This is a genomic window from Falsiphaeobacter marinintestinus (assembly GCF_007923355.1).
GTDB lineage: Bacteria > Pseudomonadota > Alphaproteobacteria > Rhodobacterales > Rhodobacteraceae > Phaeobacter_A > Phaeobacter_A marinintestinus.
The window spans coordinates 1-57,671 of sequence record NZ_VOGO01000015.1 but is presented as its reverse complement, the minus strand read 5'-3'; the positions used below and the strand labels follow the sequence as shown (position 1 = coordinate 57,671).

General features: G+C 60.8%; 40 protein-coding genes and 1 tRNA gene (1 of these 41 running past the window's edge). 26 read left to right on the top strand and 15 right to left on the bottom strand.

Annotation, left to right across the window (positions count from 1 at the left end):
- Nucleotides 1-748, top strand: the final stretch of a protein-coding gene (locus FOY56_RS21275) for a sulfatase-like hydrolase/transferase (RefSeq protein ID WP_146348173.1). Its footprint begins 2,288 nt before the window's first position; 748 of the gene's 3,036 nt are visible here — the last part of the coding sequence; the start codon falls outside the window, past its left edge; it ends in the stop codon at nucleotides 746-748.
- Nucleotides 749-784: 36 nt separating this feature from the next.
- On the opposite strand, the gene FOY56_RS21270 is transcribed toward FOY56_RS21275, so the two are convergent.
- Nucleotides 785-967, bottom strand: a complete 183-nt coding sequence (locus tag FOY56_RS21270) for a hypothetical protein (protein WP_146348172.1) — start codon at nucleotides 965-967, stop codon at nucleotides 785-787.
- A 46-nt stretch (nucleotides 968-1,013) separates the two neighbouring features.
- Here FOY56_RS21270 and FOY56_RS21265 point away from each other — a divergent pair, with 46 nt between their 5' ends.
- Nucleotides 1,014-1,358 carry a hypothetical protein gene (locus tag FOY56_RS21265; protein WP_146348171.1) on the top strand — a complete coding sequence of 115 codons (345 nt, stop codon included), beginning with the start codon at nucleotides 1,014-1,016 and terminating at the stop codon, nucleotides 1,356-1,358.
- A 191-nt stretch (nucleotides 1,359-1,549) separates the two neighbouring features.
- Here FOY56_RS21265 and FOY56_RS21260 read toward each other — a convergent pair whose 3' ends face one another.
- The 3 genes from FOY56_RS21260 to FOY56_RS21250 all read right to left on the bottom strand — a co-directional run bounded on the left by FOY56_RS21260 (nucleotide 1,550) and on the right by FOY56_RS21250 (nucleotide 5,805).
- Nucleotides 1,550-3,853, bottom strand: a complete 2,304-nt coding sequence (locus tag FOY56_RS21260) for a xanthine dehydrogenase family protein molybdopterin-binding subunit (protein ID WP_146348170.1) — start codon at nucleotides 3,851-3,853, stop codon at nucleotides 1,550-1,552.
- Nucleotides 3,854-3,857: 4 nt separating this feature from the next.
- Nucleotides 3,858-4,310: a (2Fe-2S)-binding protein gene (locus FOY56_RS21255; RefSeq protein ID WP_146348169.1), complete on the bottom strand. Its 453-nt coding sequence runs from the start codon at nucleotides 4,308-4,310 to the stop codon at nucleotides 3,858-3,860.
- A gap of 436 nt (nucleotides 4,311-4,746) precedes the next feature.
- Nucleotides 4,747-5,805: a flavin monoamine oxidase family protein gene (locus FOY56_RS21250; protein ID WP_146348168.1), complete on the bottom strand. Its 1,059-nt coding sequence runs from the start codon at nucleotides 5,803-5,805 to the stop codon at nucleotides 4,747-4,749.
- A gap of 597 nt (nucleotides 5,806-6,402) precedes the next feature.
- Between FOY56_RS21250 and FOY56_RS23805 the strand changes: the two genes are divergently transcribed.
- From FOY56_RS23805 to FOY56_RS21145, 21 genes are all read left to right on the top strand, one after another.
- Nucleotides 6,403-8,694, top strand: a complete 2,292-nt coding sequence (locus tag FOY56_RS23805; protein WP_146348167.1) for a phage tail sheath C-terminal domain-containing protein — start codon at nucleotides 6,403-6,405, stop codon at nucleotides 8,692-8,694.
- A gap of 18 nt (nucleotides 8,695-8,712) precedes the next feature.
- The gene (locus tag FOY56_RS21240; protein ID WP_146348166.1) at nucleotides 8,713-9,234 is read left to right on the top strand and encodes a phage tail protein; all 522 of its coding nucleotides are present in this window, start codon (nucleotides 8,713-8,715) and stop codon (nucleotides 9,232-9,234) included.
- Between the two features lie 23 nt (nucleotides 9,235-9,257).
- Entirely contained in the window at nucleotides 9,258-9,968 is a 711-nt protein-coding gene (locus FOY56_RS21235; protein WP_146348165.1) for a hypothetical protein, read from the top strand.
- Complete coding sequence (locus tag FOY56_RS21230; protein ID WP_146348164.1) at nucleotides 9,965-10,723, top strand: hypothetical protein; 759 nt, start codon at nucleotides 9,965-9,967, stop codon at nucleotides 10,721-10,723. Before FOY56_RS21235 ends, FOY56_RS21230 begins: the two co-directional genes overlap by 4 nt.
- Nucleotides 10,720-12,054, top strand: a complete 1,335-nt coding sequence (locus FOY56_RS21225; RefSeq protein ID WP_146348163.1) for a Pvc16 family protein — start codon at nucleotides 10,720-10,722, stop codon at nucleotides 12,052-12,054. Before FOY56_RS21230 ends, FOY56_RS21225 begins: the two co-directional genes overlap by 4 nt.
- The gene (locus tag FOY56_RS21220) at nucleotides 12,051-13,967 is read left to right on the top strand and encodes an ATP-binding protein (protein WP_146348162.1); all 1,917 of its coding nucleotides are present in this window, start codon (nucleotides 12,051-12,053) and stop codon (nucleotides 13,965-13,967) included. The genes FOY56_RS21225 and FOY56_RS21220 overlap by 4 nt, the downstream gene beginning before the upstream one ends.
- Nucleotides 13,964-14,221 (top strand): hypothetical protein, encoded by a 258-nt coding sequence (locus FOY56_RS21215; protein WP_146348161.1) that lies wholly within the window; start codon nucleotides 13,964-13,966, stop codon nucleotides 14,219-14,221. The genes FOY56_RS21220 and FOY56_RS21215 overlap by 4 nt, the downstream gene beginning before the upstream one ends.
- Complete coding sequence (locus FOY56_RS21210) at nucleotides 14,218-15,972, top strand: eCIS core domain-containing protein (RefSeq protein ID WP_146348160.1); 1,755 nt, start codon at nucleotides 14,218-14,220, stop codon at nucleotides 15,970-15,972. The genes FOY56_RS21215 and FOY56_RS21210 overlap by 4 nt, the downstream gene beginning before the upstream one ends.
- Complete coding sequence (locus FOY56_RS21205; protein ID WP_146348159.1) at nucleotides 15,969-17,459, top strand: eCIS core domain-containing protein; 1,491 nt, start codon at nucleotides 15,969-15,971, stop codon at nucleotides 17,457-17,459. The genes FOY56_RS21210 and FOY56_RS21205 overlap by 4 nt, the downstream gene beginning before the upstream one ends.
- A gap of 78 nt (nucleotides 17,460-17,537) precedes the next feature.
- The gene (locus tag FOY56_RS21200) at nucleotides 17,538-19,775 is read left to right on the top strand and encodes an eCIS core domain-containing protein (protein WP_146348158.1); all 2,238 of its coding nucleotides are present in this window, start codon (nucleotides 17,538-17,540) and stop codon (nucleotides 19,773-19,775) included.
- Between the two features lie 28 nt (nucleotides 19,776-19,803).
- Entirely contained in the window at nucleotides 19,804-20,463 is a 660-nt protein-coding gene (locus tag FOY56_RS21195; protein ID WP_146348157.1) for a carbohydrate porin, read from the top strand.
- Nucleotides 20,460-20,819, top strand: coding sequence for a hypothetical protein (locus FOY56_RS21190; RefSeq protein ID WP_222435016.1), 360 nt, complete (start codon nucleotides 20,460-20,462; stop codon nucleotides 20,817-20,819). The genes FOY56_RS21195 and FOY56_RS21190 overlap by 4 nt, the downstream gene beginning before the upstream one ends.
- A gap of 7 nt (nucleotides 20,820-20,826) precedes the next feature.
- Nucleotides 20,827-21,954 carry a hypothetical protein gene (locus FOY56_RS21185; protein ID WP_146348156.1) on the top strand — a complete coding sequence of 376 codons (1,128 nt, stop codon included), beginning with the start codon at nucleotides 20,827-20,829 and terminating at the stop codon, nucleotides 21,952-21,954.
- Nucleotides 21,951-22,460, top strand: coding sequence for a phage baseplate assembly protein V (locus FOY56_RS21180; RefSeq protein WP_146348155.1), 510 nt, complete (start codon nucleotides 21,951-21,953; stop codon nucleotides 22,458-22,460). Before FOY56_RS21185 ends, FOY56_RS21180 begins: the two co-directional genes overlap by 4 nt.
- 16 nt (nucleotides 22,461-22,476) lie before the next feature.
- Complete coding sequence (locus FOY56_RS21175; protein WP_146348154.1) at nucleotides 22,477-22,797, top strand: hypothetical protein; 321 nt, start codon at nucleotides 22,477-22,479, stop codon at nucleotides 22,795-22,797.
- Nucleotides 22,798-22,802: 5 nt separating this feature from the next.
- A complete protein-coding gene (locus FOY56_RS21170; protein WP_146348153.1) occupies nucleotides 22,803-23,165 on the top strand; it encodes a GPW/gp25 family protein in 363 nt (120 codons plus the stop codon).
- Entirely contained in the window at nucleotides 23,162-25,726 is a 2,565-nt protein-coding gene (locus FOY56_RS21165) for a putative baseplate assembly protein (protein WP_146348152.1), read from the top strand. The genes FOY56_RS21170 and FOY56_RS21165 overlap by 4 nt, the downstream gene beginning before the upstream one ends.
- Entirely contained in the window at nucleotides 25,723-28,518 is a 2,796-nt protein-coding gene (locus FOY56_RS21160; protein WP_146348151.1) for a putative baseplate assembly protein, read from the top strand. Before FOY56_RS21165 ends, FOY56_RS21160 begins: the two co-directional genes overlap by 4 nt.
- Complete coding sequence (locus FOY56_RS21155; protein ID WP_146348150.1) at nucleotides 28,515-30,698, top strand: hypothetical protein; 2,184 nt, start codon at nucleotides 28,515-28,517, stop codon at nucleotides 30,696-30,698. The genes FOY56_RS21160 and FOY56_RS21155 overlap by 4 nt, the downstream gene beginning before the upstream one ends.
- 18 nt (nucleotides 30,699-30,716) lie before the next feature.
- A complete protein-coding gene (locus FOY56_RS21150) occupies nucleotides 30,717-34,112 on the top strand; it encodes a DUF6519 domain-containing protein (RefSeq protein ID WP_146348149.1) in 3,396 nt (1,131 codons plus the stop codon).
- Between the two features lie 23 nt (nucleotides 34,113-34,135).
- A complete protein-coding gene (locus FOY56_RS21145; protein WP_146348148.1) occupies nucleotides 34,136-34,675 on the top strand; it encodes a hypothetical protein in 540 nt (179 codons plus the stop codon).
- 221 nt (nucleotides 34,676-34,896) lie between these two features.
- Here FOY56_RS21145 and FOY56_RS21140 read toward each other — a convergent pair whose 3' ends face one another.
- Genes FOY56_RS21140 through FOY56_RS21130 form a run of 3 tightly spaced genes read right to left on the bottom strand, consistent with a single transcriptional unit; the run spans nucleotide 34,897 to nucleotide 39,117 of the window.
- A complete protein-coding gene (locus FOY56_RS21140) occupies nucleotides 34,897-36,594 on the bottom strand; it encodes a hypothetical protein (RefSeq protein WP_146348147.1) in 1,698 nt (565 codons plus the stop codon).
- Complete coding sequence (locus tag FOY56_RS21135; protein WP_146348146.1) at nucleotides 36,581-37,666, bottom strand: caspase family protein; 1,086 nt, start codon at nucleotides 37,664-37,666, stop codon at nucleotides 36,581-36,583. The genes FOY56_RS21140 and FOY56_RS21135 overlap by 14 nt, the downstream gene beginning before the upstream one ends.
- Before the next feature lie 8 nt (nucleotides 37,667-37,674).
- Nucleotides 37,675-39,117: a hypothetical protein gene (locus FOY56_RS21130; protein ID WP_146348145.1), complete on the bottom strand. Its 1,443-nt coding sequence runs from the start codon at nucleotides 39,115-39,117 to the stop codon at nucleotides 37,675-37,677.
- Between the two features lie 600 nt (nucleotides 39,118-39,717).
- On the opposite strand from FOY56_RS21130, the gene FOY56_RS21125 reads away from it, so the two are divergent.
- Nucleotides 39,718-40,611, top strand: coding sequence for a DMT family transporter (locus FOY56_RS21125; RefSeq protein WP_146348144.1), 894 nt, complete (start codon nucleotides 39,718-39,720; stop codon nucleotides 40,609-40,611).
- Between the two features lie 185 nt (nucleotides 40,612-40,796).
- Here FOY56_RS21125 and FOY56_RS21120 read toward each other — a convergent pair whose 3' ends face one another.
- The 4 genes from FOY56_RS21120 to FOY56_RS21105 all read right to left on the bottom strand — a co-directional run bounded on the left by FOY56_RS21120 (nucleotide 40,797) and on the right by FOY56_RS21105 (nucleotide 44,251).
- Nucleotides 40,797-41,654 (bottom strand): class I SAM-dependent methyltransferase, encoded by an 858-nt coding sequence (locus tag FOY56_RS21120; RefSeq protein WP_146348143.1) that lies wholly within the window; start codon nucleotides 41,652-41,654, stop codon nucleotides 40,797-40,799.
- 12 nt (nucleotides 41,655-41,666) lie between these two features.
- A complete protein-coding gene (locus tag FOY56_RS21115) occupies nucleotides 41,667-41,936 on the bottom strand; it encodes a phosphopantetheine-binding protein (protein WP_146348142.1) in 270 nt (89 codons plus the stop codon).
- Nucleotides 41,936-43,459: an AMP-binding protein gene (locus FOY56_RS21110; RefSeq protein ID WP_146348141.1), complete on the bottom strand. Its 1,524-nt coding sequence runs from the start codon at nucleotides 43,457-43,459 to the stop codon at nucleotides 41,936-41,938. The genes FOY56_RS21115 and FOY56_RS21110 overlap by 1 nt, the downstream gene beginning before the upstream one ends.
- Before the next feature lie 96 nt (nucleotides 43,460-43,555).
- On the bottom strand, nucleotides 43,556-44,251 hold the full coding sequence (locus FOY56_RS21105; RefSeq protein WP_146348140.1) for a lysophospholipid acyltransferase family protein: 696 nt from the start codon (nucleotides 44,249-44,251) through the stop codon (nucleotides 43,556-43,558).
- A gap of 407 nt (nucleotides 44,252-44,658) precedes the next feature.
- Between FOY56_RS21105 and FOY56_RS21100 the strand changes: the two genes are divergently transcribed.
- Together FOY56_RS21100 and FOY56_RS21095 are read left to right on the top strand one after the other, a co-directional pair.
- Nucleotides 44,659-45,594, top strand: a complete 936-nt coding sequence (locus FOY56_RS21100; protein WP_146348139.1) for an aminotransferase class IV — start codon at nucleotides 44,659-44,661, stop codon at nucleotides 45,592-45,594.
- A gap of 421 nt (nucleotides 45,595-46,015) precedes the next feature.
- Entirely contained in the window at nucleotides 46,016-46,861 is an 846-nt protein-coding gene (locus tag FOY56_RS21095) for a sulfotransferase family protein (protein WP_146348138.1), read from the top strand.
- Nucleotides 46,862-46,998: 137 nt separating this feature from the next.
- Here FOY56_RS21095 and FOY56_RS21090 read toward each other — a convergent pair whose 3' ends face one another.
- The 4 genes from FOY56_RS21090 to FOY56_RS21075 all read right to left on the bottom strand — a co-directional run bounded on the left by FOY56_RS21090 (nucleotide 46,999) and on the right by FOY56_RS21075 (nucleotide 57,563).
- Complete coding sequence (locus FOY56_RS21090; RefSeq protein ID WP_146348137.1) at nucleotides 46,999-48,693, bottom strand: calcium-binding protein; 1,695 nt, start codon at nucleotides 48,691-48,693, stop codon at nucleotides 46,999-47,001.
- A 264-nt stretch (nucleotides 48,694-48,957) separates the two neighbouring features.
- Complete coding sequence (locus tag FOY56_RS21085; RefSeq protein ID WP_186766418.1) at nucleotides 48,958-55,854, bottom strand: autotransporter outer membrane beta-barrel domain-containing protein; 6,897 nt, start codon at nucleotides 55,852-55,854, stop codon at nucleotides 48,958-48,960.
- Between the two features lie 607 nt (nucleotides 55,855-56,461).
- Nucleotides 56,462-56,538, bottom strand: a tRNA-Met gene (locus FOY56_RS21080).
- Between the two features lie 104 nt (nucleotides 56,539-56,642).
- Nucleotides 56,643-57,563 (bottom strand): hypothetical protein, encoded by a 921-nt coding sequence (locus FOY56_RS21075; protein WP_186766417.1) that lies wholly within the window; start codon nucleotides 57,561-57,563, stop codon nucleotides 56,643-56,645.
- Nucleotides 57,564-57,671 lie beyond the last annotated feature (108 nt).

Genomic DNA, 57,671 nt, shown 5'->3' with positions numbered 1-57,671 from the left:
GAACGATATCGATCATCTCGACAATGTCACGATCTGGGCGTGGGACGCGGACGGCAATCAGATCGACGTGACTCTGACAGCAGGTGGCAACGTCGGATTGATAGACAATGACTGGATCGAAGGCGACGACACAGCCGTCGGCAACGGCGGGGTCAGCGACAGCACGGATGCTGCGCATTCACTGCTGGTACAAATTGCAGGGCCGGTAGATCATGTAAAGATCATCTTTACCCAGGACGGCACCGACGCATCCGAGATCACCGTGTCAGACGTTTTCTTCGACACGCCGGGGGATACGCCGGAACAAGCGCGCGGCGATGACATTGTCGACGGGGGGGCGGGCAGCGATATGATCATTGGCGGCGCCGGAGATGACAACCTGTTCGGAGGCGACGGCGTCGACTATCTTGATGGGGGCCTCGGAAATGATGTTCTAGACGGCGGCAATGGCGCGGATTTCCTGATGGGGAACGAAGGTCAGGACCAGCTTACGGGCGGTCGCGGGTGGGATGTGTTCTTTTTCCAGGACGGTATCGGCGACCATCAGATCCTCGACTTTGACGCAAACAATAACCGCGAGGATATTGATCTTTCCGAGGTTACAGAGATCGTCAACTTCAGAGATCTGTACCGCAATCACTTGTCGGTCTCTGGCGACAATGTGGTGATCGATGACGGCAATGGCATGGTCATCACATTGCTAGAGGTCGATATTTCCGACCTGTCGTTTCGCGACTTTGTGTTCTGACATCTGCAGATAACCCATGAAACCGGATTAGCCCTTTTAGGCCGCGTCGTCTTGTGCCTCGTGGATCAGGCTGACCGAGCTATCCAAATACAGCGTGATCCACTTAGGTGGTTCGCGTTGGTCAACCCAGTCGATCCACTGCCTCAGCAAGTCGCCCAGCGCATTGTGTCTGACGTTGGAGCCTGTGGGACGGGTTTTAGGGTTGGAAATCCGGGCCATCAAAGGCTAGTGCAGTCCTCAAGGAACCTCGCGAAAGGACCCCAGAATGTTACGAGACCGCATACGGGAGCTTCTTTGCGACGTTGCAGTGACCGCGCAACCCGTAACCTATCAGGCACTCGCGAAGGCCCTTGAACTTTCGCCACCAAATACGATCCAGCAGCTCACAATAGCCCTCGAATGCCTGATAGAAGAAGATGCCAGTGCCGCTCGCCCATTGATCGCAGCGCTGGTGATCAGCAAGACAAGAGGTGGATTGCCCGCGCCCGGCTTTTTCGAGAGCGCCAAACGCGTTGGACGCTTCCAAGGAGACCCTTTGGGACCAGAAGCCGCGGTGTTCCATGAGACTGAGTTCAACAGAGCTGTCGAATTCTGGCGCGCGCCATCATGATCAGTTCCTAGATATCCGTTTTACGACCCATTGAAGCGCCCCGTGTCTGTCAGAGACCGTCAACTTCAGTCAGGATGATGGGTTTGGCCAAAAGCAAAATGGCACACCGTTGGGGGAACACCACTTGGATCATCGGAAAACGAACGGCCCCAAAGTGGGGCCGCTCGACACAAGTAAGTAAAAGGGCAGCGTCAGATCGTTTCGCCCATTGGGATGTGGCGCAGTCGTTTGCCTTGCGCCTCGAAAATTGCATTTGCAATCGCCGGGGACACTGGTGGCAAGCCGGGTTCACCCACACCTGTCGGATGTTCGTCAAAGCCATAAGGAACGATATGAACATGAACGTTGTTTGGATAATTCGTTGATCGTGCAACGTCATAGTCATAAAAGTTCGACTGTTCGACAGCCCCGTCTTTGAACGTAATGCCCGAATGCTGAGCGACGGTCATGCCCATCACGGCAGCGCCCTGTAACTGGCTTTCGATCCTCTCAGGGTTCGCCGCGTAACCACAGTCAATCGCCATATGCATTTCTGGCACCGTGACTTTGCCATTGATGATTTTGACGCGTGCCGCGACAGCGACATAGCTGACAAAACTGCGGTGCACAGCCAGACCGATGCCTTCCCAATCGGGCAGTGATTTACCATACCCGATGCCATCAGCCGCCATGTTCAAGACATTGATCAGCTTGCCGGTTCGAATTGGGAATTCGGCATAGGGTTCTCCATAGTCCCAGAAGTTTTCAGGATACCCCTCGGCGACGGGGTCAACGGTGCGTGGTGTACCAATCAGATCCAGCCACATTGTCCGCTGATCCTTGCCCTGATCATGGGCCAGTTCCCCGACAAACGATCCGATCGCCCAGGCGCGCGGTACATTGGAAACCGCCCTGAACCACCCAATCCGAGTGTGTGCCAGGGCTTTACCATTGTCCATGCGCACATTGGGAATATCGAAAGGCAAATCGACATGTCCCATACCAGTCTCGATGAAGAACTGATTGCCGCCGTCAGGTGCAAATGTTGACAGGATTGATGGCGCGACCGAGTTGTGACGCCACCCGATCACCTTGCCTGCATCGTCCAAAGCCGCTTCGATGCGTTCAGCGGATGCCGTGTGATAGAACGAGTGATGAATATCATCCTCCCGCGTCCACTGCACCCGGACCGGAGCCTTGACCGCTTGTGACAGCAACGCGGCTTCGGTCACATAGTCGGCTTTGGACTTCCGCCCAAACCCACCACCCAAAAGGGTGACATTGACACGTACATTCGCTTCGTCCAGCCCGACAGCTTTTGCCGCGTCCTGACGCGCCTGATACGGGCTTTGCACCGGAGCCCAGATTTCCATCGCATTGCCCGTGAAATTAGCCAGCGCCGCAGGCGGTTCCATCGGAATATGCGCCATGTGATCCTGAGTATAAGTGCGCGTGAACACCTTTGCGGCCTTGGCAAAGGCAGCGTCAGGGTCACCCTGTTCCCGAAGAACCACGCCCGGCTTTTCAGTTTCGGCAACCATGTCGGCCATGAACGTTTCGGTATTGTACCCCGCGTGCGGACCACCCTCCCATGTCACCTTCAACGCGTCGCGCCCCTGTATCGCGGCATACGTGTTGTCGGCGACAACCGCGATACCGCCCAACGGCGCAAACCCGGCCGGTGGAATGGAATAGGGCAGTTCATGAACCGCGACCACTCCCGGGACAGCCATCGCTGCATCTGCGTCAAAACTGATAGCTTTGCCACCAACGACGGGCGGGCGCGCAACGGTTGCAACCTTCATGCCGGGCAGCGTGACGTCCGCACCATACACGGCTTCACCAGTGGTAATATCGCGCAGATCGGTGATCTGAACTTCGCCCTTTCCGATATAGCGAAATGCGTCTTCGGGTTTATAGGCGATGTCTTCATGGGCCGGGACCGGCAGTGCCATGGCTTTGGCCGCAAGATCGCCAAACCCCAATGATTTGCTGCCATGGCTCACCATGTGGTTCGACACGACAACCTGATCCACCGGAACGCCCCATTCAGCTGCGGCAGCTTGCGCCAGCATTGTGCGAACTGATCCGCCAATCTTGCGAGCGGCCTGAATATGGTGGCGCAGGCTGCGCGACCCGTCGGTGTTCTGATTGCCGTACTTTGGTTCGTCCCCTTCCGCCTGAATGATGTTGACGCGCGCCCAGTCGGCTTCCATTTCGTCGGCCATGATCATCGGCAACGTGGTCCGTGATCCGGTTCCCATTTCCGAGCGGTGGGCCACAAGGTTTACAGTTCCGTCCTCATCGATCGAAACAAAAACCATCGGGTCATCAACAAGACCATTTGGCATGGCCGTCCCACCGGTTTCCCATGTCGGGAAGGCATCGGCACGCGGCGCCGCAAAAACGGCCACGGCAAAGGCCGCACTGGTTCCCAGAAACGCGCGGCGGCTGACCTTCTGAACAGACAGCGTCTTTGCAATTGGAGTGTGAATTTGATCCAGATACTTCAACATGTCTTCAGCTCCCTGTGCTGGCCAGCCGAACGGCGGCAACGATACGCTGATAGCACCCACACCGGCACACATTGCCTGACATGGCTTCCAGAATTTCGTCATCCGTTGGCTTGGGGTTTTCGGCAAGCAGTGAAGCGGCCTGCATGATCTGCCCTGATTGACAGAAACCACATTGCGGAACGTTCAAATCACGCCACGCCTGCTGAACACGATGCTCACCATTCTGATCCAGCCCTTCGATCGTCGTCACCGACGTTCCCATGGCTTCTTTCACAGTCATCTGGCACGACCGTTTGGCGACTCCGTCAACGTGGACAGTACACGCACCACACAGTCCGACCCCACAGCCATATTTCGTTCCGGTCATACCGGCGATGTCGCGTACCGCCCAAAGAAGCGGCATGTCGCCATCTGCCGCGACATCAATGTCGGTTCCATTAATGTTTAGCTTTGTCATTCCAGCTTTCCTCCCAAGCTAATTCTCAAGAGGACCAAAACAGCCTTTCTGCAAAATGGAGACCCGTCCGCTTTGTGTCCGGTATCCGCATCGGCCGGAAAGCCACTTGTTCTCTTGACCGACATTCCGCTAACGGAACGCCAAGTCCACTATGGTGCCGTCACTTGGTATACCAATCAAGCTTCTTGGGCCTGCCTTGCCTAAGTCCAGGCATTCGGCGCGTAAATCAGGAAGATTTTCCGTCTCGGCAGCTGGATTTCCCCGACTTTCGGTTTGATCGGCAAACACCTGAACAGACCAATCGATTCGCTTTTCTGCAGGTTTCGGTACTGACATCCTCATATGAAAACATGAGATGAACGCAGGAGATTTTTACGTCCTCTTGGCGATGCAACCACCGTCTGCCAACAAAACCGGGTTTCGCAGATGTGGCCGATCAAAGCATGTCCGAAGCAGCCCGCTCGCCGATTGAAAGTGCACCTTCGATAAGGCCGGGGCTCAGATCCGATGCCTCGGACACGGCAAACCGAAGGCGACCGTCGAGATAAGATTGCCTTAACATACCCGGACCGACGGTCGGATGATCTGCCGGCTGCGAGAGGTCGAGATCAGTTGCGATGCGAGGGTTCACCGCCCAGTCCTGAACCACCAGATCCAGCGGGGACGCGGCAGCTGTGCCAAAGCAATGCGCAAGCTGATCAACAATCGCGCGCCTCAGCCCTTGCGGGTCATTGCTCCGCTGCTCGGGCGACCAGCCCACAAAGCCGAAAACCGCGCCCGGCGCCCCCTCAATTCCAGTGTGATCATGCGCTTCCACCAACGGCCCCGTGCGGCTGGCAATCCTGCCGGACAGCCCTTGTTCGCGCCAAAAGGGGTGATCGTACAACACGACGGCCTTGGCCTGGGTGGCCATCCATGTTGGCGTGCCCAGCATGGCATCAAGCAGCGCCTTGGGAGCCCACGGCAAGTGAATGGTCGTGGCAGCCACGCGCATTGGAACCGAAAGGATCACCTTGTCAGCCCGGATGGCCTCGCCCGAGGCAAGACGAACGACAATGTTCTGGTCTCCATCCTTGATGATCGCGCTGACCGGGGCCGACGTTCGTATGTTTGCATGACCAATTCGGGTGACAAGAGCGTCGATCAAGGCCGAAGGTCCACCGACGATGCGCACAATACCATCTTGTCCGGGCAAAGACTGGCGCAGCGGTACAGGCCCGTAACCTGTGATGACAGCATCCCCATCGTTGAATTGTTCAAAAATCTGCAAGCCAAGCCGCTTTAACCACCGCGCAACCACAGGTTGGTACTTTGGCCAAACCCACGTCGGACCTAGATCAGCCAAAACACGATTGCTGACAGGGTCCCGCACAGCCCGAATGCGACCGCCAATCTGCGTATCGGCTTCGACAATCTGGACGTTGGCCCCCGCCCCGATAAGCGTTGCCGCGACTGTTAGTCCCGACAGGCCTGCTCCGACGACGACTATGTTCATGATTTTGCCTCACGGACCCTGATGGAAAGGGAATTTCCACCCTGAAAGGGTCGAATGCAGCATTCAGCAGGGCTATGCAACTGTCCTCTGACACCTCCGGGACATCCGACCCTCGGAAGCTACGGTTCAACAGGCAGGTCGAAACGACGGCACCAAGACCAAACGCGACTCTTCCCAATTTGCGGCGCTTGGGAACGGCATCTTGACCTGACCTGTCCTAACGATCAGCGGATAATTGCCAGCTATAGCGACGAAAACCCGCTTCGCCCCCCCCTTCCGGCCATTATTCGCTTATCTCGCTATGGTTGTACTAAACCGGTCCTGTGCTCCCCTTGACTCGAATCCGGGTTTCGCGGAACGTTTTGGAATTAGATAGAAATCGAGACGTGTTTAGAAGTGTTGCTGGCAATGCCGCTGGCGCATACGGGAATGCTTTTTCGTGTGTATCGGCGCTGTCCCGACGTCTTTGGCAGAGACGGGTCATCGTTGTTTCAGCAAGTTCCGTTTTACGGTGGACTCGCGTGGGCGCCTTTGCCCTTTGCGACCAGAATCTAGTATATCGGAGTTTCTGCGCGTCCTTGATGCAAGGAGCATCCAATGGCTGTCGCACTGTCCTATCCCGGCGTCTATATCCAGGAAGTCCCCTCTGGCTCGCGGGCGATCGCGGGCGTTTCCACCTCGATTGCAGCCTTCGTGGGCTATACTGCCCGCGGGCCGGTCAACGATCCGGTGCAATTGTTCAGTTACGCCGATTTCGAGCGACAATTCGGCGGTCTTCATCTGGACAGCCCGCTCAGCTATGCGGTCAACCATTTCTTTCTGAACGGCGGCGCCACAACTTGGGTCGTGCGGGTGGCCTCGGGGGCGGCGCCCGCGGAAATCGCAATGCAAACGACAGGTGGCGCGCTGACTCTGACCGCCATTGCCGCGAGCGAAGGGACATGGGCCAACGCGCTGGTCCTGACCGTGGATTATGACACCGCAAACCCCAACGAAAGCTTCAACCTCTCCGTGACCGAGTTTGTCGAACGTGGCGGCCGGATGGTCCCTGCCCGGACCGAGGCGCATCGGAACCTTTCGATGTCCCCCAATGCCGCAACTTATGCCCCCACGATCATAGAGGCGGACTCAAACCTGATCACGGTGCGCGATGAAAATGTTTTGGGCGCAATCCAGGGTGAATCCCGTTCAGGGCCGCTGACCGACGCGGTCGCAGGCGATCTTGATGATGATGCGCGCCGCCTTGCGGTTTCGATCGACGGCGGGCCATTCTATGAATTCGACCTGTTCGCCCAAGGCGGCGGCCTTGCCGATCTGGATGCGATCCGAAACGCGATCGACACGATCGTCCCAGCGCTAGAGCCGGCAAACCCCGCCTTTTCGGGGTTTGCCTGCACCATCGACAGCGGCTCGCTGGTCGCGACATCAGGATCAACCTCGCGGGATAGTTCGGTCCGGTTCCGTCGGGCATCGATACGCAGCGCCACCGCCCTGCTTAAGCTGGGTCTGGCCTTTGGTGGGCGTGAGATTCACGGCTCGTCCCCGACCCGGCCAGCCGCAAGCGGAACACTGGGCGAGCGGATCGACGATTTCGCAGCGGTGGTCTTCGCGGACCCCGAACAGATGACTGTTACACTGGTGGATTCCGCCGGGGCCACGGTAGATACGGAAACCGTCACCCTCAACCGCACCGCCGCGCCCGTGGTCGACGCGCCCACCAGCCTTGCCGGGGCCCGCAGCCTGATCGAAACGGCCTTGCGTGGGGCCAGCCACGAGGCGATTTCGTCTGCCTCGGTTGGCACGGTGGACGGCGCTCTGTCGCTGCGTGCAGGCGGGCCGGACGCCTCGCTGCGGCTGCAATTGTCGGGTGCTGGCGCCACAAGCCTGCTGCTGGACGCGGGATCGGGCGCCGCCGAGAACGTCGCAGGGTATCAGATGGGCATCGGACCGACGGTGGCATTCCAGCAGGGCGCGGTTGGCGGTGACGATGGCACCGTACCCTCAGACACCGAAATCCAGGGATCGCTCGCGCAGAAGAGCGGGCTTTATGCGCTTGAGGATGTGCGCGACCTCAACATCATCAACCTCCCCGAGGTCTATGACGCGGGGGTTTTGGCCAATGCGATCACCTATGCCGAAGACCGCCGCGCAATGATCCTGATCGACATTGACGACTCGGACAATGATTTCGAAAAAGCCCGGGCGTGGATAAACGATCCGGCCAATTCAGGTCTGCGCCACAAGAACGCCGTGGTCTATTTCCCGCGGGTTTCGATGCCTGATCCGCTGCAGGGAAACCGCCCGCGGTCTTTCGCCAATTCCGGGCTGATGGCCGGGCTTTATGCACGCACCGACGCCTCGCGCGGGGTCTGGAAGGCGCCCGCCGGGATCGAGGCGCGGCTGCGCGGCGTCACCTCGCTCGACTATGTGCTGTCGGACCCGGAGAACGGCGTGCTGAACCCGCTCGGGCTTAACTGCCTGCGCACTTTCCCGGTCTTTGGATCGGTCAGCTGGGGGGCGCGAACGATGGTGGGCGCCGATGCGCTTGCCAGCGAATGGAAATACGTCCCCGTGCGACGGCTGGCGCTGTTCATCGAGGAAAGCCTCTATCGCGGCACGCAGTTCGTCGTGTTCGAACCCAATGACGAGCCGCTCTGGGCTCAGATCAGGCTGTCGGTCGGATCCTTCATGAACAACCTGTTCCGGCAGGGTGCCTTTCAGGGGGCGACCCCGCAAGAGGCGTATTTGGTGCGCTGCGACAGCTCGACCACGACCCAGGCCGATATCGACCTCGGGATCGTCAATATCGTCGTGGGCTTCGCGCCGCTCAAACCGGCCGAATTCGTCGTCATTCAGATCCAGCAGCTCGCCGGGCAGAGCCAGAACTGAGCCAAGGGAGGCCGATAAATGGTAGAATTCAGTGTCAATCCGCAGCGCTTTGACCCGTACAAGAACTTCAAGTTCCGGGTGAAATGGGACGGCCGCTATGTTGCGGGCATCAGCAAGGTCGGCGCATTGAAACGCTCGACCGAGGTCGTCGAACACAGGGTCGGCGGCGATAGTTCCACCAGCCGCAAATCACCTGGCCGTTCCAAGTTTGAGGCAATCACGCTGGAACGCGGGGTCACGCATGATACCGATTTCGAGGCCTGGGCCAACCTGGTCTGGAACGTCGAGGCGGGTCTTGGCGCCGAAGTATCGCTCAAGGATTTCCGCAAGGACATCATCATCGAGATGTACAACGAAGCTGGTCAACTGGCGATCGCCTACAAGGTGTTCCGTTGTTGGGTTTCGGAATTCCAAGCCATGCCTGAACTGGATGCCAACGCCAACGCGGTCGCGATCCAGACAATCAAGCTGGAAAACGAGGGCTGGGTCCGCGACGTCGAAGTGGTGGAACCGTCAGAGCCCTCCTTCGCGGGCGGTTGAACGCGCCCTAAAGGATCAAATGGATGGAACGTGGACTAAGCGCAGAGGCCGTTGTCGCCGCCTGGGAAGCGGGCCTGCGCTGTGGGCCGCTCGATCAGGCCCTGACCCTTTTGTGGGCTGGTGGCCAGGGCAAGGTCGCCGCCGACCTGCCCCTGACCGAAAGGGACCGGCGGCTGCTTGAGCTGCGCACGGCAACCTTTGGTCCGGGGCTCGACTGCATGGCCACCTGCCCGGAGTGCGGTGTCGAAGTTGAGTTGTCGCTGGACGCCGCGATGCTGGCCGGTGCGCTGGCCGGTGCGCTGGCCGCGCCCAAGGGATCCGCCGTCAGGATCGGAGAGCGTGATATCACACTACGCCCGTTGACCAGCCGGGACCTCGCCGCCGCGCAGCGTGTTGAGTCCGCAGCGTTGCCGGGGTTTCTCCGCGCTCGGCTGGCCCCCGACAGCGGCCCCCTTGCCGAGACTGAAGCCACAGCGCTGGATGCCGAGATCGAAGCGCAGGCCGCTGCGGCCGAGACGCTGTGCCAGCTGTCCTGCCCGGACTGTGGCAACAAGTGGCGCGAAGCGTTCGATATCGCCACGCATTTCTGGTCCGAAGTCGAAGCTGCCGCATTTCGGACGCTTGGCGAAGTCGCCGAACTTGCCCGTGCCTATGGCTGGAGCGAGCCCGAAGTCCTGGCCCTCTCGCCCGCGCGGCGGTCGATCTACCTGCGCCTTGCGCGCGACGGATCATGACCGCGCTCACCCGCCTCCTGGCCCGGGCGACCGGACATTCCGCCGCCGGGCTACGCCCGCGCCTGCCCGCACGGTTCGAGACGGGCGCAGGCGGTGTCACCGGCGGCTTTGAGACCATCACCGAAGAAACCATGGCCAACCCTGCGGTTACAGCAGCGCCTTCAGCGCCCGCCGATACATCCGTCCAGCAAGTCGAAATGCCAACGCCGCAGACATCAGCGCCCCCCGACGCCGGGCCATTAAACCGCCGCCCGACCCCCGCGCCTGACAGGTCGCCACGGTTGGCGTCTGATCCCGAACCCGCGCCGCACACGGAACCGCCATCGCCGCTTTTGCCGGAAACCGCGATCCGCCGGGACTCGCAATCGGCGATGTCACCACCTGACACGACACCCGCCAGTGAAAACCATGCGCCGACCACACCAGCCGAGCTTCCCGATCCGCCGCCACAGCATCGCCGGACCATCGCCCCGACACTCGGCCCGCCACCCGAACGGCTTCAACCCGTGGCCCCGGCAGACCCGCAACCCGCCCCCCATGACGTGCATTTTGATCAGGCGATGCCAGGACCCACCCGGCGACGCGCCAGCGCCGACACCGCTGCCCATGCCCCACCCGACATCACCGTCCATATCGGTCGCCTTCACGTGGTCGCCCAACCGGCCAAACCCCGCACCGCGCCCGAGCGCCCCCAACAGCGTCGCGCCACCGCAACGCTTGGGGACTACCTGCGTGGCAAAGGGGATGCGTCATGAGCAACGTGCTTGCCATCTCGGCCGTGACCCAGCTCCTCAAGAGCCTGATCCACGACGCGCTGATCGAAGGCGACGCGAGCCAGATGCTTGGGGCGGATTTCTCGGTCACCGCCCTGCCCCCGGACCGGGTGGTGGTCGAAGCCGGCGAAGCGCAAGGTAACCAGCTGAACCTCTTTCTGCATCGGGTCACGCCAAACGCGGCGCTGCGAAACACCGATCTGCCGACGCGCGATTCCGGTGGCCGTTTGTCCCGGTGCCCACGGCTGGCACTTGACCTGCACTACCTTCTGACCTCGATCTCGGGCGATCAACTGAATGCCGAGATGCTGCTTGGCTATGCAATGCAGCTGTTCCACGAGACGGCGATCATCCCCCGCGCCGTGGTGCGCAATGCATTGTCGGCAACGGTGGCCGGCGACGCCAGCCCACCGGCCGCCTGGTTCGAAGATGCCGTTCGCCTTGCCGATCAGCTTGAGTTGATCAAGATCACACCGCGTACCCTGTCGATGGATGACATGTCGCGTATCTGGACCGCGCTTCAGACCAGTTATCGCACCACCGTCGCCTATGACGTTTCGCTGGTGCTGATCGAACGTGAAATCCCCACACGGCCCGCCCTGCCGGTGCTCAGCCGCGGCGGGTTGCGTGATTCGGAGACACTGCGCGATCCCGGTGTGACGGTACTCCCCGACCTGTTCTCAGGTGTCCCCACCTTGTTAGAGGTCGAGCCGTTGGATGGCCAGCAGGTGATGCGGCTTGGCGGGCGGGTCGCGCTGAATGGCACCGCGCTCGACAGGGGCACGGCCACGGTTCATTTCACCGAGACCGATACCGGCCGCGTCCTTCGGCTTGCTCCGCTTGCCCCGTCCCAGCCCAACCGGGTCGTGTTCGAGTTGCCCTTGGGGCCGCCGCGTGCGCCGGGTGATCCGCTGGAAAACACTGGAAACGATCCGGGCGCATGGCGGATCGGGGCGTATTCCGTTGCGCTGCATGTGCTGAACGCCGATGGGCGCGAAATGGCGACGAATGCGCTACCGATTGCGCTGGCGCCTGCCGCGACCGCCGTCGCCGCTCCAAGCGCGGGCGGAACGACGATCACGATGACCTGCGCACCGCAGATCCAACCGGGCCAAAGCATTGCGATCCTGCTCGGTCAGGACATGGAACTGGTCCCATCCCCGGCCAGCCCGGTCAGTTCGGCCGAGGCTGAATTCGCCGGGTTTTCTTCGGGCGATGCAGTGCCTGTCCGGCTGCGCATCGACGGCATTGACAGCCCGGTGATCGACCGGATGGCGGAACCGCCGGTTCTTGAAACGGTGACGATCCCATGACGCTTGAAACCCCCATCCCCGACACGGTCGAGGCCGCAACCCAAGCAATGCGCACCGCATTGGCCCGCCATTGCACAGCGCTTGCCGACCGCGTGGCCGACCCTTCGGCGCTCTGCGGTGCCCTGCCACGCGAGACGGCCAAAGGTTCGGCGCTGGAAGCTGCGTCCGGACTTTTCCGGCTGACTCCGGTCGAGCGTGATCTGCTGTGCCTTGCCGCCGGTCCCGACCTTCATGCCGGGCTGGCCGACGCCGTCGCCAAGGTAACGGGCGGGGTGCGGGCAGATGTCTCTCTCGCAATGGCGCTGTTCGGCGCAGCGGCCTGGACCGCGCTTTGCCCTGCGGCGCCCCTGCGCAGCCACCGCCTGCTGACGGTCGAGGGCACCACGCCGATGTTGCGCGCGGGGCTAAGCGTGGACGAGCGCGTGCTGCATTTCCTGATGGGGCTGACCTATCTGGATTCACGGCTCGAAGGGCTGATTCATCCGATGCCTCGACCCACTGCCGCGCCGGTCGGCGCAGCTGAAAAAGCCGCGCACGAAATCACCCGCGCATGGGACAACACCGGCAGAATTCCGGTACTCTTGCTGGCCGGGTCTGACCCTGCGACCATCCGGGCGGCGCTGGCCGCAGCGGCGGCGAACCTGGGCCTTTTCCTTTTCCGGATCGCGGCGTGCGACATCCCAACCGATTGGGCCGAACGCCACGCCCTAGCCCTTTATCTCGACCGCGAGCTTGTGTTTTCAGACGGAGCCATTCTGATCGAAACCGGCGAGACCGGCACCGAGGCGGCACGGGCGCTGGCCGACCTGCTGCGCGGCCCCACCGTAATCGCAGGCGAGGATCCCGAGCCGCCCGAGCGGGCACCGCGCTTGCGGATCGAGACCCCCACCCCCGATGTCGCCGAGCGGCGTGCGATCTGGCACGACGTGCTGGGCTCCCCCAAGGCCGCAGCGCTTGGCCCGACGCTCGAGAGGCTGGCAGGCCAGTTCGGCCTGGATCGCTCGGGCGTGCTGGCGGCGGCCGACATGGTGCCACCGGATGCAGCGCCTGACACGCTGTCACCCGCGCTTTGGCAGGCTGCGCGCGTTCAGGGGCGCAGGCGGCTTGACGGGCTTGCCCAGCGCATCGAGTCACGTGCCACCTGGCATGACCTTGTGCTGCCCGCACCGCTTCTGGCGCAGCTCCGCACATTGGCCATGCATGTCCGCAACTCATGGCAGGTGGGCGAGGTTTGGGGATGGCGCGAAAAAAGTCCGCGTGGCCTGGGGGCGGCAGCGCTTTTTGCCGGGGCGTCGGGCACCGGCAAGACGCTGGCCGCCGAAGTGATCGCGGGCGAACTGGCGCTGGATCTCTACCGCATCGATCTGAGCCAGGTGGTCAGCAAGTATATCGGCGAGACCGAAAAGAACCTTGCCCGTGTCTTCCGCGCCGCCGAGGAAAGCGGCGCGATCCTGCTGTTTGACGAGGCTGACGCCCTCTTCGGGAAACGCTCCGAAGTCAAGGACAGCCATGACCGCTATGCCAATATCGAAGTGAGCTATCTGCTCCAGCAGATGGAGGCCTATCGCGGCCTTGCGATCTTGACGACCAACCAGAAAAGCGCGCTGGATCAGGCGTTCCTGCGCAGGTTGCGCTTTGTCGTGACCTTCCCCTTCCCCGATGCGCAGGCCCGGGCCGAAATCTGGGCGCGCATCTTTCCTGCCGCCACGCCGACCTCGGGCCTTGATCCACAGCGGCTGGCACAGCTGAACCTGTCCGGCGGTGCGATCAGATCGGTTGCGCTGAACGCAAGTTACCTTGCAGCCGAGACAAACGGGCCGGTCAGCATGGAGCATCTGCTCGCCGCCGTAGAGCGGGAATACGCCAAGCTTGAAAAGCCCTTTACCGCAGCCGAACGGAGGACGATCGCATGACCCGCCAGCGTCTCCGCCTGACGATTGATGCGCTGACCGTCGAAGGCGGGCGGATGTCTCAGCGCGCGCTTGCCCACGCCATCGAAACGGCTCTGGCAGAACGGCTGGCGAATGCCACGACGCCCTTGCGGCCCGAAGGCGGGGCGCTGGAACGTGTCGATGCCAGCGCGCACCCTGCCCCGCAAGACCTCCATCCCGAGCCTGCCATCGGTCGCGCGGTGGCGGCAGCCGCACATGGGGTGCTGAAACGATGAGGGCGCGCATTCCCGATATCGCCGACCCGGTCGGCTCTGCAGTCCGCGCAGCGCTCGCCACGCCGGGGCGCAGCCCGGCACAGGACACGCGCCGCGCGCTGGAAACGCGGCTGGGGGGTGATCTGGGCCGTTTGTCGGTTCATCAAGGCCCCGAAGCCGACCATGCCGCCGACCAGCTTGGCGCACGCGGCTTTGCCGTGGGACGTCATGCGGTTCTTGCGTCGCGTGCCGCGCCCGAAACCCTGGCGCACGAAGCCGCCCACGCTCTTCAACAGAACATGGCCGAACCGCGCGGAACGGTCCCGATCCTTCCCACCACGGCCCCTGCCGAAACAGAGGCCCGATCTGCCGCCGCTGGCCGCGGAGCTGTCCGCGGCGGACATGCCCCGTTTCTGGGGCGCGACCGGGTCAGCCCCGGACGGCTTGAAGACGTGCATCGCGGTGTCCGTGTCGAAGGGCCGTCACGCAGGACATCCTCGGGCGCGACGGCACCCCGGCTTGCCTGGGTGGCCGGAGATTTCAACACCGCCGGCAGCACTGCGCATCTGATCCATACCGAAGCCCGCCAACACCTGATGTCGCGCCCGAGCCCCACTTCCAGCGGCGGGCCGACCAACGATACGAACCTGGATGCGGATGCCCTGATCATGCATCGTCAGGTTCTGGATTACTTCCCCCAGATTCCCACGCCGATGTCCGACACGGATCTGCAGAACCGCGTGCACCTGACCACTTCAACTGCAGCCACAGGCAGTAATACGGGTTTGCGGGACTGGACCAACAATTTCATCGGCACGCTTTCGACATCGGCCAATCAGTATCAGATCAACTTTTCTGACAGTGATTACCGCGCAATGGTCACCGACCTGATCACTGACGCCGACACCCGGCCTCGGATAGCGGCGCGTCTGGCGCACCATGCCGGGTTCGCCATGGGCACCGGGCTGGGCCGCTCGATCTTTGTGCACCCAAGGGTCAGCGCGACGCGTCGCCAGCTGACCCTGATCCACGAAATCATCCATGTGTACCGGCACGACGCTTATCAGACCTGGGTGGACGCCTCTCTGGACGAACTCCACTATAATGAAGGGCTGACAGAATGGCTGACACGTCGCGCCATGACAGCCGCTCAGTTGGCCCAGCGCGGATCCAGCAGTTATGACGCGCGCGTGAACACTGTGCAGTCGCAGATCGCGCAACATGTGTCCGAGGATGGGATCGCACGTGCCTTTTTCCGGGGCGAGGTCTGGCGTCTGGAAACGCGCAGCGATGAGGCGCGATCGGCTTTCAGGACACAGACGGGAATTTCCGCCGGCGGGACGCGCGCGCAGGAAATCTCGGCCTCGCGCAGCTCGGGTGGCTATTTTCAGACTGTAAGGCCCCAGAACCACTATCGCTTTATCAAGCTTGGCGTGGATGAAGCCCGCCCCAAAACACGCCATGTCGAAGCGTTCCGCGAGGTGAAGCGCGATCATCTTGACCTTGAGCCTGCGCGCAGGGTTCGGTTTGTGGGCCATGCATCCGGGCCCGGCAGCGAGGCACATAACAACGCCCTGTCCGAACGGCGCTCGGTCGCATTCTATCGCATGGCGCAGCGGGTCGGGTTGCCCTGGGCCCGGCTGGCCGATGCGGACAACCCGCCCCATTTCGGCGAGGCCCGTCCCAGCGTCACAGAAACCGATACTGACCCGATCACGCGCGCGATGAACCGGCGGGTGGATATGTTCCTTGTCGATGGAGGTGGGCCATGACCCGTTCCGCCCTCCAGTCGGTTTTCGACGTCACGCCTGCGCATCCCGCCCCGATCCAGCGCGCCGCCTGTCCCGCATGCACCACCGAGGACCGCATGGCCATTCAGCCCAAATTGACGCTGTCCCGCCCGGGCGACTCCTATGAACAGGAGGCCGACCGTATTGCCGAAAGGGTTGTTTCAACGCGGCCGATGCCGCTGACAGGGCCTTTGCCGGTCTCTCCTCTGCTACAACGCCAGCCTGCAGAAGAGGACGAAGAGGAGCAGGAAACGCTGCAGGCAAAGCCCGCAGGCGGCGTGCGCAACTCCGGGGCTTTGGGCCATGCCGCAGCAGCAGTTGCGTCCGGCGGACGGCGAATGACACCAGCCGAACGCGCGTTTTTCGAACCAAGGTTCGGGCGCGATTTTTCGCGCGTGCGCCTGCATGATGGCCCGCGCGCGGCAGAGGCGGCCCGGAACATCGGCGCGCGGGCCTACACGCTTGGCTCTGATATCGCCTTTGCCGCCGGGCAATATGCGCCCGACACGCACACTGGCCGCCGCCTGCTTGCACATGAGTTGACCCATACTGTCCAACAGGCCAGCACCGCCGGAACCGTTCATCGCGTCGTTCAGCGTGATCTTTCCATCGAACCGACGCATCGGGCAGACCCGCAGAGGCGACTGTCAGCCGGCCAGGTGCGCCGGGCGATCCGGTTCAACACCAACCGGTACGATCCCGACAGCATCAGGCTGATCCAGCAAGTGGTTGGCGGCGATGCGACACCACAGGGCGCAATGACCGAAAGTATCGTGAGGGCCATCGCGATCCTGCAGCGGGATTTCGGCCTGCCGCAGAATGGCCAGGTCGGCCCCCGAACCTTTGCGCTGATCAGCCGTCTTAACGGGGCCAGCAGCGCACCGACCGGGCCAGGCGATTGCCTCACCCGGTTCAGCGTGGCGACGGTGAACAATTTCCAGGCGGAATATACCTCCAACCCGGTAGTACGGGACATCCTTGCCCGGTTCATCGTGCAGGCCCGGTTTGAACCGCGGTGCCGGTGCCAGGATTTCCAATACCGCCAATACATCTGCGGCACCGTTTCCCGCCAACCACCGCCAGTGGCGATGGGGGGTCCGGCGGTGCAGACCCCCACCCCTATGAACGGAGCGTTCTCGCGCATTCCGGGTGGACGTTTGCCGCGCTGTGGAGGGGCGATCACCCACGAGGACGGAGACACGAGTGCAGGGTCCGGAGTCGGGCCGAATTACGGCCACCGCACTCAGGGCCAAGGGTCCAATGACCGTTATCTGCCGAACCGCGCCAACGGGTGCGAGTATCGCGGGTATGATGTGGTCGGCCTGCGCAACATCAGTCTTGCCGCCTTTATCGGGCACACCTATCGCTTCGACCTGCGTTTTCGCGGCGAGATCATCCAGCAACATCAAGGCGCATCTCGGCAAGTGGCCGAACGGCAATGGAGGCTCAGACGCAATGTCACCCTGTAGGCGCTTCATTGGATCGGTCAGGTCGCGAACCGTACGAAATGCGCCCCATTTCGCCAATTTGTACGGGGTTCATCCGGCATGACCCGCGCGGCCCCCATACCGGCCCCCGAGGCCCTGCCCGCCACCGCGACGATCCAGCGGGCCTGCGCCTGCGCGGGCAAGGATACCCCCTGTCCCAGTTGCGCCAGCGAGGACCGCCTGCCGATCCAGCCCAAACTGGCGCTTGGGCGTCCGGGCGACCGGTATGAACAAGAGGCCGACCGGATCGCCGAGACCGTGACCGCCGCGCGCCCGACGCCGCTAACCGGGCCCTTGCCAGTGACACCACTGATCCAGCGCCAGCCTGTGGAAGAGGAAGAAGAGGAAACCCTGCAGACCAAATCAACCGGCTCGGGCACCCCCACATGGGCGGCGATCACATCCGCCTCCGCCGCAGTCGCAGGTGGTGGGCGGCCCTTGTCGCACGATGAGCGAGGCTATTTCGAACCGCGTTTCGGGCGAGACCTGTCGGCGGTCCGCCTGCACGAAGGCGCCCGGGCCGGGGCGGCGGCGCGCGGCATCGGCGCCCGGGCCTATGCTCTGGGCCGCAATATCGCGTTCGCCCCGGGCCAGTATCACCCCGAAAGCCACGCGGGCCGCCAGTTGATGGCGCATGAGATCACCCACACCATCCAGCAGGCGGGCGCACCCGCCCTCTCTCTCCAGCGGACTGAAGCGGGTGGCACCTGGGGCGGGTTCTGGCGCAATATCGGGGCGGCTTTTTCGATCGGTGCGTATTTCTCGGACGAAGACCTGGAAGCCTATCTGGACCAAATCACCGAACTTGGCGGGCCTGCGCTTGATTACGACAGTGACAACAAGGCTCTGGAAATCGCCAAACGCATCAATCAGGACTTCCCGCTTTATGGCCACGAAGACACGGTAGATCTGCGCAAGATACTGATCCTGGACATGCAGGACGGCGCGACGCTGGGCGATGAAGAAAGGGCGATCCTTGGCCTGCTGACCTCACTTGACGCGCTTGAGGTGATGGAGCTTTTCCGCGGCCAGAACGCGCTCAGCGTCGAAGACCTGCGCTCGGATATCGATGGCGACAATCAGGAGACGCTCGACATGTTCCTGAATGCGATGGGCCTGTCCGCCGAAGGGCTGGAAGACCGTGCCGCCGACGAAAACTGCACGCCGGACGAACGCACTGCTGTCCGGCAATCGATCAGGCTGAGCCAGACTGATATCGACGCGGCCATCGGGCACTTGCAAAACTCGCCCCAGGCCTCGCAGGTCCGGCACAGTTTCTTTCTGGCCTTCCGCGTGGACACGCCATCCGGCGACCAGATTTCAGAGATGACCGCAAAGCTTCGGGCCGTTCGCCAAGGCACCGAAAACGCGCATTACATCTGCGATCATGGCGAGGAAACCTCGAGCATGTGCCACCGCCGTGCCCGGGGCTATTCCTCGGTCGGGCCAGGCGGGCGCGGGATCGGGCTCTGCTTCATGTCCCAAGCGACTCCCACCGGCGAGGCCGCCCAAGCGGACAGCGCAGAGACCGAAGAGCCGAGCCGTGAAGAAGACCGGTTCAACCTTGCCGCCGAACAGAACGACGCCGTGCGTAGCATGCTGATCACCCACGAGGCGGCGCATTTCTATCTGAATGTCGACGACAACGGCTATTTCACCGACACCTGCCACGAGACGGATTTCGCCATGACCTGTCTGAACGGCACGCAGGAAAACTGCGGCACCTCCGGGCGCGGGCCGGACGACCGGTTCGACAACGCCGACTCCTATGCCTGTTTCGTGCACTACCTCGCCCGTCTGGCTGATCTCGGCCAGCCCGGACAGGAACGTGAGGAAGAGGAAGACACCGCCGAAGAAGGCGAAACGCTGGAACAACGTGCCGAGGCGCTTCGGGGCGGGAACCTTGGTCTTCGGGTTCATTATCCCGGCGCCCTTATCGACGTCGGGCACACTATCTATCTGGCGAATGATGAAGCATCCGAGACCATCGTTTTGATGGGCGAGCCCGAGAACAGCGGCTTTTCGCATGAATGGTCGCTTCACGCAGGAGGTGAGACCCTTCCACTCACGGAAACCACCACCAACCTGGGTAACGCCGGCACCTTCGCGACTATTTATAACGCCGCCACGGTGCCGGAAGCCACCAAGGCACGGCTGCGCGAGATGGCCGAAGACGGCACCGAGCGCGGCGAAATCGTGGTCCGCAGCACGATCTATCGCGGCGCCCCCGAAACGTCGCAAGTGGAGACCCGGCTCAGGGTCAATTTCCAGACCGAGTTTGAGGAGTTCTGGTTTTGATGAGGATGAACGAGGAGCATAGAACCCGATGACCGGCTTTCCCCGATCTCCGAAGCTGACCCGGGCAGGACTTGTCCTGATCGAGCCTGAAAGCGGCGCGATGACCCGCACCATTGCCCTGCAATACGCTGCCGAAACGCTGACCCGGTCAGTCAAGGCGCAGGCAGTCGAGTCCGAAGGCGACCGCTCGCAGCCCTTGCGGCTGACCGGACCTGCGGTCGAAACGATCAGCTTTGACGCCGAAATGGACGCCACCGATCAGCTGGAATTCCCCGATCAACACCGGGCGGCGGTTGAAACCGGACTGCTGCCGGCGCTTTCGGCGCTCGAGTGCCTGGTGCAACCCACCGTTGCCCAACTTGAACGCCAGAACACGCAGCGCAAAAACGGCAGTTTCAGCATAACGCCTGCCGAGACCCCACTGGCGCTGTTTGTCTGGAGCCGCAGTCGCGTCGTGCCGGTCCGGCTTTCTGAGATATCGATCACCGAAGAGTTCTTTGACCCGGCGCTGAACCCGATACGGGCCAAGGTGAGCCTGTCACTGAGGGTGCTGAGCGTGGACGACCTGGGCTTTGATCATAGGGGCGGCGGGCTGTTCATGGCCTATCTGCAAGGCAAGGAAGCATTGGCCGCCCGTGCGACGTCCGGGCAGCTGGGTGACCTGGGGCTGGAAGGAGTGCCATCATGAAAAATCCGATTCAGGCCATGTTCGAGGCGGGCGTGGTTGAGCAGACCGATTTCCCACCCGAAAGCCGCTATCACGGGATCCGGCGCACGCAATTCACCGGGGCGGATGGCGTGCCGATTCCATTTCTGAAACGCCGCTTCTCTCCGCCACCCGAAGACTTTGCCCTGCGCCATGTGAGGCGCACGAAACAGGGCGAACGGCTGGATCAAATCTCGGCCGCCGAAATCGGCAGCCCCGACATGTTCTGGATGCTTCTGGACGCGAATGGCGCGCTCTGGGCCGAAGATCTGGAGGCCCCCGACACCGAGGTCCGGATCACGTTGCCCCGCGGCGTACCCGCCGCCGAAGAGGAGTGACACAGGCATGATCAAGGGCATCGACCTTACTGTGCTGTTCGGTCCGGGCATCCCTGTCCCGGCTCCGGCCTCAGTGGTCGAAGCCCTGCAATCGGTTTCCATCGAAGAGAACACGGGCGAGACCCAAAGCGGCTTTGATCTCACTTTTTCGGTCGAAAAGGACTCACCGCTCAACACCATCTTTCTGCTATCGGGCGGTGCGGCCCTGCCGATCATGCGCGTGGCACTGATCGCGACGATCAACGGACGCGCAACGCCCCTGATCAACGGCGTGGTCACGCGCACGCAGATGTCACCGGGGTCCGCCGGATCACCTGCGCAATTGCGCGTTCAGGGTAAGGATTTGACCGCAGCGTTGACCATCGCGGATTTCTCAGGCCTGCCCTATGCTGCCATGCCGCCCTTTGCGCGCGTTGGTCTGATCCTGGCGAAATACGCCTGGCTCGGGATCATTCCGCAGGTCATCCCGTCGCTGGAGGGACCGCCCCTGCCCACCGACCGGATGCCGCGCCATCAGGATACCGATCTTGCCTATATCCGGATGCTGGCGCGCGAGGCGGGCTATACGTTTTTCATGAAACCGGGGCCCGCGCCCGCGACCAGCTTTGCCTATTGGGGACCGGATATCCGGGTCGGCGAGGTGCAGCCCGCGCTGACCGTGGAGTCGGGCAGCCCGACCAATGCCGAAGAGCTGAGTTTCACGTTCAACAAGGACAGCACCGAAATTCCGATCGTGTTCATCCAGAACCCGCAAACCCGCGCGCCGATCCCGATCCCGATCCCCGGCACAATCCCCTTCATGCCGCCCTTGGGACTTGTTCCGCCCCTTCCCCCAAACATCGCACGGCTGCGCGATACCGCGCGGCTTGATCCGATGCAGGCGCTGGTCCGTGGGTTTGCGCATGCCGCGCAGCATTCCGATGCGGTTTCGGGCAGCGGACGGATCGACGTTCTACGCTATGGCCGCATCCTGAGGGCGCGAGCGCTGATCGGGGTGCGTGGCGCGGGCGCGGCATTCGACGGGGTGCATTATGTGGACAGCGTCACCCACGAGATACGGCGCGGCAACTATACCCAAAGCTTCACCCTGAAACGCAACGGGCTCTTGCCCACACAGGCATCGGTGTCGGCATGACGGAACAATACTACGGCAAATACCGCGGAGTGGTGGTGAACAATGTGGACCCGATGGTGACAGGCCGCATTCAGGCGATCGTGCCGGATGTGTCGTCGGTGTCTCTGACCAGTTGGGCCATGCCCTGCCTGCCGATGGCCGGAATCCAGACCGGCGCTGTCGCGATCCCGCCTATCGGCGCCGGTGTGTGGATCGAATTCGAACGCGGCGATCCCGACTATCCGATCTGGACCGGTGGCTTTTTCGGCTCTGCCGCCGAGATGCCGGCTTTGCACCAACTAACGCCGCCCGGGGTTTCGGCGGTCACGCTGCAGACGATGCTTCGAAACGGGGTCACGGTGACGGACCTGCCCGGCCCGACGGGCGGCATCGTGATCAAGACCCCCGGCGGCGCGTCACTGATCGTGAACGACACCGGCATCTACATCCAGAACGGTCGCGGGGCGTCAATCACGCTGGTTGGCCCCACTGTCACCGTCAACAACGGCGCGCTGACAGTGATCTGAGGAAAGGAGACCACACATGCCCGGACCCATTCTGCATCTCGGCGCAACCGTCACCTGTTCCCATGGAGGTCAGGCGGTGCCAACGGCCCCCTTTGCCCGCGTGCTGGTGTCGGGTCAGCCGGTTGCGACGCAGGCCGCACCCTGGGTCGTGGCGGGCTGTGCCTTTGTACCGCCTGGCGGAAACGGGCCTTGCGTGACCGGCACCTATGTCACGGCGGCCACCCGGGTTCTTGCCGGGGGGCAACCGGTGCTTTTGATGGACAGCATGGCGACCTGTTCACCGACTGGCACGCCGCTGATCCCGGTGCAGGCGCAAACACGTGTGGTGGGGAGCTGAGAGAAATGCAGATTGATTTCCCATATCATTTTGACGGCTCCGAACGCACGGCGCGGGCGAGCGAGGCCAAGCATATCCGCGACATGATCGAACAGATTCTGTTCACCAATCCGGGCGAGCGGGTGAACCGGCCCGAATTTGGGGCCGGAATTCTGCAACTGGTCTTTGCCGCTGCAAGCCCCGAAGTGGCGCCCACCGCCGAATTCATGATCCGCGGTGCGCTGCAACAGCATCTGGGCCAGCGGATCGAGATTCACACCGTCGCCATCGAGGCCGGAGACGCCCTGCTGAGGATCCGAATTTCCTATCGGTTGCTCGGCAACGAGGCGAGCGAACAGGCCGAATTCGAGTTGGAGACGGGAACATGATCTATCATTGCTGCGATCCCCGCCGACGCGAACTGGTTCTGGCGAACCCGCCGCACAACGGCATCGACTTTCTCGAGGTTCTGGATGGCGACGTGCCCGACACAACGCTCCGCCAACGCACGCTGTTGTTGCGCTTTCTGCGCCCGCCCCCCGCGCTTGGCGTCGAAAACCTTGAGCTGGAAGGCGGCGAACGGATCACCGATGTCGACATCTCCTGGGTCACCCCGGCGGACGTCCCTGACACCACTCTGACCGAAAATTGGCTCGAAGACCTGCTGAACAAGATGACCGCCGAGGCCCAGGCCAATACGCTGGTCATCCGCACCGAGTCTCATGGCGATCACGCGACCTATACGCTGAGATTGGTGAAACCGACCGACACGCTGTCGCCCCCTGATGGAATCGACCGATTGCTGTCGCAGATCGACTTTTCCTTCAAGGTCGAATGCGAGACCGAATTCGACTGCGCCCCGCGGATCGACTGCCCAGAAGAGCCGGGCGAACGCCCGGTCATCAGCTATCTGGCCAAGGATTACCACAGTTTCCGCCGGCTGATGCTGGGACGGATGGCGCAGATCATGCCCGACTGGAAAGAACGCAGCCCCGCCGATCTGGGCATCGCGATGGTTGAACTGCTGTCTTACACTGGCGACCGGCTGAGCTATGCTCAGGATGCGGTGGCGACGGAAAGCTATCTGACCACGGCGCGGCGGCGATCCTCGATCCGGCGGCACGCGCGTCTTGTCGACTACAGGATGCACGATGGCGGCAATGCACGGGTCTGGGTTCAGCTGCGCGTATCCGCCGAGGTGACGGCCACGGCCAGCGAGCTGCAGTTTCTCACCCGCATCCCGGGCTTTGATCCGGTGCTGGCCCCGGATCTTCGCGACCGTGCCTTTGATCGCGCCCCCGAAGTGTTCGAGCCGCTGCATGGGAGTACCTTCTATCCCGGACATAACACGCTCGATTTCTATACCTGGGGCAGTGGCGAGTGCTGCCTTGCATCCGGAGCCACGCGCGCCACGCTTGCCGGGGACTACCCCGACCTTGCACCTGGCGACATTCTCGTCTTTGCCGAACGTGTCGGCCCAAGGACCGGTCGGGCGGCAGACGCTGACCCGATGCGCCGCCATGCAGTCATGCTGACCGCCGTGCAGGCAGGACTGACCGATGATCTGCCGCTGGAACCCGGCGCCCTGCCCGCACCGATCACGGAAATCCGCTGGGCTGCCGAGGATGCACTACCTTTCCCGTTTTGCCTGTCGGCCACGCTGGACGATGCGGCAGGCGGTGGGACGGTGACCGAAGTCTCGCATGCGCTTGGCAACATCGTACTTGCCGATCACGGGCGCGGCGTGACGGGCGAGCTGCTCGCCCCTGTGCCCCAGCCGCACCTTAGCGTCGTCCCCGACGCCACCGGCGACCCTTGTGATCGTCCCGATCCGGTGCCGGTGCCGCCCCGCTATGCCCCACTGCTGGCCCTGGGCCCGGTCACTCAGACAACCGTCACCCGCGATGCCGACACAGGCGACACGGTGCCTTATGACCCGCTGGTGGCTCGATCAGCCTATTCCGCCCTTGCTCAACCGCTTGAGGCGCGCGCGCCAGCTATGTCGCTGACCGATGATAGTGCGGCCGGTGACAGTTGGCAGGCACGGGCGGACCTTTTGAACTCCTATCCCGAAAGTCGGCATTTCGTCGTCGAGACCGAGCGCGACGGGCGCGCAAGATTGCGCTTTGGCGATGACGTGAACGGGCGGCGACCAAACGCCGGCACCGGTTTTACCGTCGCTTACCGCGTCGGCAACGGGACGGTTGGTAACGTCGGAGCGGGCGCCATCACCCATGTCATCACCGACAAGGGCGGGATCGACACAATCACCAACCCGATGCCTGCAACCGGGGGGATCGCCCCCGAGAGCATGGAAGAGGTGCGCGCGGCGGCGCCCTTTGCCTATCGCCGTCAGGAACGCGCCGTGACCGAAGCTGACTATGGCGAGATGGCCCGCCGTCACCCCGACGTTCAGCGCGCGGTCGCCACGTTTCGCTGGAACGGGCATGGACACACGGTCTTTGTCACCGTGGACCGCTTCGGCAATCGCCCGGTCACGCCAGAATTCCGCGCGGAACTGGTCGAATTCCTCGATCGGTTCCGCATGACCGGATACGACCTTCGGGTCGACGCGCCCCGCTTCGTCGCGCTGGAACTTGCCCTGTTCGTCTGCGCCGGTCCTGATCATTTCCGCAGCCAGATCAAACGCGAAGTGCTGGAGGTGCTGGGCACCGCACGTCTGCGCGACGGTCGCGCCGGGCTGTTCCATCCCGACAATTTCAGCTTTGGCGATTCCTTGTGGCTAAGCCGGGTTTATGCGGCGGTGATGGGTGTCGAGGGTGTCACCTCGGTCAAGGCCACAACCTTCCGCAGCCGTGGCACCACCGCAACGACACCCCTAGCAGACGGGGTCATAGAAATGGGCCGGCTTGAGATCGTCCAGTGCGAGAACAACCGGAATTTTCCTGAACGCGGCTCTGTCGCGGTCACCATAGGAGGAGGCAAATGAGCGAGCCACCGATCCGCATCGGAAACCCGGACCGCGCCGCAGACAAGCAGGACAGCTGCGGTTGTTGCGAGGGCGTGACTCTGTCCACGACCCGGCCCGTCACCAACCGGCCAAGCCTGAGCGCGATTTCCTATCGCTCCGGGGACCATGCAAGTTTCAAGGCTTCCATGATGGCGCGACTGGCGTCGTCGTCACTGCCCGCACTGGCCCGGCTGGGCACCCGCGACAACGATGATTTCTCGCTCGCGCTGATCGACGGCTGGGCGACGGTGCTTGACGTGCTGACTTTCTACCAGGAAAGGCATGCGACCGAGGCCTATATCGGAACCGCGACCGAACGCTTTTCGATCAACGAAATAGCGCGGTTGATCGGGTATCGCCTGCATCCGGGATCGGCCGCCGAAACCGATGTCGTGTTCCAGATGGAGGACCCGCCGGGCGCCGAGCCGGATGTGGAAAAACTGACCATTCCCGAAGGCACCCGGATCCAAAGCCTGCCCGGCCCCGATGAAGACGCGCAGGTGTTCGAAACGCTGGCCGATCTGAACGCCCGCGTTGCCTGGAACAGGATGCGGCCACGCCAGAACAGGCGTGTTGCGGTGGATGCGGGCACCGCAAAAGGAACCTGGCTTGCTGGTCAGGCCACGGGGTTGGTGCCGGGGGACGCGGTCGTAATCGTCCATCCGGACCGGTTGGTTGCTGCGTCAGATCTATGGGCGTTCCGACGCCTGACCAGGGTCGAACCCGATGCCGATCTCGACCGCACCCGGATCGAGTGGGAGGATGCGGTGAGCGGGATAAGCCCTGTTGGCGAACCCGCGCCCGTCCACAAGGTCTTTGCGCTCAGACGGCAGGCCTCGCTCTTTGGGTATAACGCGCCCCTTCCGGCAATGCTGCACGAGGACACCCGCGAAGCCTTTGGCTATACGGACGCAACCGGTGGTGTACCTGCCAATACGCCCTCTCCGATCATCGGTGACATTGGTGATTTCGGCGACTGGGATTTTTCCTATCAGCAATCAGATGCCCGGATCGTTCTCGACACGGTCCACAAGGAATTCGTCAAGACCGGCTGGGCGGTGATGACCGCCCCTGGCGTCGCACCCCAGCTTTATCAGATCGACAGTTCCGAAACGGATGCCGAGGCACGCTATGGGATCAGCGGGCGTGCCACCGCATTCGACCCCGATCTTTCTGGCTGGGTCGCGGAGTTCGCTGGGACATACCGCCGGGTCACGATCTATGGCGGCAGCGAAGAACTGGAGTTGGCCGATGCGCCCGAGCGTACATTCCTCGTCGGTACGACAGTCGCGCTCGACACGAAGATCCCCGATCTGCCCGAAGACCGGGTGGTGTCCCTCAAGGGGCGCCGTGCGCAAGTCGAGATCGCTGCATCCGAACTGACGGTTCAGCGCCTTGATGGCAGCACGGATGACCTGCCCCGAGACACCCGGATGACCGTTCTGCTGGTCCTGTTCTTCCCGCTGTTTCCGTTCTTCGGAGGTTGGCTGATGACCGATCCTGACGGAAAGCTTGCTTTTGCCTGGTCCTGGGTCTGGGATTTCCGCATCGTTCCTGCGGATGCCAACACGCCGACGATCACCCTGCGAAACGAGGTGGCGGAAATCGATCAATCCGATCCCCTGCGTACGGTGCTGACTCTCAAATCCACCATCTTCCAACCTTTGGATCGGGCCAGCACGGTGATCCACGGCAATGTCGCCCGTGCCTCGCACGGCGAAAGCGCATCGGAAATTGTTGGCGCGGGCAACCCAGCCCAGCCGTTCCAGCGGTTCGCCCTTAAACAAGCGCCGGTTACGCATCTGGTGGCTTCGACCGAAAACGGTGTGGCCTCGACATTGAAACTCCGGATCGACGGGGTGGAATGGCAGGAGGTGCCGGATCTCTATCAGCGCGGCGCGACCGCGCGGGTGTTTGCAACGACCTTGTCAGATACCGGCGACACGACGGTGCGCTTTGGCGACGGGGTATCGGGTGCACGCCCGCCTGCAGGCCGCGACAACATCGAGGCAGAATACCGCAAGGGGCTGGGAAGGGCTGGCAATCTGCGCGCCGGTCAGCTTTCGCTTGCCATCGACAAGCCATTGGGCCTCAAGGAGGTCGTGAACCCCTTCGCCGCAACGGGCGGGTCGGATGCCGAAACCGAAGACGCCGCCCGGCGCAACGCGCCAATCTATACCCTGACGCTGGGGCGCGTGGTGTCGATCACCGATTACCGGGATTTCGCGCTTGGCTATCCGGGGATCGCACGCGCCGACGCACGCTGGATCTGGCAGGGCGAGACCCGCCGCATCGTGGTGACCGTTGCAGGAGATGACGGTGCTGCGGTGCCCCAGACCGGCCCCTTGTTCAAGGCGCTCAGGGATGCCTATCGCGAATATGGCGATCCGCTGGTGGAGTTTGACCTGCTGTCCTTTCAGTCCGCCAAATTCCGCCTTGGGTTCAAGGTTGCCGTGGACCCCGCGTATGAGACTGAAACGGTGCTCGAAGCGGTCGAAACCGCCCTGCGCGCGGCCTATGCATTTGGCAACCGGGATTTCGCCCAGCCGGTCGCGCTGGCTGATGTCGCGGCCAAAGCCCATGAGGTGGCAGGCGTCGTTGCAGTGGATATAGACCGGCTTTACCGCGAAACGGGCCCGCAATCCGAGGTCACCGACCATATGTTGCTTGAATCCCGTACAGGCCGTTCGAACTCCGAAGGGACTCTGTTCGCGGCCGAGATCCTGACCCTTTCGGATGCGCCCTTCGATCTGTTGGAGGTAATGTCATGACCCGGATCACACCCGAGGCGCTCTATGGGCTCATGCCTGCGATCTACCGGATCAAGGACGCCAACGAGGGCGAACCCCTGCACGCCCTGGTCTCGGTTCTCGCCCGCGAAGGCGCGGTGGTCGAAGAGAATATCGAGCAGCTTCTCGATGACCTTTTCATCGAGACCTGCGCCCCTTGGGCGGTGCCCTATATCGGCGGGATCGTCGGGTACAAGCCGCTTCATTCCGTCGAGGGGCTGACTGCGGGCAGCCGGGCCGAAGTCGCCAACACCATCGCTTATCGCCGCCGCAAGGGCACCGCCGCAGTGTTGGAACAACTGGCCCGCGACGTGACCGGCTGGCCCGCCAGCGTGGTAGAATACTTCCAGCGCGTGGCCTGCTGCCAGCACATGAATGTCACCCGGCCCGAGGTCCGGACCACCGCTGATCTGCACAACCCGCTGGACCTGGAAAAGCTGGGCACGGCGTTCGACATGGTCGCCCGGTCGGCAGACGTGCGTTCGATCACCCAAAGCCCCGGACGCCAAAGCATCGGCGGGCGGCATAACCTGCCCAATATCGGGATCCATCTCTGGCGTTTGCAGGCGATGCGGCAAACGGATGTGCCGACGACCCCGGTGGGGGCAGATGGTCGGCGGTATCTGTTTGATCCGCTTGGAGCGCCCCGACAACTAACAAACCGGCAAGAGGCCGAACGTGAGATCACTGCGCTTGCCGGACCTGTGAACGTGCCCGGCGCAGTGACCCGTCGCATGCTGAACGCGCGCCCATCTGCGTGGGTCCGGGGCACGGAGCCGGGCGGGCTCAAAGCCTTTGACATTTTCATCGATGGCGCGGCGCTGAGCAGTGACGACATCGTGGCCTGTGACCTGTCCGATGACGGAGCGGGCTGGAACCATTCGCCCCACGCCGCCGATCCGGTCGGAAGCAACCGACCGGTGCGCGTCGACCCGGAGCTGGGGCGGATCGCCTTTCCAGAGCCGCCCGACGGCGAGGTGCGGGTAAGTTTCCACACCGCCTTTCCCGCCCCCATCGGCAGCGGCGAATACAACCGCGCAAACAGCCTGCCCCCGCCTGACGGCGCAGGCACTCTGATCTCCTATCCCAATGGCACGCACGCGAACTTGCAGGCCGCGCTGAACGCCATCGGCCCCGAAGGCGGCATTGTCGAGATCACCGAGAACGACATTTACACCGCGCCCGCCACGATCACCGCCACCGAGGGCGCCGAGATCGGGTTGCGCGCCGCTGACGGGGTCCGCGCCATCCTGCGTGGGTCCGCCCCCATCGAAATCAGCGGGGCAGAGGACAGCCGTGTCACGCTGAATGGTCTGGTTCTGGACGGATGCCCGCTGCATGTGCTGCCTGATGGTGACGACGTTTCGCTTGCCTCGGTCGACCTTGCCCATGTCACGCTGATCCCGGGACTGTCCTTTACCGCCGCCGGACGGCCCGCCACCCCCGGCGCCGAGAGCCTGCGACTGGAAACAACGGGCGTGGAATTGGGCATCTACCGATCGATCCTGGGCCCGATCCGGATGACGGACACGACAAACCTTGAAATGGAAGACAGCATCGTGGACGCCGCCTTGGATGATCCCGCCGACAGCGCCGAAGGGCTGGCCATTGCCGGGCTTGGCGGCGAGGACACCGCCGCTGGTGCGCTGACCATACTCACCTCGACAGTGATCGGGCGCGTCTTTGCGCGAGCGCTGCCGCTGGTTTCGGATGCGATCCTGTTTGCCAGACCGGCAAGCCCCGATGCGGCACCGATCCGCGTGCAGCGGCGTCAGGAAGGATGCCTGCGGTTTTCCTATGTGCCCCATGGTTCGATCACGCCGCGGCGGTTCCGATGCCAGCCACAGCTGGCCATCGACGACGCCATCGCAGCCCGCGAGGCTGATCTTGGCGGCCCGGTGCCACAGGTTGAACGCGAGCTGATCCGCGCCCGCATTTTACCTTGGCTGGTGCCGTCCTTTACCGCGCTGTCGGCAAGCGCACCCGCCTATGGCCAACTGAGGCGCAGCGCACCCGCGCAGATCCGCAAGGGTGCCTCGGACGAGAGCGAAATGGGCGTCTATCACATGTTGTACGAGCCACAGCGCGAAACGAACCTGCGCATCCGGCTTGATGAATACCTCAGATTCGGCCTCGAGGCGGGGCCGATCTTCGAAACCTGAACCAGGAGGGAACCAAAGATGAGCGGCGACTACAGCAAGGACAGTTTTGAAGCGCTGCGAGACTTTGCCGGGGTATTCCTGCAGCAGGGTCGCCCGGTGCTGGACTCGGACTGGAACGAGATGGTGAAGCTGCTTGAGCGGCGCATCCGCGCGGGCACCGTGGACACCATCGGCCGGGCGGTGGTGCCGCTGGAAACGGAAAACGGCTTTCATATTCGTCACGGAACGGACGGGCTCGAAATTGGGCTCGGGCGGATTTACCTTCATGGGATGCTGGTCGAAAACCACGGGCCAGCCGATTTCGCCGCCAGCGGCGAGGCTGGGCTGGACGCGCCGGTCTTTGATCGCGGCACCGGAGACGAGATCACCGATCCTCTGGGCGTGTTCGACGAAATGGTTTCGCCGCTTGAAGGCTATCTTGCCTATGAGGCCCAGCCCTATTGGCCGACACCCGAAACCCTGCCCGAGGACGGCGGGCCGTACCTTGCCTATCTTGTCGGCTGGCAGCGCGAGGTGACGCCGGTCAAGGATCCGTCGCTGCTTGACCCCGCACTTGGCGGCGTCGACAGCGCGACGCGCTGGCAGACGGTCTGGCAGGTGCGCCTGCTGGGCGGCATCGGCGACGGCGCGACCTGCGCGACCCCCGAAGAAGACCTTATCGGCTGGGATGCGGTCATGGCCCCCTCGACCGCGCGTCTGACCACGAACACGGCCGATGTAGACACGCCCGAAGACCCCTGCCTGGTCCCCCCGACCGACGGCTATACCGGGCTTGAGAACCAGTTTTACCGGGTCGAAATCCACAGCGTCGGCCAGCTCGGCACTCAAGAGGACGCATGGTTCAAGTATTCGCGTGAAAATGCGTCGGTCGCAGCAGCCATCGAAAGCTTTGGCAGCCCGGCGAACACGATCATCGTGCGCACGCTTGGCCGGGACGATCTGTTGCGGTTCCATGAAGGCAGTTGGGTCGAGATCACCGACGATCACCGCGAATTCAACCATCAATCGGGGCAGATGCTGAAAGTCACCAAGGTCAACGAGGATACCCGCGAGATCGAGCTTTCGGGCACGATTGATGCCGACCTGATCCCAACCGATGCCGGTGGCGACACCACCAGAACGCGTCATTCAAGGCTGATCCGGTGGGACCAGCATGGGACGATCCGGCAGCAGGACGCCGCCGGGAACTGGATCCCCTGGTGGGATCTCGACGCTGATAACGGCAGCGCGCCCGACGGGGTGATCCCGGCCCCGCCCGCTGGCACGGTCCTGCTGTTGGAATCGGGGATCACAGTAGAGTTTTCGACGGGCACAGGTCCGGGCCGTTACAGAGAGATGGACGCCTGGAGTTTCTGGGCCCGTACCGCAGGCACCCAGATAGAACCGCTGTCCAACGCGCCCCCCGATGCCGTTCAGCGCCATTACACCCCGCTGGGGATTGTCACCTTCCCGGATGTGCCGGTAGACGATTGCCGCACCTTCTGGCCCCCGGAAATCGTGCCTGGCGAGGGGTGCGCCTGTTCGGTCTGTATCACGCCCGTGTCACACAATTCCGGCAGCCTCACCATTCAGGACGGTATCGACCAAGTGGCCGAACAGGGCGGCGGGACCGTCTGCCTGGATCCCGGTCGCTACAGTCTGAGCCAAACGATCACGATGGAAAACCTCTATGGCGTGACGCTCAAAGGTCATGGCATCACCACTGTGCTGGACTATCGCGGCGCAACAGACAGCGCGATCGAGATCACAACCAGCATCGACGTCCGCATCGTGGATCTTGCCATCCTTGTCGAACCGGAAAGTGCCGGATCGACCGCCGCGGGCCCGGCACCAGCCCATGGTCTGACCGCGCGCCACACCGCCACTCTGGCGCTGCGGCGCCTCGCCATCGTTATCGGCGCTACCGGGGACGAACGGCAGGATCACGGGATCGAGCTCGAAGGTTTGGTTCTTGCCGCCAAGATCGAAGAATGCCTGGTGGCCGCGCCTTTTGCGCTGGGCTCACTTGCCGCAATCGAAGGGCTGTCCAAAAGCGCCGCCGCCGCAGAAGCGGATGACCTACCGGGATGGCTGGCCCTGGGCGAGGTACGCCTGCTCGACAACGTGTTCTTTTCCGGACGCACCGCCGTCCGCCTGGGCGGGCTTGCCTTTGGGATGTCACCGACGATCATCGCCTGCAATCTGCTGACGGGTATCGAATCCGGTGTCGCCCTGGACTGGGCCGAGATGCCCACCGGCGGCACATCACTGGACAGCAACAGCATCTTGTCCAGCGGCCACGCCGCGATCGTCGGCGTCAACGAATTGCGGGTAGAGAACAACACGCTCAGCGGCGGCCCGACAGGCGGCGACGGACTTTTGCTGATCCCGAACGTCGTGCCCCAAGCGCCCCTTTCGGCGCAGGTGATCGGCAACCGCATCTCGGATCTGGGGGGCGTGGGGCTGCGGATCAGTGCCAATTACGACCGCTTGCTGATCAAGCGGAACATGATCCGCAATTGCGCTCTGGCGGGTATCAAATCCGAAGAAGGATATCTGGGGCGTCACCTTTCCCTTGAGGACAATGTGATCAACAACATCCCGGGCGCGCCGAACGGTGCGGGGGCTGCGGGCATCGCCATCCTTGGCGTTCTCGAAGGTCAGGCGCGCGGCAACTCGATCAGCCTGATCGGCGCCCAGATGCCCGACGGGTCCTTGAATGCCGGGATCGCCATGCAGGGGATCGTCGCCATGGCCATCGAAGGCAACGCGATCTACCAAATCGGCCCAGACAGCCCCGAAGCCCAGGCATGGGGTGTCGTTGTGCGCCCGCCCCTGTTCCAACTGGGGGTGACCGGCAATCGGATCGACGGCGCCGCGACGCAGACCGACGAAGCCAACGCGTGGCAGGCGATCGAGATCGGTCTTGCCGAGGATATCGAGGCGCTTGGCGAGGGCGCGGACCTGCCCAGCTCGTTCACCGGGGTCGAAACCTCGATTCCCGGAGCAGGCGCCGAAGCGATGGCCTTTGCCGAGGTCGACGGCACCCTCTATGCGATCTCGCGGGTGGATGCCCGCGCGGTCGTGCCGTCGCGCCCGGTCCAGGTGTCGGTCACTGGCAATCAGGTGATGCACTTTGCCCCTTCCCTTGCGCCACCCGTCGCCATCGCGGTGCGCGGGACAGCCGCCGTCGATCTCAGTCACAACCAGCTTGATCTGATGGGCGGGTCCAACTTGGCCGCGCAAGTCGCGGTGTCGTGCAACAGGATCACCGCCAGTTCCAACTCGATCCGCCACCGGCGCGACGACGGGCTGTCGCTGCTGCTGTTCGCGGGCGCTACGACGCCCATCGGCAACATCACATCTGGCAATATCCACATCGCGCCGGGCGGGCTTCAGCCGCCATTCGATGCGCTGAACATCTTGAATGCCTGACCCGCAACAGGAGGGAACGAGAAATGGCAGACAAAATTGCAAAACTTGGACGCGAACGCAGCCTGCAGACGCTGGCCCAGCGCCTTTTCGTGATCGACGGGCCGGACGCGACCGCAAAACTCCGTCACGCCGAAGCAGCGCTCTTGCGCGCCAATCCGGATCTTGCAAAAGCCGACGGGTTTTCCTCGGGCAAGCCAGTGGTCGTGCCGGGCGATATTGGACTGGCGGCAACCGACCGGATTGAAAAAGCCCGGGAAAGCGCGTCGGGATTGCTTGATGAAACGGGTGTGCGACTTGATCTGGCAAGCAAGGCGTTTGCCCAGCGCTTTGACACCGCCGGGCGCGGAGACGCGGCCAAACTAGAGAAAATTGCAGACCGCACCTTTGTCCAGAAACTGCAAAAAGCCCTGCCCGAGACGGCCGCTATCCTGCCCAAGACGCGCGAGACGCTGGGCAAACGCGCCGAAGAGGGTAAGGATCGCGCCGAGCGGTTCAGTAAATCCATCGCCGAAGCACAGGAAAAGCTGGCCGCCCTGCGCGCCTTGGCCGAGCGCCAACGCTAAAGCGTTACGCCCCCTCTTTGGGCGGGATGCAGATCTTAGCCAGTGCGCGAATGGATTTTCAAAAAAGGTATTGTCACGATGGCGCGACGATCGGCCTGACGGCAGCTATATGCACCGCATCTTTGCGAACCTCATCCGTCCGTTTCGATCCCATGTCTTGTCTCTTTTGGTGCCGCAAATACGAACAAACGAACGGCACCAAACCACAACACGTCCAACGGCTATGAACGATTGACGAGGTCAGTTGCGCGTTTGACGCTGGCAAGTGGGACACTGGCAGCGCGCGCGACCGCCTTGGGGTCAAAGTCATCGCCATCAGACTTCATTTGATCCTGAACCATCGCCACCAACCAGCTGGGGATGCTTGTGTCGGGTTCCATCACCTGTGGTTCCGGCGTCCGCGGCTGCGACCCGCGCCTTAACCTGTGTGCGAGATCACGAACTTGGTCACGAAGGTCTATGATCTGCGGTTGAAGCTGTATTTCGAACTCGGGCATGTCCCTGGCAATCGACTCCAGGATGACCGGAAAGCTCTTGGTCTGCCCCCCAAGCAAATCGCCCAGACTATCATCCGCAGTAATCGAATTGGTACTGCGCGCGATTTGGCGGGCAATTGCCCGTTTGATGGCGGGATAGAGCTTCTGTCGGCTTGGGGCTGCCTCAACCCCGAGCGCGGGCGCGTCCTTGTTCACCAAACTGGCGACGTCCTGATCCCAGACCGACCACGCCCCATCGGCATATGATGAATTGGCCGCAGACTCGAGCCATGAACCCGGCGCGATAAGCTCGGGCAGGTCAAGACTGGCCCGGACAAGGCTGTTCAGCCCGCTCCGCAGCATCGGCGGGAAGCTCAAAGGAAGATACCCCTCAAGCGTTGTGCCAAAAGCCCTGGACGCCGCCGCGTTCAAATCATCGATGGATTTAGGCATGCCGCCTTCTTCGCGTTCCTGTGCCAGAAGCAGAAGGGCGATGACGTCAACCGACCCTTCAAGCAGCCGCCACAGGTTCTTCAGCACCTGCCGTTCGAGTCTTTCGCTTTTCTTCGGGCCAAGAAAATGCGCATGCGCGCCAATCAATCCATGAAACGGATGCCCGAACTTACCATAGATTGCCTCGCGTCGAAGATCATCAGACAGAAGATCCAGCCGCATGCCCAGACCCTGAATCGCAGCGTCAATATGCTGAGTGAACTTGTCATCCGGATTGTACCCCTCGTTGCGGCGGCACATATCGACGCTTGCGGCGGACAGCCTGGGCCGGGTCTCATACGGCACGAAGACCAGAGTGTCGAACTTCTTTCGGGCCAGCAAGATGGGCAACGACACCGCGTGCGTGTCTTCGAAATGGGAAAGGATATAGTTTCCGGGATCAAGCCTGGCTGAAAAAACGACCCAGCCTTCAGAGGTATTACCCTGAACCCTGTCGGGTTCGAACCGGGTGACCAGCGTACCATCTTCTTTGAACAGCGCGAGGGATTGGGCCGGCCGAATACCTGACTGATCGCCGTCACCGGTCGAGCGAACAAGGATCATCAGAAGCGGATCATCAGGACCGGCGGCGGGATTGTCCCATGTCGCGCGACGGCTGAATTCATAGCCTGCAGCCTGAAGGAATTCATGAGTGTTTGCGGTATCACTTGACGGCATGGCGGAATGACGTCGCGGGATCGGGATTTCCTTCTCGTCGTCCTTTTCGTGCAGGAACACGATATCATCGCCGATCTCGCCCAGTCGTTCAGCCCGCACCGAGTAAATCCCGGGCGGCAAACCCAGTGTTATCTTGCCAAAAGCCTGACCGACCTTAAGACCGTGGCCGTCAAAGACTGTAAGCCGGGTGTCATAATCGCAGCCGCCGACATAATCGTCGACGGCCTTCAGTTCGATCTTGGGCGGCAGCAGGAGGTTGTCAGAATGTGTCATGTTTACCCTCCATCGCCGGAAGAAAAACGAAAGCCCGCTGCTGGTCGTTTCCGTCGTCGATCAGCAGGTACATCGCATTCGGTTCAAGGTTCACCTTCCACGGCCCGGTAGATGTGTCGCCATCCCGAAGGGGATTGGCATCGGCATCAACCAACCGGACAGGGCCGACGCGCGCGTCACTGAAACGGATCTCAAAATTGGTCTGGTCACCAGCGGCGGGGCTGATCGGCTTGGTATCGCCACCCGCCGCCCCAAAGACCACATCGTCCGAGAAGAGAGTCGGCGAGCGGCGCGGAATCTGGCGGCGGCTCTTGCCGTCGGCCAGTTGCGGAACCCGGTATTCCAGATGATCCCAGAGCGTTTCAGCACCGACTCCTCCGCCTGCCCTGCCCGACCCCTTCTGCAGCCCTTCAAGCAGCGCAGTGGTGAAATAGCCATGCACTTCGGGTTCGGCATCCTCAGGGGCGTCATCCAGTTGTCCTTCAAAGGCGCGGCGCATGGGCTCGGCTGCGAAATAGACCATCTTGTTGACGTGGTCGAACCCATCGAGCGGCGTGGTGCACCCCACGGTGCTATTTATCGCCCGCACCTTGATCGCAGGGACCCGGCAGCAATCGAGGAACATCACGATTTCCTGGAACGGCATACAGGTCTGTACCACATTCGGATAACTGTCTGCATTCAGCGCAGCGTGGGGCATCGTCTGCGACCATTGCGGCAGGCAAAGCGATTGATCGTATGTGACCGCATCCGCACCAACAACCGACTGGCCATGACCTGAAAAGAAGAAATAGAACCGCCTTCCACCGCCAGCATCGCGCGCCATCGTCCACAGCTCATCCAGAACAAGATCGACAGTCATCTGGGTCAGCGCCATCGGGTCGCCCTGAGACGTGATCAACCGGCAGTGATCGGGGTCCAGCCCTCCTCCGGTTTCCTGATCAATCAGCCAGGCGTGAAACAGTTTGGCATCACGCACCGCCCCCCTAAGATTGCGCCCGTTCTTGCCATAGCGGGGATAGTCGTCGATCCCCACCACGATGGCATAATCTCTGGGTTGCGGATTGGTCACGAACGATCCTAAGCAGTGCTGACAAGATGGGTGAGAGACGCGCGGGTCAAATCGTCATTGTCGAAATCGCCGTGTTTTTTCGATGTGCTCTTGAGGCCCTCTGAAGCACCTGACGCGGTGACCGAAAGCACCACGCGATCTTCACCCGCAGCCATAAGCCAGCCTGCCGTTTCGACCAGGAAAGCAGCACCGAAAGGCGCTGTGCCTGTCCAGAAACGCTGCATGCCCGCGATGGGCATGTCGGCCTCGTCTTCGAGCACGCCGGAAATCAGGTAAAGCAGCGAGCGGGTGTAAACCATTTTCACAAGGTGGTCGCCCTCTTCGAAGGGGTTGCTCATCGTGAACATGCGAAAAGCCTCGAACCGATCGGGGTGTTTCACAATCTCAACATACATAAGCTGCGTGACACAGGCAGGCGCCAGAAAGGCAATGTTCCGGATCTTCGGCAGCGTACCCGCGGCAGCCGAAGCCCTCAGCATGTGACAAATCGCGATCGAACCAGCGCTGTGCCCGACAAGATCAACCTTGAAATCAGGATTTGCGGCCTGATGCGCCGCGAGCCGTTCCAGAAAATACGTGCCCGGATGCGAACTTTCGCCGATTACCGGCCCGTTGGGCAGCCACATTTCGGCGGCAACATCTTTCATCCGGCTCCATGTCCAGGCACCGAAATCAGCCAAATAGAATTCGCGCAAAATCTCTTCGATGACGGTGGGGTAAAGCCCATGATCGCGCTTTTGCATATAGCGCTTGATCACGTGGTACGTGATCTTGGCCAGATATTTCGCGACCTGGTAAAGCGAAAGGCCCCGCCCGTCTTCGTCGCGCAGTTCCTGATCCACCTCAGGTTCAAGATGGGTGTCACCCGCAAGCTCGGAGAAGTCCGAGTCGGCAAGCTCGGCATCACCTTGAAGCTCAAGCAGGTATTCCATTTCCATCTCACCGAGGGCGAATTCAAGATCCGCCTCATCCAGCGCGGCAGCACCATCGCGGGCAGTGGCATCGAAGTCTTCGAACTTCTCGATACGCGACAGTTCGGCCTCGATCTCGACCATCGTCATGGGTTCGCCCGGGCCACGGCCCGAGATGTCGGCGCCCAGACGCTTGGTGAGCTGGCGAAAGGCATAGCGGACGAGCTTTTGAAACAGTTTCGTTTCGTTAATTCGCAACAGATTGCGGCTCAGGGTCTCAATAAGACCAGTTTCCCAGATAAACGTAACAGCATGCGCGCCGCCCGCTTCAAAAACCGGCTGCATTGAGCGCGCGATGGTCGCCCCCTTGCCCTCGTTCACGAGCCCTCCATGAAAATGCACGGCAAGCTTGCTGGCACCCGTTTCGGAAAGATGTTCGAACAAAGCGTCGATATCGGCAGGCGTCGTATGAAGGTTGCCGCTTGGTTTGAACGTGCCTCGTGGGCCTACATTTATGTAATTCAGTTTTGAAAATGTCATATTGTCCTCATACGGGAAGATGAAAAAGCGAAGACACAATCCCTCTATGCGAGAGTAGCAAACCAATCGATTTGTTCAAAGTCAGAATTTTCTTAGGAATCTGCTGATCGTGTTTTGTTAAAACTGGGCTTCTTCTGTCTTCGGCTGAAAGCTTCAGGTGCGCCTTATACTTGGTCTCCATTTGACGCTTGGCCTTCAGACTGACGGAAGTGGCAGCCAAGAAATGCATCGGTCAACACCGCTAAGAACGGTCCAAATGATGCAATTTGAATATATTTTTATTTTAGACAGGAAATCATGGCGCAGACTGGTTAGTTCGAAACGGCTCGCAAAGCCAAAACCTACGATTAGCTGTTCACAAATCATATATCCCAACTGCGCCCAATGCGTTCAGGGGCAAATCTGAGTAACTCGTGCCCCCAGACCCCAGTCAACTACTGTGCCTGATTGGCGCAGGATTTGCGGCGCGCAGCACCCCCTCGGTTATCAGGCCTGTTGGCTTGGAATCCTTTTTTGCATTGGCTTGTCTCTCGGCAGGTAAGTGCCTAGTGCTGGGGTGTCGGAATTTCCGAAGTTAGCATGAGACCGAGCGAAGCTTAGATGCCCACCAGCTCCCCTTCAAATGTCACGGGCTATGCTGCTGCATGGACCATCGTGTTGGTCTGGTCGTTCTGGCTGATCGTAAGCCGTGTTGCCAATCAAAGTGGGCTGACGATCTATGATCTGGCCGCGATGCGCTATGGTCTGGCGTCGGTGGTGGCATTGCCCCTTTGCCTTTACTACAAGCCTTGGCGGGGGCTTCGCCTGACGCAGGTCGCCCTGCTCTCGTTCATTTTGGGGCCGGTCTATATCCTCACTGTGTTTTCAGGGTTTCTCTATGCGCCCGCAGCTCATGGGGGGATATTCATGAACGGGGTGCTGCCTCTGATCAGTATCCTTTTCGGGCTTCTCCTGTTTCGCGCGCTGCCCAGGTTTCAGCAGGTTCTGGGCGCGGCCCTGATCCTTGTCTCTGCAATCGTGCTGGCATGGGACACGAGCGTGACCAACCATCAGGATGCATGGATCGGTGATCTGCTCTTTGTGATCGGGGCAATCTTTTTCTCGTCTTACATCATCTTGTCAGAGCGTTGGAAGCTGAGCGCGATGCAAATCATCTTTTGCGGGACAATCGTTAACGCCGTCCTGTATCTGCCAGTCTGGGCGCTTTGGCTGCCCTCGGGTCTGTCTGATGCGCCTTTGGGTCCGTTATTGCTGCAGGCTGTTTATCAAGGCTTTGTGCCAAATCTTCTTGGTCTTCTCTTCATCGCCCATGCCTCGCGGACGATCGGAAATGGCAACACCTCTGCCATCCTTGCCGCGGTGCCGGGTGTGGGCGCCATTTTGGGCGCTCTGATCCTGAGCGAGAGCCTTGGCCTGATCAGCATCTCGGCGCTGGTGCTCTTGACCGTTGGATTGTTGATAAGCGTGCACAAAAGAAAACTGCCGCCAGCCTGAATTCCGATTTCATTTATCGAAGGCACCAACTTCACTGACGGTGCCAAAGTGATCGAGGCCAATGAAACCTGCGTTGCCTGAAACAGCTTATTCTCAAATCACAGAACAAAGGACGGCCGCATGTTCAGAACCCTACTCGGGGACGTGTTTTGAGCGGGTCGCTATGATGTCACCCCCCAAGAACCCTATCGGCCCCGACGCCGAAACACGAACCGGCACAGGTAAAACCGGCGACGCCGATACAGCAGCGACCCGCCGACACAACTGTCGAGATAGAACTTGAACCTTTCCTCACCGACAATATCGATGGCCTGTTCCCGGTTGGCCCTCAGCCCTTTGGCCCATTCGGCCAGCGTGGTGCCATAATCTTCGGGGCGGTTCTCCATCGACATCAGTTCCAGATGCGGATGCGCTGCTTCGACCACTTCGGCGATTTCGGGCAAATCGCTTTCGGGAAAAATCTCGTGGATGCGGTTCATGTCCCGTTCGACTTGCCCGGCATCGCCCCAGGTCATCGTCTGCAGCGACAGCCGTCCGTCGCGCGTCAACCATTCGGCACACCGCCGAAACAGCTCGGAATAGACGTCCAACCGCTCTTCCCGAGTCATGCCCGGTTTAACAAAATGCTCAAAAGCGCCGACACTGACGATTGAATCGTAAGGTTCCTCGGGGTGGTGGTGCTCATAGCTTTCCAGAGCCGCGGACACATTGGGAAGCCCGAGTGACGAGATGTATTTCTGCTGAAGCGGGCTAAGCGTGAGACCATGCGCCGAACCTGCACCGCGCAGTTCAACTGCGGATTTCAGAAGCGTGCCCCAGCCGCATCCGATATCAAGCATCCGGTGGCCCTTTTCGACCCCTGCAGCATCCAGATGGTAATTGATCTTATCGGCCTGCGCCTCGTCCAGTGTCATGTCGGAGCGGGTAAACCGGGCCGCAGTGTAGGTCATGCTTTTGCCAAGCCACAGCGCGAAGAAATCGGCCGGCATGTCATAGTGAAACTCGATGGCGTCGCGAGAAGCGCCGGAATTCGTTTCGGTCATAAGAACCTCCCCTTAGGCCAGCGCGTTCATTTGCTGCGTGATACTCGCAACGGTCGTGTCGAAATCCAGAAAATCATCGGGTAACGGGATACCTGACTCGGTCTCCAGCTGATCGATAAGGGCAACTCCACCAATCGAATCTATACCCAGTGTTTCCACCGTATCAGCGCCCGTGATCGTGCCTGTCACCAGATGTGCAGGCAGTTCTTCGTTCTTGGCCAGTTCGCGCAGAACGCCAATCACACGTTCTTCGGTCCAATTCGCACTGCTCTGCTGAGTCATCAAACCAATCCTTCCCTGTAAAGCGCCGCCGCCTTCTGGCGCATGAGTTTCCCGCTTGAGGTGCGCGGCAGGCGCCCCCCTTTCACGTTTCTTATGACATCGACCTGCAGGCCCAGTTCCTTGGTGACCGCAGCGGCCACGCTTCGGACCTGTTCATCGCCCCAGTCGCGGGATTCAACAAGCAGGACAATTTCTTCTTTGCCGATATCCGGGCGTTGACTGGCAAACGCTGCCGCCCGGCCGGTTCTAAGGCCCAAAGCATCCTCGGCGATGGCTTCGACAACAGTGGCGGGAAAGCTCTCGGCACCGCGTTTCAGCACGTCTTTCGTACGTCCCGTGATATAGATCCGCCCGGCCGTTTCAAATCCCAGATCGCCGGTGTCAAACCAGGCCTCCGGCGCAAAACTATCCAAACCCAGATACCCTTGCATCACCGACGGCCCCCGCACCATGATCTGACCTTGGGTCCCGGTCGCAACAGGTGATCCAGCCTCATCCACGATCTGCAATTCCATGTCGGGCAAGGGTGGGCCGCAAGAAATGAATCCGTTCTGCTCTGACCAAGGCTCGCCCGGAATGCCGCATGAAATGCCGACCACGGTTTCCGCCATGCCATACGTGGGTTGCAGAACGCCTTGGGCCAACCCTGCATCGGCGTAAGTGTCCTCAAATCCCTTGAGGATCGTGGGGAACACCATTTCGCCGCCGATCCAGGCATAGCGCCAAGAACTGAGGTCAATGTTCTGCGCTTTCCTGCGGGACAGCAGTTTGAGAGCGGTCGGGGGGGCGGTCGAAATCGTGCCGCCAAACCGCGAGATCGTTTCCAGCCACGCAGTCGGGCGGCGCACGAAATGATCCGTTTCCATCAGAACAATATCGGCGCCACGGCTGAGCGGCAGCAGAACCGCCATCAATCCCATGTCGTGGTACAGCGGTGCCCAGGACACCATACAGTCAGCGCTGGTCAATTCCGTTCGCTCGGCGATGGCATTCAGATTGGCCATCAGCTGGCCAAATCGAACGACTGCGCCCTTGGCGCCTCCGGTGCTGCCGGACGTGAACTGGATAAAGGCCATATCGTCCGGACCGCGCCCAGCGATCAATGCGTCAGGGTCGCTGGTTTCATCTACCTCTGCGTCCAACGCGGGTAGTTCCAGAACGTCGACTGTGCCAGCCAGAACGTCGGGCAACTCAGCGCCAGCCCCTTTGAGCAAAAGCTTTGGCTGCAGAACCGACCAGACATCATCGACCCTAAGCTGCGATCGCTCGGTGTTCGAGCGCCCGGCAAAGGAGGGAAGAACACAGAACGTGGCCCCTGCGGCCCAGCACCCGAACATCGCGGCAACTTGGTTTTCCCCTTCGGTCAACCACATTGCAACGCGATCACCGGGTAAAACGCCCTGTGCTTTCAGAAGTTCAGCGATCAGAGCGCTGCGTCCAGCGATGATCCTACCGGGAACTTCCCGACCTTCAGGACAGGATTTTCCAACAAATCTGAAGTTTTCTGGCCAGATGAAATTCATGTGGTGTGGTCTTTGCCCTGCGATCCAAAATCCAATCGAGCTTGCTCGAAAACTGGCGCGGGTTCAATGGACGTTCCGACGCAGCGCACAGAGAGGTCACTCCGCCGAGCAAAGTCGCCCCGTCGCACGGTCTGTTTCATCCGTTACGGCATCTAGCGCGGATTGGAGGTTCGCGCGCAGTGTTTCAGCTTCCGTTTCATCGATTGAACGCGGGATGCTTACGGTCCATTCCTGACAGCGGAACACGCCGCGTGTCCACAAGGCGGGCACCCACATCTGATCCCAGGTCGGCAAGGCGTGAACGCGGCGGGCTGAAAAGCTGACCAGAAAAACTCGTTTCTGAGATGCACGGGCCCACAAAAGTGGAACGTCAGAGGCGACCCGCGCCGGGCCTCGCGGGCCATCGGCGGTGATCCCGATGGAAACACCCTGTCGTATCTTGCCCATCACTTCGCGGGTCAGCGCGATGTGGCGCTTGTGCGACGACATGGAAATTGTCCCAAGACCAAATCGTTCCACCACGCGACCGGCGAGTTGTCCGGCTCGGCCCGTGGATGTAAACGTGCATATTGGCCCAAGTTTCGGATCAAATAAGAAGGGGGCCATCATCAGTCGCTGGTGCCAAAGCACAACAATGACCGGCTCGTTCTGACGCACAGCGTTTTCCATCTCTTCGAACCCGGTGCGGTCCCATTTTGACGTTTTGTACGCGATGCTGATCCATGCGGCCAAAACGGCTTCGACACTACGATTCAACCACGCACTGTCCGCAATTCTTCGTCTGATGCTCATCCAGCCACCTGTGCAACTCATCGCATCACTAAGTATTCCAAGCCGCTACGCAATCCCCTTTCCAGCAGAAGCGACGACGAACAGTGCAATTGCCCCGGGGCGACATGATTGCAACATCCAGCCGGTACCGTGCCAAAAGAAGCTTAAACCGATCAGCTTGCTTGGCGTATGTTTTGGGCAATGCTGGATTTTGGAACCTTAAATCGCAGCCACTGAACACTGAACGCAAGCCCGTCGTTTCGCGAAATCAAGGCCCCGCAGACTCTCCTCATCGATAGCGCCGGCATCAATGCCCCTCTCTGCAGCGTCTTGCGGATGCACATACCAGCGTTGGAAACAGCTCTGGCATGTTTGAATTATCTATACGAAAGTACGCCCTTGTCGCCAAAAGCAAAGCCAATAGCCCCATGACCCAAGATACCCCACTCACAACCCATGATTCCGACGAAGACGTGCGCAACCGCGATATCAAAATCTATGTGAACGGCGATATCGTACATCGCGATGATGCCAAGGTGTCGGTCTATGACAGTGGCTTCATGTTGGGCGATGGAATGTGGGAAGGCATGCGTCTGTATGATGGTGTATGGGCGTTCTTTGACGAACATATGGACCGGCTCTTTAACTCCTGCAAAGCCGTGTCTCTTGATGTCGGCATGGACAAGGCAGGCATTCTTGACGCCTTGACCCAAACTGCCAAGGCCAACGGGATGACCACGGATGTGCATTGTCGCCTGATGCTGACGCGCGGCGTCAAGGTGAAGCCGTTTCAACACCCGTCACTCAGCCGCACAGGGCCGACGCTGGTCATCATTATGGAACACTCCAAACCCGTGGACGGGCTGCACAAAAAGGGCATTCGGCTGGCGACCGTTCCACAAGTGCGCGGATTGCCGATGTCGCAAGATGCGAAATACAACTCTCATTCCAAACTCAACTGCGTGGTTGCCTGCCTTCAAGCCGAACAGGCCGGGGCAGACGAAGGGTTGATGCTGGACCCGCATGGATTTGTGAACACCACCAATGCCTGCAATTTCTTCATCGTGCGCCGGGGTGAGGTTTGGACCTCAACCGGGGATTACTGCATGAACGGCGTCACACGGCAAAAGGTGATCGACCTATGCCGTGCAAATGGCATTCCGGTGTTTGAGAAAAACTATTCGCTGTACGAAGCCTACGGTGCGGACGAGGCGTTTCTAACCGGTACATTTGGTGCGCAAACACCGGTGGCCGAAATTGACGGCAAGCCCATCGGCACGGGTGATCGCCCCGTCATGGCGAAAATCCAAGCCATCTACAAACAGTTGATCCAAGAGAATACCGCAAGTCCCGCAAGTCACTAGGTCGTGTTAACAAACCGGATTCCCACTGACCATTGATCGCGTTTCCACCTGGCATCAGCAATTGAGGCCAGCTTGGCACGAGCTCGATGACGGACGAGACGTGGAAACACGATATCTCTTGCAGGATATGCAGCCGGTTCTGCCTGCCGGGCCATCAGACGCTCAAAACCATGATACGGGCTACCGGTTGTCGCTTTGGTTTCATCGAAAGACGCCCCCCTACTTTGGGGGATCAGACATTGATCAACTCCGGGTGGGTTGCCGCCAAGGGGCTGGGCTCTAAAAACCTGTTACCATTTGCAAAACCGGGGGAACCCCCACAGTATAAGTCTACACCGCGCGTGCGGGTTCATCCGTCAGATAGATCTGCTCAGACGGATCTGGTTATAAATCACCTCCGTGAAGTATTGGAAAAACACAAATGACCACCAAGACCTATCACTTTATCTCTGGTCTTCCACGGTCCGGCTCGACGTTGCTGGGGGCGATCCTGCGTCAGAACCCGCGGTTTTCGGCCGGCATGTCCAGCCCGATTGCCAGCCTGTTCGAAGGGATCGTCAGCCAGGTCTCAGCCGGGACCGAACTGTCGCGCATGGTTGACGGGCCGCAGCGTGAGCGGCTGTTGCGGGGGCTGTTCGATAGCTATTATGCCGACAACCCCTCCGAGGTGATCTTTGACACCAACCGGGCCTGGACGGCCAAGATCCCGGAACTGATGGCCCTCTATCCAGAGGCAAAGTTCATCTGCTGTGTGCGCAATGTGGCCTGGGTGATGGATTCACTTGAACGCCAATTCCGCAGCAAGACGTTTGAGAATACCGGCCTGTTTTCCAACCCTGCCGAACGCGCGACGGTGTATACAAGGACCGAGGCGCTGGCCTCGCCGAACCGCTTGGTGGGTTTCGGCTACCAGGCGCTGCGCGAGGCCTGTTGGGGCGACTATGCCAACCGTGTCGTGATTGTCGATTACGACATGCTGGTGGCCCGCCCCGCCGACGTGATGGGGCTGATCTATGACTTTGTCGGCGAAGAGCGGTTCGCGCATGATTTCAACGCAGTCACCTATGATGCGCCCGCCTTTGACGAACAGCTTGGCCTGGACGGGCTGCACCGGGTGCGCGCCAAGGTCGAGCCGAGCCCGCGCAAGACCATCCTGCCGCCCGATGTGTTCGAGAAATACGCCGGGCTGTCGTTCTGGCAAGACCTGCAGAACTGCGCGGCGTTTCGCATCGTTGCCAAACCGCAAGAGGCCAGCGCGAAACCCTGATCCGCACAGCGGCCCAGTTTTGGCAGGTGCCGCCACCAATTCGCTTTCGGTCAATCACCAGATCGAAACGTGCTGGGCGCCCTGCCTTGGCGAAGGCTCTTCCAAGCTAGGCTGTTGGGGACGTCAAAACCCGCGCTTCACAACAAAAAGTCGCTTTCGGTCAGCCCTGTGACGCCAATCACGACCACGCGCATGTCAGCTATTGTGTCCCCGTCCACATCGGCGAATATCGAGGTGTTTCCGTTTGCGGTCTCGATGATGCGGATCTCGGGGCCGTCTCCGGTAAAGACCGACGTTCCGACGAAATCAAAAATCGCAGGGCTGACGGCCCGGAAATTGAGCAGGTCTTCGCCCTGAACGAAGTCGTAAATCCTGTCCGCCCCGGTCCCCGTCAGGCTGTCGTCGGAAGACTGATAGATGAACGTGTCGTTGTCCGCCCCGCCATACAGAAGATCTGCGCCAAGGCCTCCGGCGACCCTGTCATTGCCATCACCACCCTGTATCAGATCAACTCCGTTTCCACCCAGAAGTACATCGTTTCCTGATCCGCCCTGCAGGTCGTCATCCTGAAGACCACCGTCGATCCTGTCGGCTCCGGACCCGCCAAGCATGACATCGCGACCATTGCCGCCAAACAACTGGTCGTTGCCGAGGTTGCCGTTGATGGTATCGCGGCCACCAAGCCCATAGATGATATCGTTGCCGCCGTTGCCTGTCAGAGTCTCAGCCACATTGGTGCCGATGATCAGATCCGGGCCATTGCTTCCGGGGCTACTGCTGGATTGCAGTTCCAGCGCCCCGAGGTCGCTGATATTCGCGCCGTTGTTCGCAATATCCAGAATATCAAGCCGTGCCTGGCCCGCCGCATCCGTCGCCGGGGCCGCCGTGTCATCCCCGGCGTCCAATGCCGGGTTCAACAGGTCGGCCCTTAGCGCAATGGTCTGAACCGGCCCGCCATTGTCAGCCAACAGCCCGCCCGACCCATCCAGCGCCGCGAACACATCCGCCGCCGTCTCGCCGCCCGCTCCGGTGAGCGAGTTGGCTGCGGAAACCCCTCCAAATACCTCTGCCCCCAAATAGGCGTAGTTCCCCAGCACGATACTGTTGGTCATGGTCGCGGAGCCCCTGTTGTATATCCCGCCACCGTACATAGCGTCATTGCCGCTGAGCGTACTGTTTGCCAGCGTCATGGTGCCCCTGTTGTCTATCCCGCCGCCAAAATAGAAAAATGCTGTATTGCCGCTGATGGTGCTGTTGGTCAGCGCCATGGTGCCATTGTTGAATATCCCGCCCCCGGTAAGCGAAAAATTGTTGCTGATGGTGCTGTTCTCGACCACCAAGGTGCCATGGTTGCCTATCCCGCCCCCATACCATGCCGAATTGCCACTGATCGTGCTGTTGGTGACCGATAAGGTGCCCCTGTTGTGTATCCCGCCGCCGTCAAAATACTCCGAATTGCCGCTGACCGTGCTGTTGGTCAGATCAACTGTGGCACCACTGGCAACATAAAAGCCGCTATCATCCCCCTCGGTGATCGTCAGAGCGTTCAGAGTCGACATGCCGCTGACTGCATTGAACACCCGCGACATGCTGTTGCCAGAGATCGTGATGTCCGCCACATCGTCCCCGTCGATATCTCCATCAATGATCACGTCGCTTGTAAGAAAAAGTTCGTTCCCATCCAAGGTGATCGTTTGCCCCGAAAGCCCTGCATCAAAGGTAATCGTGTCCGCACCCGCCGATGCGTCCGCCAGCACAAGCGCCTCGCGCAAGCTCGTGACGCCGTCATCCGCCACTGTGTCGTCAATCGTCGTTACGATAAAATCAGCCATTGAAAGACCCTCCAGCTTCAGAAAGCATTCCGGAATCAGAATGTCTATCTTTGATAGCTGACGCCAACTTGCGTCATCGTCAAGGATTCCGAGCTCGGCTTATGGTTGTCGGCAAAGTTCAGCCCATACCAAACCTGAGTGAAACAGGCAGGGAAGACGCACTTTCCGGCGGTCCAAGCTGGCGAGCAGCTCAACGCAAACAGCCCACGCACCTTTGGTACATGGGCTGTCGTGTTTCAGGCCGCAATCTGGCGTGGCGCAGGTTCAGAACCGGGTGGTCAGTCCAAATGCCAGCGCATGACTGTCAAAGCCGCCCCCGAACGCGCCATTGTATTCGATCCGTGCTTCGAACGTTTCTGACCGCGACAAGGAAACACCCAGAGCAATGCGCCCCAACTGGTCGGCCATCGGGACAGTGGTCGAAAACTGACCGGCTCCGACGGGTGCCAGATCCAGCCGTGAATGCGTTGTCCAGCTATCCGCATCCGACAGGCTGACGCCGACATTCATGAACATCAGCATCTGCATGGAATTGGCCAGCGTCACATCGCGGCCAAATTCAACCGAGGGTGTGATCGTGGCCGTGGTTTGGGATTGGTCGTACACCTGAAGGTTGAAGATGCCCGCCCCCGTTTCCGTGTATCCCGAGGCCATGGTTCGAACCAGATCCAAATCCACAGCCGGGCGAATATATCCCCATGGGTTTTCAAAGGTGTAACTGCCCCTGATGCGCGCGCCGTAGGTTTCGATATGTGTGCGCCCTTGCGCCGTCGAAACATAGGACGGAATGTTGACCGTACGCTTCAGATCATAGTCGCCATAGCTCGCGGTCACCGCACCGGACAGCGCGAAGTTGCCGAATGCCTTGCCTGCGGCAGCGGCCAGATAGCCGGTATCCCCATCAGCGGTGGATAGACCATCATTGGCATCATACGAGCTGCGTTCATACCCAACGGCGACGCCGATGGTCCAGTCTGACGGCAGATTGGTGCGCGCGCCCGCGTTGATGACATACTGGTCACCGCTATATCCGCCCAAACCGTCCTGATTGAAATCAGTGCCGCGGATATCGAACCATGCACAATCATCCTCACCGTTTCGGAAGGTTGATCGCGTTCTACCCTGGCAGAACAACGCACCGTCCATCCGGGTTTGGGCCAAGGTGGTCTGGGCCGCAGCCGCAGCCTCGGCCCCGCCCGGCGCCAGCGACGTCAGCCCCGCCGAATAACTCGCCTCACCATTTTCCGTGGCCGAAAGACTGCTGAAATCGGCCAGGAAGGTTTCGAAATTCGCTGCTCCCAGCTCAAAGATTTCATCCAGATGCCGCCCCACTTGCCGTTGATTGGAATTCATCGAACCAAAGGCAGTTCCAAAGCGGGTCTTGTTGACGGACACCGATGCCTGATTGCCGACAAACGTGAGATCGTAATCCACGGTTGGGGTGTCTTCTACATCCACCTCCCCGCTCAGATTACCGGTCACGGACAAAAGCGTAAGTTTCCGCCGTGGCGCAAGCGTCACCGGGTCAATCCTGATCGACCCAGACAATTCGGCATCGCCAGCGATCTCGACCCGGTTTGTCATTCCATTGCTGAAATCAGACGCAAATACCAATGCCCCGGTCGAGGATTGCGAGAAATCGCCCAGGAATCGTACAACATTGTCGGAACCGGCGGCAGCCAACTGCATCCTGGCGGACAGTGCCGAAGTGGTCGGCACAGCGCCTGACACGACGATATCGCCCGCGTTCACCACATCTGCACCGACCGTTGCGTCAACATTCCACGTGCCGCCAGCTTGGTTATTGACTGTACCACCGGTGGAGCCGTCTTCGTTTACGAAAAGAACATCGCCGTTAAGTGTTCCTGAATTGTTGACTGTCAAATAAGATCCATACGTTCCCGAAAAATCAGAGTTGTATCGCACCGCGTAACCGCGCGTTCCGTCGTCGGTCGATCCGCCTGCAGACACTGATCCTGTTTCAGAAATGTTGAGAACGTTTTCATCTCCAAAAGACACAAAGACGCCAGCCCCTTCGTCTGTCCCGCCTGTCACCGCACCGTTGACGTTGATCTCAACCTTCTGATCGCTTTCAACACCCACCGACTGCCCAAAAATACCGATCGAATTTTCGCCATTCACCGTCAGGGTGTTGCTTTGCGTGACTGTCACGGTTCCACCGTTGCCGTTGGTTCCGCCTGCCGTTCCGGCGTACAGAACTCCGTCGTTACCAGACAGTCCACCGCCGCCACCAATAGACTGTGCGATGACCCCGTAAGCTGCGTCGCCGTGGGTTGTGATATTGGCCGATACGGTCACATCAACGGCTTCCCCGCTTCCTGACCCGTTGGTCGTCTCATAACCGGGATAGGTTGTATCCAGCGTCGGGCCAGACAGATCGCCTGCGATGCCCCCGCCACCGCCAATAGACTGTGCAATGATTGCGTGCGATCCATTCCCATGGGTCGTGAGCGAGCCGCTCGACAGTTCGACCGAGACACTGCCGCCATCTCCGCCAGCGCCATCATCCGCGTTGAATTCGACGCTGGCAATGCTGGACGAGTCGGTTGTGCCAGCGATCCCGCCACCGCCACCGATGGACTGGGCGACAATCCCAAAGGCGCGGTCGCCCGAGGTCGAAAAGAGGCCGCCAGTGCTGATGTCAACGGTGCCGCCGTTGCCCGCGGAGCCACCTGTTCCGCCAACTGTAACTTCAAGGTCCAGATCCAGATCGACGTCAATGACGGTGTCCGTTTCTGCCGCAGCACCGACACCGCCATACCCACCGCCGCCGCCAATGGATTGCGCCATCAGGGCATAGGCATCATCTCCTGTCGTGGTGATATCGACATAGCTGGCGTCATCAACCGTGACATTGCCGCCATTGCCTGCAGACCCGCCGCTACCGCCATAACCACCACCGACCGAGATCCCCCCCGAAAGACCGATCGAGATCAGGCCTCCGGCACCGATGGACACGCCCTTGGCACCGGCGGCCGTGGCTGTCGCGCCTTGCCCGCCGCCGCCGCCGATGGATTGCAACATTGCGCCATGCGCCGCAGTCCCGCCTGTGGAAATGGCCGTTCCGATGCCGGTTGCATCGTTGAAGAACACATCCACTGCGCCGCCATTGCCACCGGCACCGCCGCTGCCGCCGATTGCATAGTTTATCGCAACTGTCTGGTTGCCGTCCCCGGCTGTCGCCGTTCCGCCAGCCCCGCCGCCGCCGCCAATCGATTGGGCGAGGATGCCGTCGGAAAAGTCACCCAGCGTCGTAATTTTCCCGGCATGGGTCAGGTCGACCGCACTGGCGTTGCCGCCAGTTCCGCCCGAGCCGCCAATCGACGCCGAAATACCAATCGTTGCGTCAACTGCGAGTGCGTATCGCGGCAGGCTGGGTCCCGACTCATTGGCGGACTCATTGCCAGCCGAGCCGCCCAGACCACCACCACCACCGATGGATTGTGCAACGACCCCGTCCGCGTCATTGCCCGTTGTGTTGATAAAGCCGCCCGTGGTCAGGTTCACTGCTCCACCTGTGTTGCCGTCGCCCGCCGTTGCCCCAAGGTTCAGGGTGACCGATCCGGAGGCATTGAATTTCAGGACATTATTCGGGTCTGCGCCTTCCTTCTTTTGGATGTTCAGCGCTTCTGCCAGGGTAAAGCCTGACGCTTTCAAACCGATGGTGCTGCCCTGGCCCGTGCCACCGCCGCCACCGATGGACTGTGCCACGACACCGCGTGCACCGGACCCTGTGGTGCTGATCACGCTGTCTTTTGCCAGATCGACTTCGACTGTCGACCCCGTGCCGCCGCTGCCGCCTTTGCCGCCCAACCCGACATCTGCACTGACGTTCAGCCCGCGACCGATCTTGTCATTTGTCGCATTGCCGGTCCCGCCATCGCCGCCACCGCCGCCAATGGATTGGGCCACGATACCGTTGGCATTGGCGCCCGCCGTAGACACCGAAGACGTGCCATCAACAGAAACCGTGACCGTGCTCCCGGCCCCGCCCGAGCCGCCAGCCCGCCCCAATGAGGCCGAGATATCGGCAGACACGGTATTGGGCACGCCAATGCTGCCAGAAAACGCATCGCCCGAGCCGCCATCGCCCCCACCGCCACCAACGGACTGGGCCAGAATGCCATGTGCACCATCCCCGCCCGTCGCAACAGTCGATCCGTTCGACAGCTCGACTTCGGACGCCCCGCCATAGCCACCGGTGCCGCTGGACCCGCCGATCGCGAACGAGCCCGAGACGGCAACGGATTCCCCCTCGCCGGTTGGAACCGCCAGGGTCATGGCATCAGCCGTCGAACTGCCGCCTGTGCCGCCGCCTCCGCCAATCGACTGAACCGAAATTCCGTGCGATGAACTTGCGCTCGCGCCCAACGCCAGGCCGGTCGTGTCGTAACCGGTTTGCACCGCGGTCCCGCTGAGCGTTGCTGTGGCGGCTTCGGCATTGCCGCCGCTGCCCGCGCCGCCGCCAATTGCGATGACCTCGGTAAATCCGATTGCAGCGTCATACCCGCTGGCTGCACCACCTGTACCACCGCCCCCGCCGATGGATTGCACAAGGATTGCCCCGGCCGAAGCACCACTGGTCGTGATTGTGCTGTCCGTCAGCTGAACTGTGCTTGAGCCGCCGTTCAATCCGCCACCTGCGGTGCCGCCCACGACGATGGAAACCGGCACTTCGCCATCCAGCGCCGTCGAATTGCCGCCATTTCCGCCGCCACCGCCTATGGACTGCGCAACGATGCCTTTGGCATTTCCGCCAGTTGTCGAAAGGGTCAGCGAGTCAAACGCCGCCAAGGCTGTGCTACCGTTGCCACCGCCGCCAGCCGAGCCACCGATCTGGATCGAGACCACTTCAACAGCGCCCCCCGACTGAACATCGCCACCATTGCCGCCACCGCCACCGATGGACTGAACAACGGCTCCATGCGCAAAGTCTCCGGTCGTTGCAATGCCGCTGCTGGCCTGTTGGGGCGCGATCGAGCCTGTATCCGTTGGTTCTGTCGGGCACCCGTCATAAGTGTTCGCGATACAGGCAACGCCACCGTTGCCGCCGCCAGACCCGCTGCCGCCAACGCCAACGCCAACTCCGGCAGAGACGTCGATAACATCGCCGCCGTTACCGCCACCGCCGCCAATGGACTGTGATACGATGCCATAAGCATGGTCACCTGCCGTCTGGATGTCGCCCCCCACGGCAAAGACCTGCGCTGTGCCGCCATTGCCACCGGTGCTGCCGCTGCCGCCAATGGTAAAGATCCCGTCGGCCCCGCCGCCGGTGCCGCCGCCGCCGCCAATCGACTGCATCGTAATGCCAATCGACGATGCACCTGTTGTGGTGATGTCGCCCGAATTGGTCACATACGACGAAGCTGTATTGTTACTGCCACTGCCTGCAGTCCCGCCCACGGCCAGAACGCCGTCTGCTGTCCCTGCCGCGCCGCCGCCACCTGACAGCGATTGTGCAAGGATGCCGACCGCATAATCTCCGGTGGTATCGATCTCGCCGGTGTTGTTGATCGAAACCACACCGCCCGCACCACCGCCGCCGCCATCGCCGCCCAGTTCCAATGTCAGACCGGCACCGATACCACCGGTACCACCTGACCCGCCGATGGACTGGCCAAGCAGACCATAGGCGTGATCTCCGCTCGTGGTGATCTGAGCTCCGGTTGTCAAAGTCGCGGTGTTCGCGTTGCCGCCATTGCCGCCGTTGCCGCCTGACCCGGACAGAACACCAGTAAAGTCTTCGCCGGTGCCGCCGCCGCCACCGATTGAGTGGAACGTCATGCCGATTGCATAATCACCCTGCGTGGTGATTTGCGTCCCTTCGGTCGCATATACTCCAACGGCGCCCGCATTTCCGCCTGTGCCCGCAGATCCGGCATTGCTTCCGCCGATGCCGCCCACGGATTGGGCCAAAATGCCATACGCGGTGTCATTCTGCGTTTCAATTCGGGATGTCCCTGTAAAATCGACCTGGATTTGCCCGCCGTACCCACCATTGCCACCGCTGGACCGCGAGTCTCCATTGCCGTTGCCGCCAACGCCCCCTTCGCTGCGGGCCACGATACCTGAAATACCCTCGCCCGAGGTTGAAATCGTGCCGCCCTGCATGTTGACCGTCAGAACGCCGGCATTGCCATCCGTGTTGACGCTGGCGCCACCGCCAACGCCTCCGGACGCTTTATCACTGGATTCCCCGCCTTGGCCGCCAATTGACAAAGCCTTGATCCCGGCAGATTCGCCCGGTTCGCTGCTCCCGGTCTGAACAATCGTAATATCCGCGTTGTTGGTCACGGTAACAACGCGTCCTTCTTCGCCTTTGCCGCCATTGTCGCTGTTGTCGTATGACTTGGTGCCTGCGCCGCCCTCGCTTTTTGCAAAAATGCCGTGCACGCCGTAAGACCCGGAGGATACTTCGTCATAGTACACAGACAAATCGCCGGTGTTGGTGAGGTCGATGGTGCTCCCGGATCCGCCGTTTCCGTTGTCGTCACCACCGGTTTTGCCGATGCCTTGCACGTTGATTGCCCGTCCGACATTGGCCCCCCTGATCGCGCTGTCCGAAGAGCCAAGGCTGATCGCACCAGAGTTCGTGATGGTCATTTGTTTGGCATCGCCAGAACTGCCGCCTTTTTCGTCACCGACCCCCCCGCTCTGATCGCCGCCGTTTCCGGCATAGCTGCGGGCGTTGATCCCATACACCCCGACATCCAGGTCGATCGTCGCGCTGCTTTCAATATTGATGACGCCCGAGTTCGTTACCGTCACCTGACCTCCGTCACCGCCGCGGCCACCATCCGTGCCGTTCTTGTCAGGCTCGGTGCCATCGCCGCCCTGGCTCCACACGCGAATTCCCGTGGCTTCGCCCTGGCTGGCATCCTGCGCAGTGGTCCCCGTCATTGTAATGCTGCCGCTGTTATCAACCGTCAGGTTCCCGCCCGCGATGCCATCGGGATTACTTCCCGTCCCGTCATCCCCGTAAACATCCAACAGAATTCCGTAGTTCCCGTAAGACAGGTCGCTGTTGGGTGTAAGCGCTGCGTCGTTGTTGATCGTATAGGTTGCTTGTGACGACGTCGTGGTGTCTGAGACCGAGATGTTCGATACACCATCCGCATCCGTGACTGTGCAGGTCACAGACCCGCCGCTGACCACTGATGCGCACTGCCCGAACGCCGGTGAAGACACACAAAGAGCCAAAAGCGAAACCGACGTCAGCATGCCTATCTGACGCTGAAGAGGCTTCTCCGAGTATGTTGAAACAGAAGTACCGATGCGGTGTTGAAGCCGAATATGACGGGTCATGAAATAAGCTCGCAAATTACTTGTGACGTTATCGGCTAACTTGACCGGAAAACTCAGGTAACCAAAAGCAAATTCGGATGGATTTTGCATTGCGGTGGGTAAAATGACTGTTTCCTGTATAGCTGTGGTGAAAGCGTGACCCGCAACAGGTGAGCCGTCAGGCCGACAATCCGGCGTCTGACCTGCTCCCGTGCGAGACCGTAACCAAAGGGTCGCTCTGTTCTCGACTTGACGCGACAAGCGATGAAGAGAAGCCGTTTCAGCGAAGAATGTAAGTAGGGAACATTGAAGCTCAAACAGAGCTTTGCTGCAGCGAGTTCGGTGTCAGCCGGAACGTGTTTCACACGTTCTGCGGTTGCGTCGTTGCAGCTTCAGTCAGTATCTTTAGGCGTTTCCCAAAAGAAAATCGCCCGCTGCATTTCTGCTGCGGGCGTTTTTTTGGTTGCGGGAGTAGGATTTGAACCTACGACCTTCAGGTTATGAGCCTGACGAGCTACCGGGCTGCTCCATCCCGCGCCAATTCGCGTAATGAACTAAGTCGTTTGGAACCGGACTGCAAGGGTATGTGCCCCAGTTTTATTCCAAAAATACGACATTTGATCGATTAGTCAGACACCGTTTCAGCGGCGAATAGCCCTTGGATGGCCGCAAGGCATAGCCGCCAAGGGAAACCGCGGCGGCTCATGGTGAAACGCTGCGTCATCCCGTTCATGGAAATGGTCTCCGGCTTTGTCTTGATCGACAAAGAAAGCATTAACACCCATCAGATCACATCCCACGAGGCGCTGCGATTTGCTCCGTCCCAGTGTTTCCAGATGCTTCAAAGACGCACCGAAATAGTTATCCCCCGCCCATATTTCCGGTCCATCTAATGGAACACACCAGTCGACCTCCGGTGGTACTCCGGCATTGTACTCGATACAGGTCACTTCAGCTTTTGTTTTGATGGCACGCCATATGTGATGAGTGTGCATATCGACATCCACTGACAGAAAGCCGATGTTGTCACCTACATTTCCGTCTATCAGAACCTCATTGATGTTTTCGGGCGACACAAACGCCTCGATCACTTTCAACTTGCCAGCACCAATTTCCCGGGCGAAATTCTGCCGGGCGGCGGCTGCTGATGTCGGATCTCCTTCGACCCACAATCCGGTCCACCCCAACTCCAGAAGAAGGCGTGTGTTGCATTCGTTGCCGTCTTCAACCCCAATTTCCACGAAGGTCTGTGGCTGTGGATGGATGCGATGAAAGATTTCGGACAGGATAGAGTCTTCAAAACTCTGGGAATACATACGAACGGCCGATTTCATGATCCCCTTCGGACCATCCCGCTCGATACGACGGGCCAAAACCGCGTCCAGCAGAGTAAATGCTGTAGCCGAGGCGTCACGTTGGATCGATGCAACCGGGTTTAGACGGGTGCTTGTGTGGTCGGCTTTTGCCGCTGACAGACGATTGAACAGTCGCATCACGCTTTTGACCCGATTTTCCGAATTGAACCAGAAGTTACGCGCACATTGACGGTTGTCAAGCTGCACAAAAATCAGTTTTGAATATGAGGAGGAGGCAATCGTATTGAGAGATATGGAGTTCTTTTTAGGTTTGGCAGTGACCTACTCTCCCACACCTTAAGATGCAGTACCATC

Excerpts from the sequence above, each read along its gene's own strand:
- FOY56_RS21165 (WP_146348152.1), top strand. The coding sequence starts at position 23,162 with ATGATCTATCATTGCTGCGATCCCCGCCGACGCGAACTGGTTCTGGCG.
- FOY56_RS21170 (WP_146348153.1), top strand. The coding sequence starts at position 22,803 with ATGCAGATTGATTTCCCATATCATTTTGACGGCTCCGAACGCACGGCG.
- FOY56_RS21175 (WP_146348154.1), top strand. The coding sequence starts at position 22,477 with ATGCCCGGACCCATTCTGCATCTCGGCGCAACCGTCACCTGTTCCCAT.
- FOY56_RS23805 (WP_146348167.1), top strand. The coding sequence starts at position 6,403 with ATGGCTGTCGCACTGTCCTATCCCGGCGTCTATATCCAGGAAGTCCCC.
- FOY56_RS21260 (WP_146348170.1), bottom strand. The coding sequence starts at position 3,853 with ATGTTGAAGTATCTGGATCAAATTCACACTCCAATTGCAAAGACGCTG.
- FOY56_RS21200 (WP_146348158.1), top strand. The coding sequence starts at position 17,538 with ATGACCCGCGCGGCCCCCATACCGGCCCCCGAGGCCCTGCCCGCCACC.
- FOY56_RS21210 (WP_146348160.1), top strand. The coding sequence starts at position 14,218 with ATGAGGGCGCGCATTCCCGATATCGCCGACCCGGTCGGCTCTGCAGTC.
- FOY56_RS21090 (WP_146348137.1), bottom strand. The coding sequence starts at position 48,693 with ATGGCTGATTTTATCGTAACGACGATTGACGACACAGTGGCGGATGAC.
- FOY56_RS21255 (WP_146348169.1), bottom strand. The coding sequence starts at position 4,310 with ATGACAAAGCTAAACATTAATGGAACCGACATTGATGTCGCGGCAGAT.
- FOY56_RS21155 (WP_146348150.1), top strand. The coding sequence starts at position 28,515 with ATGACCCGGATCACACCCGAGGCGCTCTATGGGCTCATGCCTGCGATC.
- FOY56_RS21190 (WP_222435016.1), top strand. The coding sequence starts at position 20,460 with ATGAAAAATCCGATTCAGGCCATGTTCGAGGCGGGCGTGGTTGAGCAG.
- FOY56_RS21145 (WP_146348148.1), top strand. The coding sequence starts at position 34,136 with ATGGCAGACAAAATTGCAAAACTTGGACGCGAACGCAGCCTGCAGACG.
- FOY56_RS21150 (WP_146348149.1), top strand. The coding sequence starts at position 30,717 with ATGAGCGGCGACTACAGCAAGGACAGTTTTGAAGCGCTGCGAGACTTT.
- FOY56_RS21215 (WP_146348161.1), top strand. The coding sequence starts at position 13,964 with ATGACCCGCCAGCGTCTCCGCCTGACGATTGATGCGCTGACCGTCGAA.
- FOY56_RS21125 (WP_146348144.1), top strand. The coding sequence starts at position 39,718 with ATGCCCACCAGCTCCCCTTCAAATGTCACGGGCTATGCTGCTGCATGG.
- FOY56_RS21110 (WP_146348141.1), bottom strand. The coding sequence starts at position 43,459 with ATGAATTTCATCTGGCCAGAAAACTTCAGATTTGTTGGAAAATCCTGT.
- FOY56_RS21130 (WP_146348145.1), bottom strand. The coding sequence starts at position 39,117 with ATGACATTTTCAAAACTGAATTACATAAATGTAGGCCCACGAGGCACG.
- FOY56_RS21220 (WP_146348162.1), top strand. The coding sequence starts at position 12,051 with ATGACGCTTGAAACCCCCATCCCCGACACGGTCGAGGCCGCAACCCAA.
- FOY56_RS21185 (WP_146348156.1), top strand. The coding sequence starts at position 20,827 with ATGATCAAGGGCATCGACCTTACTGTGCTGTTCGGTCCGGGCATCCCT.
- FOY56_RS21230 (WP_146348164.1), top strand. The coding sequence starts at position 9,965 with ATGACCGCGCTCACCCGCCTCCTGGCCCGGGCGACCGGACATTCCGCC.
- FOY56_RS21195 (WP_146348157.1), top strand. The coding sequence starts at position 19,804 with ATGACCGGCTTTCCCCGATCTCCGAAGCTGACCCGGGCAGGACTTGTC.
- FOY56_RS21095 (WP_146348138.1), top strand. The coding sequence starts at position 46,016 with ATGACCACCAAGACCTATCACTTTATCTCTGGTCTTCCACGGTCCGGC.
- FOY56_RS21270 (WP_146348172.1), bottom strand. The coding sequence starts at position 967 with ATGGCCCGGATTTCCAACCCTAAAACCCGTCCCACAGGCTCCAACGTC.
- FOY56_RS21120 (WP_146348143.1), bottom strand. The coding sequence starts at position 41,654 with ATGACCGAAACGAATTCCGGCGCTTCTCGCGACGCCATCGAGTTTCAC.
- FOY56_RS21205 (WP_146348159.1), top strand. The coding sequence starts at position 15,969 with ATGACCCGTTCCGCCCTCCAGTCGGTTTTCGACGTCACGCCTGCGCAT.
- FOY56_RS21140 (WP_146348147.1), bottom strand. The coding sequence starts at position 36,594 with ATGACACATTCTGACAACCTCCTGCTGCCGCCCAAGATCGAACTGAAG.
- FOY56_RS21105 (WP_146348140.1), bottom strand. The coding sequence starts at position 44,251 with ATGAGCATCAGACGAAGAATTGCGGACAGTGCGTGGTTGAATCGTAGT.
- FOY56_RS21160 (WP_146348151.1), top strand. The coding sequence starts at position 25,723 with ATGAGCGAGCCACCGATCCGCATCGGAAACCCGGACCGCGCCGCAGAC.
- FOY56_RS21225 (WP_146348163.1), top strand. The coding sequence starts at position 10,720 with ATGAGCAACGTGCTTGCCATCTCGGCCGTGACCCAGCTCCTCAAGAGC.
- FOY56_RS21250 (WP_146348168.1), bottom strand. The coding sequence starts at position 5,805 with ATGAACATAGTCGTCGTCGGAGCAGGCCTGTCGGGACTAACAGTCGCG.
- FOY56_RS21180 (WP_146348155.1), top strand. The coding sequence starts at position 21,951 with ATGACGGAACAATACTACGGCAAATACCGCGGAGTGGTGGTGAACAAT.
- FOY56_RS21115 (WP_146348142.1), bottom strand. The coding sequence starts at position 41,936 with ATGACTCAGCAGAGCAGTGCGAATTGGACCGAAGAACGTGTGATTGGC.
- FOY56_RS21235 (WP_146348165.1), top strand. The coding sequence starts at position 9,258 with ATGGAACGTGGACTAAGCGCAGAGGCCGTTGTCGCCGCCTGGGAAGCG.
- FOY56_RS21100 (WP_146348139.1), top strand. The coding sequence starts at position 44,659 with ATGACCCAAGATACCCCACTCACAACCCATGATTCCGACGAAGACGTG.
- FOY56_RS21240 (WP_146348166.1), top strand. The coding sequence starts at position 8,713 with ATGGTAGAATTCAGTGTCAATCCGCAGCGCTTTGACCCGTACAAGAAC.
- FOY56_RS21265 (WP_146348171.1), top strand. The coding sequence starts at position 1,014 with ATGTTACGAGACCGCATACGGGAGCTTCTTTGCGACGTTGCAGTGACC.